47 protein-coding genes, 1 tRNA gene and 1 riboswitch (1 of these 49 running past the window's edge) are annotated in these 57671 nt (G+C 60.0%); of the genes, 33 read left to right on the top strand and 15 right to left on the bottom strand.

The annotated features are described in order from the left end of the window. From fliF to B9Z31_RS06780, 12 genes are all read left to right on the top strand, one after another. Positions 1-1660 carry the 3' portion of a flagellar basal-body MS-ring/collar protein FliF gene (fliF, locus tag B9Z31_RS06835; RefSeq protein ID WP_233200818.1) on the top strand. It extends 197 nt beyond the left edge of the window, so 1660 of the gene's 1857 nt are visible here — the last part of the coding sequence; its start codon lies off the left edge, out of view; the stop codon is at positions 1658-1660. Positions 1661-1682: 22 nt separating this feature from the next. Then, positions 1683-2774, top strand: coding sequence for a flagellar motor switch protein FliG (gene fliG / locus B9Z31_RS06830; protein WP_100118827.1), 1092 nt, complete (start codon positions 1683-1685; stop codon positions 2772-2774). Then, positions 2761-3717 carry a FliH/SctL family protein gene (locus tag B9Z31_RS06825; RefSeq protein WP_158235660.1) on the top strand — a complete coding sequence of 319 codons (957 nt, stop codon included), beginning with the start codon at positions 2761-2763 and terminating at the stop codon, positions 3715-3717. The genes fliG and B9Z31_RS06825 overlap by 14 nt, the downstream gene beginning before the upstream one ends. Next, on the top strand, positions 3704-5026 hold the full coding sequence (locus B9Z31_RS06820; protein WP_233200816.1) for a FliI/YscN family ATPase: 1323 nt from the start codon (positions 3704-3706) through the stop codon (positions 5024-5026). The genes B9Z31_RS06825 and B9Z31_RS06820 overlap by 14 nt, the downstream gene beginning before the upstream one ends. Before the next feature lie 19 nt (positions 5027-5045). Then, a complete protein-coding gene (locus B9Z31_RS06815) occupies positions 5046-5495 on the top strand; it encodes a flagellar FliJ family protein (RefSeq protein ID WP_100118824.1) in 450 nt (149 codons plus the stop codon). Positions 5496-5646: 151 nt separating this feature from the next. Next, entirely contained in the window at positions 5647-7599 is a 1953-nt protein-coding gene (locus tag B9Z31_RS06810) for a methyl-accepting chemotaxis protein (protein ID WP_100118823.1), read from the top strand. A gap of 13 nt (positions 7600-7612) precedes the next feature. Further along, on the top strand, positions 7613-8272 hold the full coding sequence (locus B9Z31_RS06805) for a hypothetical protein (RefSeq protein WP_100118822.1): 660 nt from the start codon (positions 7613-7615) through the stop codon (positions 8270-8272). 158 nt (positions 8273-8430) lie between these two features. Continuing rightward, positions 8431-9615, top strand: a complete 1185-nt coding sequence (locus B9Z31_RS06800; protein ID WP_100118821.1) for an ABC transporter substrate-binding protein — start codon at positions 8431-8433, stop codon at positions 9613-9615. Between the two features lie 145 nt (positions 9616-9760). After that, positions 9761-10624, top strand: a complete 864-nt coding sequence (locus B9Z31_RS06795) for a branched-chain amino acid ABC transporter permease (RefSeq protein ID WP_100118820.1) — start codon at positions 9761-9763, stop codon at positions 10622-10624. Positions 10625-10637: 13 nt separating this feature from the next. Beyond that, positions 10638-11645: a branched-chain amino acid ABC transporter permease gene (locus tag B9Z31_RS06790; RefSeq protein ID WP_100118819.1), complete on the top strand. Its 1008-nt coding sequence runs from the start codon at positions 10638-10640 to the stop codon at positions 11643-11645. Then, positions 11638-12417, top strand: a complete 780-nt coding sequence (locus B9Z31_RS06785; RefSeq protein WP_100118818.1) for an ABC transporter ATP-binding protein — start codon at positions 11638-11640, stop codon at positions 12415-12417. The genes B9Z31_RS06790 and B9Z31_RS06785 overlap by 8 nt, the downstream gene beginning before the upstream one ends. A gap of 1 nt (position 12418) precedes the next feature. Beyond that, positions 12419-13132, top strand: a complete 714-nt coding sequence (locus tag B9Z31_RS06780; protein ID WP_100118817.1) for an ABC transporter ATP-binding protein — start codon at positions 12419-12421, stop codon at positions 13130-13132. 346 nt (positions 13133-13478) lie between these two features. Here the strand turns inward: B9Z31_RS06780 and B9Z31_RS06775 are convergent, their stop codons facing one another. Beyond that, positions 13479-14249 (bottom strand): IclR family transcriptional regulator C-terminal domain-containing protein, encoded by a 771-nt coding sequence (locus B9Z31_RS06775; RefSeq protein ID WP_100118816.1) that lies wholly within the window; start codon positions 14247-14249, stop codon positions 13479-13481. A gap of 473 nt (positions 14250-14722) precedes the next feature. Here B9Z31_RS06775 and pobA point away from each other — a divergent pair, with 473 nt between their 5' ends. Next, positions 14723-15916: a 4-hydroxybenzoate 3-monooxygenase gene (gene pobA / locus B9Z31_RS06770; RefSeq protein WP_100118815.1), complete on the top strand. Its 1194-nt coding sequence runs from the start codon at positions 14723-14725 to the stop codon at positions 15914-15916. 286 nt (positions 15917-16202) lie between these two features. Then, positions 16203-17072, top strand: coding sequence for a CoA transferase (locus B9Z31_RS06765; RefSeq protein WP_100118814.1), 870 nt, complete (start codon positions 16203-16205; stop codon positions 17070-17072). A gap of 55 nt (positions 17073-17127) precedes the next feature. Here the strand turns inward: B9Z31_RS06765 and B9Z31_RS06760 are convergent, their stop codons facing one another. Further along, a complete protein-coding gene (locus B9Z31_RS06760; RefSeq protein WP_100118813.1) occupies positions 17128-18351 on the bottom strand; it encodes an MFS transporter in 1224 nt (407 codons plus the stop codon). A 216-nt stretch (positions 18352-18567) separates the two neighbouring features. Between B9Z31_RS06760 and B9Z31_RS06755 the strand changes: the two genes are divergently transcribed. The 3 genes from B9Z31_RS06755 (at position 18568) to B9Z31_RS15670 (ending at position 21487) form a co-directional block, all read left to right on the top strand. After that, positions 18568-20673: an alpha/beta hydrolase domain-containing protein gene (locus tag B9Z31_RS06755; protein ID WP_100119115.1), complete on the top strand. Its 2106-nt coding sequence runs from the start codon at positions 18568-18570 to the stop codon at positions 20671-20673. A 51-nt stretch (positions 20674-20724) separates the two neighbouring features. Continuing rightward, positions 20725-21276 (top strand): DUF1003 domain-containing protein, encoded by a 552-nt coding sequence (locus B9Z31_RS06750; RefSeq protein ID WP_199174454.1) that lies wholly within the window; start codon positions 20725-20727, stop codon positions 21274-21276. A gap of 82 nt (positions 21277-21358) precedes the next feature. Then, positions 21359-21487: a hypothetical protein gene (locus B9Z31_RS15670; protein ID WP_255408640.1), complete on the top strand. Its 129-nt coding sequence runs from the start codon at positions 21359-21361 to the stop codon at positions 21485-21487. 152 nt (positions 21488-21639) lie between these two features. Here the strand turns inward: B9Z31_RS15670 and B9Z31_RS06745 are convergent, their stop codons facing one another. From B9Z31_RS06745 to hrpA, 3 genes are read right to left on the bottom strand one after another with little or no spacing between them, the layout of a single operon-like run. Continuing rightward, positions 21640-21987: a DNA-binding transcriptional regulator gene (locus B9Z31_RS06745; protein ID WP_100119113.1), complete on the bottom strand. Its 348-nt coding sequence runs from the start codon at positions 21985-21987 to the stop codon at positions 21640-21642. Further along, a complete protein-coding gene (locus B9Z31_RS06740; RefSeq protein ID WP_100118812.1) occupies positions 21977-22354 on the bottom strand; it encodes a type II toxin-antitoxin system RelE/ParE family toxin in 378 nt (125 codons plus the stop codon). The genes B9Z31_RS06745 and B9Z31_RS06740 overlap by 11 nt, the downstream gene beginning before the upstream one ends. A 43-nt stretch (positions 22355-22397) precedes the next feature. After that, a complete protein-coding gene (gene hrpA / locus B9Z31_RS06735) occupies positions 22398-26357 on the bottom strand; it encodes an ATP-dependent RNA helicase HrpA (protein WP_100119112.1) in 3960 nt (1319 codons plus the stop codon). A 102-nt stretch (positions 26358-26459) separates the two neighbouring features. On the opposite strand from hrpA, the gene argA reads away from it, so the two are divergent. After that, a complete protein-coding gene (gene argA / locus B9Z31_RS06730) occupies positions 26460-27806 on the top strand; it encodes an amino-acid N-acetyltransferase (RefSeq protein ID WP_100118811.1) in 1347 nt (448 codons plus the stop codon). A 272-nt stretch (positions 27807-28078) separates the two neighbouring features. Here the strand turns inward: argA and B9Z31_RS06725 are convergent, their stop codons facing one another. Together B9Z31_RS06725 and B9Z31_RS06720 are read right to left on the bottom strand one after the other, a co-directional pair. Further along, a complete protein-coding gene (locus B9Z31_RS06725; RefSeq protein ID WP_100118810.1) occupies positions 28079-28576 on the bottom strand; it encodes a disulfide bond formation protein B in 498 nt (165 codons plus the stop codon). A gap of 82 nt (positions 28577-28658) precedes the next feature. Beyond that, positions 28659-29435: a ferredoxin--NADP reductase gene (locus tag B9Z31_RS06720; RefSeq protein WP_100118809.1), complete on the bottom strand. Its 777-nt coding sequence runs from the start codon at positions 29433-29435 to the stop codon at positions 28659-28661. Positions 29436-29649: 214 nt separating this feature from the next. Between B9Z31_RS06720 and B9Z31_RS06715 the strand changes: the two genes are divergently transcribed. From B9Z31_RS06715 to B9Z31_RS06705, 3 genes are all read left to right on the top strand, one after another. Next, positions 29650-29922, top strand: coding sequence for an oxidative damage protection protein (locus B9Z31_RS06715; RefSeq protein WP_100118808.1), 273 nt, complete (start codon positions 29650-29652; stop codon positions 29920-29922). 33 nt (positions 29923-29955) lie between these two features. Then, a complete protein-coding gene (gene mnmC, locus B9Z31_RS06710) occupies positions 29956-31161 on the top strand; it encodes an FAD-dependent 5-carboxymethylaminomethyl-2-thiouridine(34) oxidoreductase MnmC (RefSeq protein WP_233200811.1) in 1206 nt (401 codons plus the stop codon). Positions 31162-31244: 83 nt separating this feature from the next. Next, positions 31245-32849: an FMN-binding glutamate synthase family protein gene (locus B9Z31_RS06705; protein ID WP_100118806.1), complete on the top strand. Its 1605-nt coding sequence runs from the start codon at positions 31245-31247 to the stop codon at positions 32847-32849. A gap of 26 nt (positions 32850-32875) precedes the next feature. Here B9Z31_RS06705 and B9Z31_RS06700 read toward each other — a convergent pair whose 3' ends face one another. Continuing rightward, entirely contained in the window at positions 32876-34075 is a 1200-nt protein-coding gene (locus B9Z31_RS06700; protein WP_100118805.1) for an ABC transporter substrate-binding protein, read from the bottom strand. A gap of 187 nt (positions 34076-34262) precedes the next feature. Between B9Z31_RS06700 and B9Z31_RS06695 the strand changes: the two genes are divergently transcribed. The 10 genes from B9Z31_RS06695 (at position 34263) to B9Z31_RS06650 (ending at position 45210) form a co-directional block, all read left to right on the top strand. Beyond that, positions 34263-35054 carry a sulfite exporter TauE/SafE family protein gene (locus B9Z31_RS06695; protein ID WP_100118804.1) on the top strand — a complete coding sequence of 264 codons (792 nt, stop codon included), beginning with the start codon at positions 34263-34265 and terminating at the stop codon, positions 35052-35054. Positions 35055-35073: 19 nt separating this feature from the next. Then, a complete protein-coding gene (locus B9Z31_RS06690; protein ID WP_100118803.1) occupies positions 35074-36882 on the top strand; it encodes a nitrite/sulfite reductase in 1809 nt (602 codons plus the stop codon). 104 nt (positions 36883-36986) lie between these two features. Continuing rightward, the gene (locus B9Z31_RS06685; RefSeq protein WP_100118802.1) at positions 36987-37364 is read left to right on the top strand and encodes a DUF934 domain-containing protein; all 378 of its coding nucleotides are present in this window, start codon (positions 36987-36989) and stop codon (positions 37362-37364) included. Between the two features lie 255 nt (positions 37365-37619). Beyond that, complete coding sequence (locus B9Z31_RS06680) at positions 37620-38375, top strand: phosphoadenylyl-sulfate reductase (protein ID WP_100118801.1); 756 nt, start codon at positions 37620-37622, stop codon at positions 38373-38375. A gap of 124 nt (positions 38376-38499) precedes the next feature. Beyond that, complete coding sequence (gene cysD, locus B9Z31_RS06675; protein ID WP_100118800.1) at positions 38500-39429, top strand: sulfate adenylyltransferase subunit CysD; 930 nt, start codon at positions 38500-38502, stop codon at positions 39427-39429. 241 nt (positions 39430-39670) lie between these two features. After that, positions 39671-41068 (top strand): sulfate adenylyltransferase subunit 1, encoded by a 1398-nt coding sequence (locus tag B9Z31_RS06670; protein ID WP_100118799.1) that lies wholly within the window; start codon positions 39671-39673, stop codon positions 41066-41068. 158 nt (positions 41069-41226) lie between these two features. Further along, positions 41227-41556, top strand: coding sequence for a ferredoxin FdxA (gene fdxA / locus B9Z31_RS06665; protein ID WP_100118798.1), 330 nt, complete (start codon positions 41227-41229; stop codon positions 41554-41556). 8 nt (positions 41557-41564) lie between these two features. Next, positions 41565-42602, top strand: a complete 1038-nt coding sequence (locus B9Z31_RS06660) for an NAD(P)/FAD-dependent oxidoreductase (protein WP_100118797.1) — start codon at positions 41565-41567, stop codon at positions 42600-42602. Between the two features lie 28 nt (positions 42603-42630). Continuing rightward, positions 42631-42733: riboswitch (TPP riboswitch) on the top strand. 67 nt (positions 42734-42800) lie between these two features. Next, positions 42801-45056, top strand: coding sequence for a TonB-dependent siderophore receptor (locus B9Z31_RS06655; protein ID WP_100118796.1), 2256 nt, complete (start codon positions 42801-42803; stop codon positions 45054-45056). 78 nt (positions 45057-45134) lie between these two features. Continuing rightward, a tRNA-Asn gene (locus B9Z31_RS06650) sits at positions 45135-45210 on the top strand. Positions 45211-45259: 49 nt separating this feature from the next. Here B9Z31_RS06650 and B9Z31_RS06645 read toward each other — a convergent pair. Next, positions 45260-45898: a response regulator transcription factor gene (locus tag B9Z31_RS06645; RefSeq protein ID WP_100118795.1), complete on the bottom strand. Its 639-nt coding sequence runs from the start codon at positions 45896-45898 to the stop codon at positions 45260-45262. 382 nt (positions 45899-46280) lie between these two features. Here B9Z31_RS06645 and B9Z31_RS06640 point away from each other — a divergent pair, with 382 nt between their 5' ends. Further along, positions 46281-47732: a site-specific integrase gene (locus B9Z31_RS06640; protein WP_100118794.1), complete on the top strand. Its 1452-nt coding sequence runs from the start codon at positions 46281-46283 to the stop codon at positions 47730-47732. A gap of 81 nt (positions 47733-47813) precedes the next feature. Here the strand turns inward: B9Z31_RS06640 and B9Z31_RS06635 are convergent, their stop codons facing one another. From B9Z31_RS06635 to B9Z31_RS06615, 5 genes are all read right to left on the bottom strand, one after another. Continuing rightward, positions 47814-51014: a type I restriction endonuclease subunit R gene (locus tag B9Z31_RS06635; RefSeq protein WP_100118793.1), complete on the bottom strand. Its 3201-nt coding sequence runs from the start codon at positions 51012-51014 to the stop codon at positions 47814-47816. 5 nt (positions 51015-51019) lie between these two features. Beyond that, a complete protein-coding gene (locus B9Z31_RS06630; protein WP_100118792.1) occupies positions 51020-52054 on the bottom strand; it encodes a restriction endonuclease in 1035 nt (344 codons plus the stop codon). 12 nt (positions 52055-52066) lie between these two features. Continuing rightward, positions 52067-53347 carry a restriction endonuclease subunit S gene (locus tag B9Z31_RS06625; RefSeq protein WP_158235659.1) on the bottom strand — a complete coding sequence of 427 codons (1281 nt, stop codon included), beginning with the start codon at positions 53345-53347 and terminating at the stop codon, positions 52067-52069. A 7-nt stretch (positions 53348-53354) separates the two neighbouring features. Beyond that, positions 53355-54899, bottom strand: a complete 1545-nt coding sequence (locus tag B9Z31_RS06620) for a class I SAM-dependent DNA methyltransferase (protein ID WP_100118790.1) — start codon at positions 54897-54899, stop codon at positions 53355-53357. A gap of 290 nt (positions 54900-55189) precedes the next feature. Beyond that, the gene (locus B9Z31_RS06615) at positions 55190-56746 is read right to left on the bottom strand and encodes a hypothetical protein (protein WP_158235658.1); all 1557 of its coding nucleotides are present in this window, start codon (positions 56744-56746) and stop codon (positions 55190-55192) included. Positions 56747-56918: 172 nt separating this feature from the next. Here B9Z31_RS06615 and B9Z31_RS06610 point away from each other — a divergent pair, with 172 nt between their 5' ends. Beyond that, a complete protein-coding gene (locus B9Z31_RS06610; protein WP_233200803.1) occupies positions 56919-57182 on the top strand; it encodes a helix-turn-helix domain-containing protein in 264 nt (87 codons plus the stop codon). Positions 57183-57379: 197 nt separating this feature from the next. On the opposite strand, the gene B9Z31_RS15605 is transcribed toward B9Z31_RS06610, so the two are convergent. Continuing rightward, positions 57380-57671: hypothetical protein (locus B9Z31_RS15605; protein ID WP_233200801.1), on the bottom strand; the 292-nt coding region annotated here is incomplete at its 5' end.

The raw sequence follows: 57671 nt of genomic DNA, 5'->3' as shown, positions 1-57671 counted from the left end.
GATCAACCAGCCCTCGGTGCGCAAGGTCTTGCCCTTGATCATCATGCTGGTGGTCGTGGTGATTTTTGGCTTGATCTACGCCTGGATGAACGTGGTGCCTTACCGCCCCGTCATGCCGGGTCTGCAAGAGGCCGACCAGCAAAAGGCTTTTGAGTCGCTCAAGACCGCCGACTTCAGCCCCAAAATTGACCCGGCCACAGGCCAGTTGACCGTGCCCAGCACCCGCTTTCACGAGGCGCGCATCTTCTTGGCCTCGCAAGGTTTGCCCAAAGCGGGCGCCACCGGCTTGGATGGCCTGAAAGAGCAGTCGTCCATGACCACCAGCCAGTTCATGGAACAGGTCAAGGTCAACGCGGCGATGGAACAAGAGCTGGCCCGCAGCATCATGCAAATTGGCAGCGTGCAAAGCGCCCGCGTGCACCTGGCCACCCCCAAACAAAGCGTGTTTGTGCGCGATCGCACACCGCCCAAAGCTTCCGTGGTGTTGGCCCCCTACCCAGGCCGTGCGGTCTCGGCTTCGCAAGTGCAAGCCATTGTTCACCTGGTGTCGTCCAGCGTGCCTTATTTGTCACCCGACCATGTGACCGTGGTCGACAACGTGGGCAAACTGATGACCGAGTCGGCCACCGAGCAAAAACTCGGTTTGACCTCGGCCCAAGAGCAGCACAAGCAGCAGCTCGAAGAGGTGTACCGCAACCGCATCATGCAAATTTTGGCACCCATGGTGGGTGAATCCAATGTGCGCTCGCAGGTGAACCTGTCGCTGGACTTCACCCAGATCGAGAGCACCACCGAAGACTTTGACAACCGCGACAAAGGCCCCCGCACCCGCTCCGAGGTGCTGGCCGAAGACCGCGCTGCGGCCAAATCGGCCGAAGGTGTGCCGGGCTCTTTGTCCAACACCGCCCCAGTGGCCCCCACCACCACCGACACCACGACAGCCGACGCCAACAAAGGCCAAGGCGAATCGGGCAGCAAGCTCAGCAGCCGATCAACGCGCAATTTTGAGCTCGACCGCACGGTGCGCCATGTGCGCAACGCCACCGGGGGTGTGATGAAAATCAGCGTGGCCGTGGTGGTGAACGAACGCCCTGCGCCACCGCCCGCCAAAGACGCCCCCGTGGTGCCCAACGCCCCCACAACCGTGGCCTACACACCGCAAGAGTTGGAGCAAATGCTGCAAGTGGTGCGTGGCGTGGTGGGTTTTGACCAACAGCGCGGCGACAACGTGTCGGTGGTGCCGGCCAAGTTTGAAGCACCAGCCAGCCTGGAAACCATTCCTTGGTACCTGGAAGACATCGTGCAGACAGGCATCAAGAGCGCTTTGCTCGCCGTCAGCTTCATTGTGTTCATGTTCATTGTGATTCGCCCCATCATGCGCAACATCTATGCGGACCATGTGGCAGAGGCGGAACAAGCCAAGGCAGCGCTCAGCGACGGCGAGTTGAGCGAAGACGACATGCGCATGATCCAGATTGGCGAAGGCGACAGCTTGCAAGAGATCAAAGCCAAGCTCAAGCCCAAAAAGTCGAGCATTTCCATGGACATGCTGGACACCGCCAACACCTACGACGACAAAGTGGCCCTCATCCGAATGCTGGTGGCCGAAGACTCAGGCCGTGTGGCCAACGTGCTCAAGGGCATGATCAAGGTCAATTGAGCTTCAAACAGGAACAACGATCATGGCGACCCAAAAACCAGATGACAAAGCAGCAGGCGCTCCTGCTGCCCCCTTGGCCAATGCCCCCATCCCCATGACCGATGAGTTGGCCAAAGAGTTGGCCGAACTCACCGGGACGCAACGCGCTGCCGTTCTGATGCTTTTGCTCGGCGAGCAGCAAGCCTCGGAAATCATCCGCTTCATGAACCCGAAAGAAGTCCAATCACTGGGCGCCGCGATGGTGTCGGTGTCGGATTTGTCACAAGAAGCGGTGAACATCGTGCTCGACGAGTTCGTCACCATGCTGAAAAAGCAAACCAGCCTGGGCTTGGGCACGGGCGACTATGTCGAAAAAGTGCTCAAACGTGCGCTGGGTGACGACAAAGCGGCCTCGGTGCTCAGCCGCATCATGCCGGGCCAGGGCAGCAAGGGCTTGGAAATTTTGAAGTGGATGGACGCCCGCTCGATCGCCGAGATGATCCGCGGCGAACACCCCCAGGTGGTGGCCATCATCTTGTCGGTTTTGGATTACACGGTGGCGGCTGACGTGCTGAACTTCTTGCCCAGTGACTCGCGCCCCGAAATCATCCAGCGCATTGCCAGCCTGGAGACGGTGCAACCGTCGGCCATGGAGGAGTTGGAGCAGATCATGATGAAGCAGTTCGCCTCGAACTCGTCTTCCAAGTCGTCAAGCTTCGGCGGCATCAAGGCCGCAGCGCAGATCATGAACTCGGTGAAAGTCGAGTTGGAGTCCTCCATCATGGCGGGCTTGTCGCAGATCGACGGCGACCTGATGCAACGCATTCAGGACAATATGTTCACCTTCGAAAACCTGGTGAGCGTGGACAACCGCGGTATCCAGGCCATCATGCGCACGGCCGAGCCCGACCTCTTGATGGTGGCCCTGAAGGGCGCCCCCGACTTCGTCAAGGACAAGTTCCTCGACAACATGTCGGCCCGTGCCCGCGTCATGTTTGTGGACGACATGGAGAGCAAGGGCCCGCTGCGCATCACCGAAGTGGAAGAAGCACAGAAGAACGTCATGCGTTTGGCACGCAAGCTGTCCGATGCGGGCGAGCTGGTGTTGGCTGGAGGCGGCGATGGCTTTGTCTGACCTGCACGAGGAGCCTGCCGTCTGGAGCATCAACCCCTTGCTCAACAGCAAGGTCCAAGCGCCCAGGTTCTTGCGCACCCAATGGGACGAGGCCTCTGCCCGTTCATTTGGCCCTTGGCGTGTGGCCGAAAAAATCGAGCCGACCGAGGGTTTGACGCAGGAGCCGGGCACCCCCGAGGCCGAGCCCTCAGACCTGAGCGCCGAGGCCACTGCGGCCGAGACCGAAGGCGACTTGGACACCACCGGGCCCGAATCTCAGTGGAGCGAAGCCGCTCTCGACGCTTTGCGTGAAGAGTCCTACCAACGCGGCCTGCTCGAAGGCCAAGCCAAGGTGCGTGACGAATACGAGGCCGAGCGAAGCAAAGAACGCGAGATCGTGCGCCACCTGGGCATCGAGTTGCGCAGCATCAGCCAAGACCCACAGCGGTTTTTTGAACCCCTCAAACGCTTGTCTTTGCACCTCGCAGAGCAGCTGGTGCGGGCAGAGTTGCAACTGTCAGGGCAAGCCATTCACAACCTGGTGCAAGCCTGCATTCAGCAACTGGACCACACGGTGGAGCCTGTCCATGTGAGCGTGCACCCTGAAGATCTGGAGCGCTTGAAAGAGATGGGCAAATCGGTCACCGACCACATGCAGCTCGAAGCCGACACCCTGCTGCGTCCCGGCAGTGTGCGGGTGCGGGTGCAAGACAGCGTGGTGCAGGACCTGATTGAAAACCGCCTGGAGCCCCTGGCTCGGCGTTTGTTGGCCCAGCCAGAAGCCTGGATGCAGCAATCCTCGTTGGTCAAAGACCGTGCCGAGGCCATGCCCGCCGACACCCCCAGCCGCGACTGGAGCCGCCAGCTGGTGGACGTGGAAGACGTCGAGGACTCTGACATCAAAACGGCATCGCCTTCACAACCCGCGCCCCCCACCTTAGACGACACCCATGATGAACTTTGACGCAGAAGTCAGCCAACTGATTGGCGACCTGCATGCCCCCGAACCCCAACGCAATGGCACCTTGGTCCGCCTGGTCGGCATGCGTTTGGAAACGCGTGGCCTCATGGCCCCGCTGGGCGCTTGCTGCGAAGTGGTGGGGCAGTTTGGCCACCGGGTCGAGGCCGAAGTCGTCGGATTCAATGACGACACGCTCTACCTCCTGCCCTTCACCGAACCCCAAGGCATTGGGCCTGGGGCCAAAGTGTCGGTGCTCAGCCACACCTCGCAGGTGTCTTTGGGGCCTGAGTTGCTCGGACGCGTTCTGGATGGACGGGGCCAGCCCCTGGACGGCCGCCCGGCCCCGGTCTGCACCGATGTGCTCAGCCTGCAAGGCCGCCCCATCAACCCGATGGAACGTGGCCCGATCCGGGAGATTTTGGACGTGGGCGTCAAAGCCATCAACGGCATGCTGACCATCGGCCGCGGGCAGCGCTTGGGCCTGGTGGCCGGCTCAGGGGTCGGCAAAAGCGTGTTGCTGGGCATGATGACGCGCTTTACCGAAGCCGACGTGGTGGTCATTGGCCTCATTGGCGAACGCGGCCGCGAGGTGCAAGCGTTCATTGAGGAATCCTTGGGCCCCGTCGGGCTGGCCAAGTCGGTGTTGATCGCCGCCCCGGCCAACGAGTCGCCGGTGTTGCGCCTCAAAGCCACCCACATGACGCACGTCATTGCCGAATATTTCCGCGATCAGGGCAAGAACGTCTTGATGCTGGTGGACAGCCTGACCCGCGTGGCGCATGCGCAACGCGAAATTGGTCTGGCCGTCGGTGAGCCCCCCACCGCCAAGGGCTACCCGCCCTCGGTGTTTGCGCTGCTGCCCAACTTGATCGAACGCGCAGGTGTGGGCCGCCACGGCGTGGGCTCCATCACCGCCATTTACACCGTGCTGGCCGAAGGCGATGACGCCAACGACCCGATTGTGGACATCGCCCGCGCCTCGCTCGACGGCCAAGTCATGCTCTCGCGCAAACTGGCCGATGCCGCCCACTACCCCGCCATTGACCTGAACGGCTCGATCTCTCGGGTGATGCAAAACCTGCTCTCGCCCGAAGACCAAAAGCTGGCCAACCGGTTTCGGCGCCTGTGGTCGCTGTACCAACAAAACCAAGACCTGATCCAGGTGGGCGCCTACGAAGCGGGCAGCAACCCCGACCTGGACCAAGCCATCCGTTTGCGCACGTCGATGGAACATTTTCTGCAACAAGACATGCACACAGGCCAGGACGTCGCGGCCACGCGCCACGAAGTCCAAAGCCTGATGTCGGTCTGACCCCACCAAGGCCTACCCCATGAGACAAGCTCGAAACTGCTGGCCCGTACTGGTTCGCAAAGCCCAAGATGCGGTCAACGAAGCCCAGGCCGACATTGCCCAAGCCCTCGCCCGCGTGGAACAACTGCAAGCCAGCCACGCCCGCTTGTGCGCGCTGTACGACGAATACCGCCTGCAGGAAACCCAAAGCACGACCCCGGTCATGGGCATGCAAGCGAGCATGAACCACCGACAGTTCATGGCGCAACTGCTCACTTTGCAGCAAAGGGTGGTGCTGGACCTGAGCAAAGCCCAAGCCACCTTGAGCCAAATGCGCAAAAAAAGGGTGTTGGCCGAGGTCGAACTGCACAAGATGACCTCGCTGGCCGAACAAGACGCCAAAGCGGTGGCCAAAGATGTGCTGCGCTACGAGCAAAGGCAAATGGACGAGTTGGGTGTGCGCCAATTCAACTTGAGCCCCCAGCTTTAAGGCCAGCAGGCCTGTGGCAACTCAACCGGGCGCTCCAAAATGAGCACTTTAGAACCCATTGACCCGCCAACAGAATCCAATCTCAGCATTTGATAAAACCACTAATACCAACAATAGTTGGTTAGAATGAATTAAATCATTTGTGGGCTCCATGGTCATGCTTAAAAACCTCTCGGTCTCTCTTCGGCTCTTTATGCTGGTGATTTGCATCAGCTTGGTCTCGGTGGTGGTGGGCGTGGTGGGGCTGCGCGGCATGACCCAGGCCATCGCCAGCTTCAACTTTGTCAACACCGACCATTTGGTCCATTTGCGTGACCTGAAGATCATCTCTGACCAGTACACCCTGCACGTTCTGGACGGCGCGATGAAAGTCCGTTCACGTCAGATGTCTTGGGAGGATGCCCAGAAAGACTTGGTCAAATCCCGTCAGACGGTCAAAGACAAATGGGCTGCGCACCCCACTGACGACTTTGTGGGCGAAGAGAAAAAACTGGTCACCAAAATTGAAGCGTCTTTTGACAAAGTCAACACGCTGCTGGACCAACTGAACACGATTTACGTCGACCAAGAGCGCTCGGATTTGGCCTCTTTTTCTGACAAACAACTTTTCCCAGCGGTGGAAGAGTTGATTGAACACTTGTCGGAGTTCATTGAAGCCCAGCTGACCGAAGCCAACAATGAGTATTTGCTGGCCGAAGACGCCTACGAATTCAACCGCAACCTGACCATCGGCTTGATCGTTGCAGGCTTGCTGGGTGGTTTGTGGCTGGCCCTGTCCATCATCCGCTCGATCACGCAGCCTCTGGCCAAAGTGCAAGAGGCGGTCGGCACGATTGAAAAAACCGGCAACTTTTCGGTGCGCATCGATGTGACCCAAGACGACGAGGTCGGTCGCACGGCCGACGCCATCAACCGCATGATTGCCTCGCAGCAATCGGCCGTGGGCGAGGTCAACCAAGTCGTCAACGCCTTGGCGGTGGGCAATTTCACCCCCCGCATCCACGCCGACCTCAAGGGTGACCTGGGCGAGATGAAAAAAGCCGTCAACACCTCGGCCGATGCGATCCAAAACACCACCCGCAGCCTGATCCAGGTGATGACGGCATTGGAAAACGGCCATTTTTCGACCCGCGTTCAAGCCGATGCACAGGGCGAGTACAAAGCCGCCATGACCCAAGCCACCAACGCCATGCAGGCTTTGGACAACATGCTGGGCAATGTCTCTGGCGTGCTGCAACACGTGGCCAATGGCAACCTCACCCAGCGTGTGCATGCACAAGGCCAGGGCGAATTGGCCACCCTCAAAGACAACATCAACCGCTCGCTCGACGCCCTGTCGATGGCCATGCGCGTCATCAACACCAACAGCCAGCAAGTGGCTGCTGCGGCCAATGAAACCAGCCAGGCGATTGGCCAAATTTCGGACGGCGCACAAAACCAAACCCACGCCATCTCGCAACTGGCGTCTGCCGTGCGTCAAACCACCGATGCGGTGAGCGATGTGTCGCGCAACACCACGATTGCCAGCCAGAAGTCCCAAGAGTCCATGAGCATCATGCGCGAAGGCATGCTGCAGATGGAGCAGATGGTGGAAGTGGTCAGCTCCATCGCCTCGAACTCGGAAAAGATCAACAAGATCACCGAAGTGATCGAGAAAATCGCCAACAAAACCAACCTGCTCTCGCTCAATGCCGCCATCGAAGCGGCCCGTGCCGGCGAGCATGGCAAAGGCTTCTCGGTGGTGGCCGAAGAAGTGGGCAAACTGGCCGCCAACAGCGCCGAGAGCTCGCAAGAAATCGCACGCTTGGTGCAAGAAGCGGTGGCCGAGACCCAACGTGCGGTGGCCACCGTCAAGAAAGTCAACCAAGGCATGCACCAGATCGAGCAAGGCTCGGTCGAGACCGACAACATGCTGCACCGCATCTCTTCGGCTTTGGAGCAGCAAAGCATGGCGGTGGAGCAAATCAACTCCAACATCACCAGCTTGGACGCCATCGCTCGCAGCAACGCCGCAGCCTCCGAAGAAATCACGGCCACGGTGATGGAGCTGTCGAAAATCGCCGATGCCACACGCCACGAAGTCAACAAATTTGATGTCAACTGATCCACGAAGCACCATGAAAAAATTCATCCAACGCCCCCTCGCCGCCCTCCTGCCCTTGAGCCTTTGCGTGCTGGCGATTCCAGCGCAAGCTGGCCGCCCCTTGGCCGTGGACGACGCCAATGTGAACGAAAAAGGCGCAGGACACGTCGAAGTGTGGGTGGCCCGCGACAGCGACAAGGTCGACACCTGGACCGTGGCCCCTGCTTTTGCGCCCATTGAGGGTGTGGAAATCGGCGTGAGCTACGCCAAGGCCCGCAAAAATGGCAACGCCGAACAAGCCATTCAAGCCAAGTGGCGCATCACACCCAGCCAAGAAAATGGTTGCAACGTGGCCAGCACCTTGGGTACCGTGCACGAAAAATCGGTGGGCAGCAGCCCCTTCTTGGTCGGCATCTTGACCTGCAACTCAGCCCTGGGCGCCGTGCACGTGAACTTGACACGCCACAACCCCAAGGACGAGAAAAGTTACAACAGCTGGGGCGTGGCTTTTGAGCGCGAAATGGGCGGCGTCACACCGCACATCGAAGTCTTTGGCGACGAAGGCGGCAAACCCACCGTTCAATTCGGTGCCAAAACCGAGATCGCCAAAGGCCTGCAACTGGACGGCACCGTGGGCCGCGACCGTCAAAACAGCGCCAATGTGTTTTCACTGGGTTTCAAGTATTCTTTTTGAACGCCCACACCCAGCAATCAACCCGCCTTCTAGGCGGGTTTTTTCATCCCCTTGGGTGACAACCCCCATGAATTCCCCTAGGGAAATAGGGGTCTGACTGTCCCATAATGAGGCGAGTGCTTTTCTGGGCACCCGCATCATTTCCAATGGAGACCTGTATGACTTCACGACGTTCCGTATTGACCCAAGGCGCTGCACTGTTGGGCGCCACTTCCACCGGTTTGTTGGTGCCGCAAAGTGCCCAAGCGCAAAGCGGCAAGATCCGCGTGGGCTTCATGCTGCCCTACACCGGCACTTTTGCCCAACTGGGGGTGGCCATTGAGAACGGCGTGCGCATGGCCATCAACGAGCAAGGCGGCAAGCTGGGTGGCCGCGAAATCGAATGGTTCAAGGTGGACGACGAGTCCGAGCCCTCCAAAGCCATCGAAAACGCCAACAAGCTGGTGCAACGTGACAAGGTCGATGTGCTGATCGGCACCGTGCACTCGGGCGTGCAAATGGGCATCCACCGTGTGGCCCGCGAAAGCGGCGTCATCAACCTGATCCCCAACGCGGGCGTGCACATCGCCACCCGCGCCCAATGCGCCCCCAACGTGTTCCGCACCAGCTTTTCCAACAGCCAGCCCACCATGGCGCTGGGCGAAGCCATGGTCAAGCGCGGCCACAAAAAGGCGGTCTGGATCACCTGGAAGTACGCCGCAGGCGACGAAGCCTTCGAGGGCTTCAAAGAGAGCTACACCAAGGCGGGCGGCACCATCGTGAAGGAATTGGGCTTGCCCTTCCCCAACGTCGAGTTCCAGGCTCTGCTCACCGAAATCGCGGCGCTCAAGCCCGACGCGGTGGCCTGCTTCTTTGCAGGTGGCGGTGCGGCCAAATTCTTGCGCGACTACGCCGCTGCCGGCCTCAAGGGCAAGATTCCGCTGTACGGCTCGGGCTTCCTGACCGAAGGCGTGCTGGACGCCGCAGGCCCAGCGGCCGACGGTGTCTTGACAACCCTGCACTACGGTGACGGCATCGAGACCAAGCGCAACAAAGAGTTCCGCTTGAATTACGCCAAAACGTTCAAGATGCAGCCCGACGTGTACGCCGTGCAAGGCTACGACACCGGCTTGCTGCTGGTGCAAGGCGCCAACGCCGTCAAAGGCGATGTGAGCCAAAAGGCCAACATGATCAAGGCCATGGAAGTGGCCGTGATCGACAGCCCACGCGGCAAGTGGACCATGAGCAAATCGCACAACCCTGTGCAGGACATCTACCTGCGCGAAGTCTCGAGCAAAGAGAACAAAGTCATTGGCATTGCGGCCAAGGCATTGGCCGATTCCGGCGCGGGTTGCCGCATGTAAACTGCAGGCGCTTGTTGCTGGGGCTTGCCCCACAGCCATCCGCTTGCCAGCCGTGACACGGCGGATTTCGGTCCGCCGTTTTTGATGGCGCTTGGCTTCAGGGCTTGGGGCTGCGTGCCCCTCCTCCATTCAAACTGTGATCCCGATGGACTTTGTGAATTTTTTGATCCAGCTGCTCAACAGCGTCCAGTACGGGCTGCTGTTGTTCATGCTGGCAGCGGGCCTGACGCTGATCTTCGGCATCATGGGCGTGGTCAACCTGGCGCACGGCAGCTTTTACATGCTGGGGGCTTACCTGGCCTGGTCACTCGCTGCGCAGCTGGGCAGCTTCACATTGGCCATCATCGTGGGCACAGCCTTGTCGGTGGCCTTTGGTCTGCTCATCGAGCGTCTGCTGTTTCGCCACTTCTACCACCGCGACCACTTGGACCAGGTGTTGCTCACGTTCGGTTTGATTTACGTGTTTGAAGAGCTGCGTTCCATGATCTGGGGCGACGACGTGCACGGCCTGCCCGTGCCCGAGCTGCTGGCCGCGTCCATTCCCCTCACCGACAACCTGTCCTACCCGGTGTACCGCCTGTTCATGTCGGGCGTGTGCCTGGTGCTGGCGCTGGGTCTGTACCTGCTGATTTCCAAAACCCGTTTGGGCATGAAGATCCGTGCCGGCGCCTTCAACCGCGAGATGACCGAATCGCTGGGCGTGAACATCAAGCTCATCCACTCGGTGGTGTTTGCACTGGGCATTGGCCTGGCCTCGATCGCCGGCATGATCGCCGCGCCTGTGTCCAGCGTCTACCCCAATATGGGCTCACAGGTCTTGATCATGTGCTTTGTGGTGGTGGTGATTGGTGGCATCGGCTCGGTGCGCGGTGCTTTGATTGCCGCCTTGCTGGTGGGCCTGGTCGACACTTTTGGCAAGGTGCTGCTGCCCCAAGCCTCGGGCATGCTGGTGTATGTGCTGATGGCCGCTGTGCTGCTGTACAAACCTGAAGGCTTGTTCAAGCAATGAAAAAGACCCGAACATGAGCACGCCCCAACTTCATCTTGAAACCCTGCCGCGCAGCATCCAGTTGGTGATGGTGCTGGGTTTCGCGGCGCTGGCCGCATTTCCCTTTGTCGGAACCGACTTCTACACGGCCATGGTCGTGCGCATGATGATCCTGGCCATCTTGGCCATGAGCCTCGATTTACTCCAAGGCGTCACGGGCCTGGTGTCGCTGGGCCATGCGGCCTACTTTGGCTTGGCCGGTTATGTGCTGGCTTTTGTCACGCCGCAAAACGAGCCCATCGGCTTGTTCACCAGCTTGCCGCTGGCCGTAGGAGGCGCTGCGCTGGCGGCCTTGGTGATTGGCTTTTTGGTGGTGCGCACGCACGGCATCTACTTCATCATGGTGACCATGGCCTTTGCGCAGATGATTTTTTACATCTTCTTTGACAACAAGGCGCTGGGCGGCTCGGACGGTTTGTTCCTGAACTTCCGCCCCGATGCGGGCGTCATCGATCTGGAAAACAAGCGGGTGTTTTATTACTTCACACTGGGCTGCTTGGTGGCGGTGTATGTCTTCTTGCGCCGCCTGCTCTGGAGCCCCTTTGGCCGGGCACTGTCGGGCATCCGCGTGAACGAGCACCGCATGCGGGCGCTGGGCTTCAACACCTTCAGCCACAAGCTGGCGGCCTTCACGCTGGCCGGGGCCTTGGCGGGCCTGGCCGGCTATTTGTGGGCCGCGCAAACCGGTTTCGTGAACCCCGAGCTCATGGGCTTTCACATGAGTGCACACGCCATCATGATGGTCATTTTGGGGGGTATGGGCAATTTTGCAGGGGCCATTGTGGGCGCCTTCAGCTTTGAGTATTTGCTGCATGTGTTCAAAGATTTGCCCGATGTGGGCGGCTTCAAAACCGGCAAGCACTGGCAGATGTGGATGGGTTTGTTCATCGTGGCGCTGATCATCTTTGCGCCCAAAGGCATTTTGGGCCTGATCAACCGCGCTTTCGGCAGCCCTACAGGCAAGGAGGCGGGCCATGACTGAGCGTCAAGTCTTGTTGTCCGCACGCGCTTTGACCAAGCGTTTTGGCGGCTTGGCTGCCGTCAGCGACGTCTCGCTGGATCTGTGGCTCGGTCACATCCACGCCGTCATCGGACCCAACGGCGCAGGCAAGTCCACGCTGACCAACCTGCTCTCGGGCGACCTGCCGCCCACCAGCGGCAGCATCTCTTTGGGCGAGCACCCCATCAGCGGCTGGACGCCCGAAAAAATTTCACGCCACGGGCTGGGCCGCAGCTACCAAAAAACCAACATCTTCAGCACCTTCAGCGTGTGGGACAACGTGCGCTTGGCCGCGCAATCGCGTGTGCAGCCCTCCCCCTTCAACCCCTTGGGCTGGTTGCAGAGCGCTGCCCGCATGCAGGCGGTGAATGCGCGGGCCGAGCGCGCCATGGAACTGGCCGGGCTGCAAGAGCGCCGCCACGCCCAAGCCGGGGCCACCAGCCACGGCGAGCAACGCCAGCTCGAAATCGCCATGACGCTGGCCACCGAGCCTCGGGTTCTGTTGCTCGACGAACCGCTGGCGGGCATGGGCCAAGCCGAGGCCGAGCGCATGGTGCAGCTGCTGCTGCGCCTCAAACAAGAACACGCCATCTTGCTGGTAGAACACGACATGGACGCCGTGTTCACGCTGGCCGACCACCTCACCGTGATGGTCAACGGTCAAGTGATTGCGAGCGGCACGCCTGCGGCGGTGCGCGCCGATGCGGGTGTGCAGGCAGCCTACTTGGGCGAAGAAGTCGGCGAGGAGCATTGAGATGAGCGATGTGTTGATCCAGGCCCAAGACCTGAACACCTATTACGGCGCGAGCCACATCTTGCGCAACGTGAACTTTTCTGTCGGCCGTGGCGAAACGATTGGCCTCATGGGGCGCAACGGCATGGGCAAAAGCACCTTGCTCAAAACCCTCATGGGCATCGTGCCGCCGCGCACAGGCACGGTGGACATCAAGGGTCAGCGCATGAACGCTCGCCCCACTTTTGAAGTGGCACAAATGGGCATCGCCTACGTGCCCGAGGGCCGGGGCATTTTCGGGAACCTGAGCGTGGTGGAAAACCTGCAAATGGCGGCACGCCCCGGCACCCAAGGCCAACGCGACTGGACTTATGAGCGCGTGCTCGAGACCTTCCCGCGCCTCAAAGAACGGCTGGGCCACGGCGGCCAGCAACTGTCGGGCGGCGAGCAGCAAATGCTCACCATCGGCCGGGCGCTCATGACCAACCCCGATGTACTCATCCTCGACGAAGCCACCGAAGGCCTGGCCCCACTGATCGCCCGAGACATCTGGCGCATCTGCAGCCTGATCAAAGAGAGTGGCATCAGCGCCATCATCGTCGACAAGAACTGGAAACACGTCACCCAGATCACCGACCGCAACATCATCCTGGTCAAGGGACAAGTGGTGTTCGAAGGCTCGTCACAAATCCTGCTGGATGACCCGAGCGTGCTGGAGCAGCATCTGGGCGTTTGAGCCTCATCAAAAGTCTGTGGGCGCCCTTCCACAAAGTGGTCTTTGTGGGAGACCGCCCCTGCGGCCGAATCGTTACGGGGCCACAGCAACCATTCGCGAGCAGGGGCTCGCTCCCACAAAGAGATCAGCGCAGGTCCGCCCACAAAGTAGTCTCAGTGGGAGGCCGCCCCTGCGGCCGAATGTTTGCGGGGCCACAACAACCATTCGCGAGCAGGGGCTCGCTCCCACAAAAGAGATCAGCGCAGGTCCACCCACAAAGTGGTCTTCGTAGGAGCCTTCCACAAAGGGGTCTCCGTGGGAGGCCGCCCCTGCGGCCGAATGTTTGCGGGGCCATCGACCCGCGCCATCACAGCAAAGGCCGCAAGGCCCGCGCCGCCTCGAGCAGCAAGGGCAGCCACTTGCGCTGCACAGAGGCTTCACTCAACTGCTCGGCCGTGCCCACCACATTCAGCGCGGCCAGCGTGCGGCCCTGCATATTGCGCAGAGGCACCGCCAGCGCATGGATACCGAGTTCATGGCCGTCGCGGGCCAAGGCATGGTCGTCTTGGCGAACCTTTTCAATCAGCCCTTTGAACCGGGTCACACCCACCTCGGTTTGCGGCGTGATGCGGGCCAACTCCCGGCCTTTGAGCCACACCAGAAAGTCTGCCTTGGGCAGATTGGCCAGCAAGACCTGCCCGGTGGAGGTGGCGTGGGCGGGCAACCGAGCACCCAGGTGCAGGCCATAGGCCAAGTGCCGCACCGGCTCGGCCACGCCGGCGCTGCGGGCCACGATCACGCACTCATCGCCATCGAGCACCACCGCGCTGAAAGCCGCCTGCGTCTGCGCGGCCAACAGGTTGAGGGTGGGCTGCAGCGTTCTGGGCAGGCGTGAAGTGGCCATGTAACTGCCCGCCAAACGCAGCACCCGCGCCGACAACCAGTAGTGCGAGCCATCGGTCTCCAGATAGCCCAACTCGGTCAGCGTGAGCAAATGCCGACGGGCCGAGGCCCGCGTGATGCCCGTTCGCTGCGCGGCCAAGGTGGCATTCAAGCGCTGGCGCTCGGTGTCAAAAGCCTCGAGCACCGCCAAACCTTTGGCCAAACCTTCGATGTAATCTGCTTTGGCAATCGTCATGGTCAACTCAATAAAGTGTGCACGAGCCCCCGCTCGCAAATGTTGGCAGTGGTGTCTCAACCCTTCGCGAGCAGGGGCTCGCTCCCACAAAAAACGCCCCAAAGGCCTTCGGGTCTTTGTGGGAGGCCGCCCCTGCGGCCGAATGACTGCACTGGTATCTCAACCCTTCGCGAGCGGGGGTTCGCTCCCACAAAAAACGCCGCAAAGGCCTTCGGGTCTTTGTGGGAGGCCGCCCCTGCGGCCGAATGACTGCAGTGGTGTCTCAACCCTTCGCGAGCAGGGGCTCGCTCCCACAAAAGATGCCCCAAAGGCCTTTGGGTCTTTGTGGGAGGCCGCCCCTGCGGCCGAATGATTTGCGCGATCATCGCACAAAAAACCACCTTATCGCACAAATTCGAACGCCACACCCCTCTGTCACAGGGCCGGCCCTCTAAGCTGGCCGGCATTGCCAAAACCGATTCCAGGAGACACCCATGAGCACCACCCGCACCCAAGTCGCCATCGTCGGCGCAGGCCCCTCCGGCCTGCTGCTGGGCCAATTGCTGTTCAAGGCGGGCATCGACGCCATCATCGTGGAGCGCCAAAGCCCCGACTACGTGCTCTCGCGCATCCGCGCAGGCGTGCTGGAGCAAGTGACCATGGACCTGCTGGACGAAGCCGGTGTGGGCCAGCGCATGCACCAAGAAGGTTTGGTGCACACGGGCTTTGACCTGTTGTTCAAAGGCGCACGCCACCGCGTCGACATGGACCACCTCACCGGCGGCAAAAAAGTGATCGTGTACGGCCAGACCGAAGTCACCCGCGACCTGATGGACACCCGCCAGGCAGAAGGTTTGCCCACGGTGTACGAGGCAGGCCATGTGCAGGTGCACGACTTTGACAGCCAAAAACCCCGCGTGACCTACGAAAAAAATGGCCAGCTGCACACCATCGAATGCGACTTCATTGCGGGCTGCGACGGTTTTCATGGCGTGTGCCGCGCCAGTGCCCCCAAAAGCGCCATCAAGGAATACGAGAAGGTCTACCCCTTTGGCTGGCTGGGCGTGCTGTCGGACACACCGCCCGTGCACCACGAACTGATTTACGCCAACAGCACCCGCGGTTTTGCCTTGTGCTCGCAGCGCAGCGCCACGCGCAGCCGCTACTACCTGCAAGTGCCCACCACCGACAAGGTCGAGCAATGGTCGGACGACGCCTTCTGGACCGAGTTGCGCCATCGTCTGGACCCCGAAGCCCGCGAGCACTTGGTGACAGGCCCGAGCATTGAGAAAAGCATCGCCCCGCTGCGCAGCTTTGTGACCGAGCCGATGCGCTTCGGCCGCATGTTCTTGGCAGGCGACGCCGCGCACATCGTCCCGCCCACCGGCGCCAAAGGCCTGAACCTGGCCGCCACCGACGTCAAGTACCTGTCCACCGCATTCATCGAGTTTTATGCCGACAAAACCGATGCCGGCATCGACGCCTATTCAGAGCGCTGCCTGCGCCGCGTTTGGCGCGCAGAGCGCTTCAGCTGGTGGTTCACCAGCCTGATGCACCACTTCCCAGAAAACGGCGACATCGGCCAGAAGTTCCAAGACGCTGAACTCGACTACCTGATCCACAGCGAAGCGGGCTCGCGCACCATGGCCGAAAACTATGTGGGCTTGCCACTGAATTTCGGCGAGTAAGCCGCTGCGTTCTGCTGCACCTGCGAGCGAGCGCTTGCCGAGCCTCTTCCCACATTCGCGAGCAGGGGCTCGCTCCCACAACACGCCGTTGAAGGCTTTGTGGGGGGGCTCTCACTCAACGCTCAATATCAAATCTCCGTGGGAGGCCGCCCCTGCGGCCGAATGAATCCTCCACCACGGCTACCCTTCCCGAGCAGGGGCTCGCTCCTACAAAACGCGCAGCTCGCGACCGCAGGGGATGTGGGATGCCTTTGCGTACGCGGGGGGCTTTTACAATCGGGGCACCATGAGCACCACCAAACCCCTGCGCGGCACGCGCGTCTTGAGTCTTGCCCTGAACCTGCCCGGCCCCGCAGCCCTGATGCGTTTGGCGCAAATGGGCGCCAGCTGCACCAAGGTCAACCCGCCTGCTGGCGACCCGATGCAGCACTACACGCCCAGCGGTTACGAGCTGATGCACCAAGGCGTCAAGCACCAAACGCTGGACCTCAAGACAGAAAAAGGTCAGGCCCAGTTGCACAAGCTCTTGACCAAGACCGACGTGCTGCTCACTTCATTTCGCCCTTCCGCCCTGAACAAATTAGGGTTGGGCTGGAAAGCTCTGCACAAGCAATACCCCGCACTCAGCCTGATCGAAGTGGTGGGCGCACCCGGCCCCTTGGCCGAAATTCCTGGCCACGACCTCACCTACCAAGCCGAGGTGGGTTTGGTCAATGGCATGGACCTGCCGCCCAGTTTGTTCGCCGACATGGGCGGTGCGTTGATGGCCAGCGAGGCCACGCTCAAAGCCGTCATCACCCTCAAGACAAGCGGCCAAGGCACCCGCCATGAGGTGGCTTTGTCAGAAGCGGCCGCTTGGCTGGCACTGCCCCGCCAGTTGCGCATGACCACACCCGATGGCGCTGTGGGTGGCGCACACGCGGGTTACCGCATTTACGCCTGCAAAAACGGCCGCGTGGCCGTCGCGGCGCTGGAGCCGCACTTTGCCATGAGCCTGTGCGCAGCAGCGGGCATTGCACTGGCGCATCCGGTCAAAGACCTCTTCAAGCCCGCCACACGCCAGGCCATTGAAGCTTTCTTGGCCAGCCAAACCCGCGCCCAGCTCGACAAACTGGCCACGGCCAAAGACATCCCGCTGATGACCCTGCCGCTCTGACGGTGTCGCGGTAGGCGCGGCGCCCTTGCCGCGCTGGGTTTTCACAGAGCGGCGCTCAGTCCGGCAAAGGATCGGGCAAACGCTTCAAGGTGCGCAGCTTGGACGCGGTGATGAGCGCCGCCTGCAGGAAAAAACCGGCCACCACACACCAAAGACTGACGGAGACCGGAAAGCTCACCCCCACCACGCCCCCCAAAGCGGCGCCCAAAGGCCGCGCGCCGGTGCTGACCACAATGTTGATGGACGAGACCCGCCCGATCATGGCGCGGGGGGTCACCGTTTGACGCAAGGTGGTTGAAGTGATCACCCAAATGATGGGACCCGCGCCAAACAAGAAATACGAGAGTGCCGCCAACCAGCCCTGGGGCCAAAAAAGCGTCAGCGCCATCGTCAGCGCTGCCAGCACCGAGAAATAAGGCCCGAGCAATGTGGCCTGCCCAAAGGGCAGCAGCCTGACCACGCGGGGCGCCAGCAAAGACCCCAAGATCATGCCCACGCCATAACAAGCCAAAGTCACGCCCACGCCGCTGGCGTCCAAACCTAAATCGTTGATGGCGTACGGCACGTAGGCGGCTTGCAGCATGAACCAAGAAATGTTCCAGACGATGGAACAAAACATCATGGGGCGCAAATAGTCACTGCGCCACACCCACTTGGCCCCGTCTTGCAATTCCAGCAAAGGGTGCCTGTCGGGCATGGCGGCCCGGGTGGGTTCGGTGATGCCGCGCAGGCACAACACCGCCACCACCGACAACATGCCCGACAGCACAAATGCCGCAGACGCGCCCGTCCATGCAATCAAGGCGCCGGCCAAGGCCGGGCCTGCGGCAAACGCCGCACTGCGCGCCAACTCGAGCCGACCATTGGCCTGGGCCAAGGCATCGACCGGCACCAAGGCCGGCACCAAAGATGGCGCAGCCACACTGAACGCCACGGTGCCCACCGCGGCCATGAAACCCAGCACCGCCAAAGCCGCAATCGAAACCTGACCCGCGACGATCAAACCCAACAGCAGCAGCAAGGCCAAAGCCCGCAGCGCCTCGGCCAAAGCCATGAGGCGCGTGCGCGATGTGCGGTCAGCCAGCAGCCCCAAGGGCATGGCCAGCAACAAAAAAGGCAAGGACTGGATGGACGCGAGCAAGCCGATCTCGCCCGGACCGGCCTTGAGCAAGAGCACGGCCACGATCGGCACAGCCGCCAAGCTCAGCTGCTCCGCCGATTGGGCCAACAAATTCGACCAAGCCAATCGCTTGAAAGATGCGGAAAGTGGAAGCGTCATAAATGCCTTGAGGTTTTGTGCATCGTACAAGGACGGAGACAGCCAACGAGACCCCCCTCATCAGCCATCGCTCGCGCCAAGCACGCACATGTCACCTTGGTTGCTCAAGCCGCGTCAAACGCGCACAGCTTGGGGGTCTCCACCCTTGAAGGCCCCCCGAGAATGCGGTTGAATGACAGCATCCATGCAACGTGCACCGCACAAACAGGAGTTGCCATGCCTCATTTATTCCGTCAAGGCCTTTGGGCCGCAGCCCTGTTGGCTTTGGCCAACCCTTCAGCGCAAGCGCGTGTCACACGCATCGTGATCGACGACACCCGCCCTGTGGCAGCTGTTCCAGGCAAACCGGCTGGCATCGCGTACGAGCAGGTCGCGGGACGCGCCTTTGGTGAACTCGATCCAAAACTCGCCCAAAACGCCATCATCCAAGACATTGAGTTGGCCAAAGATGCCGACGGCAAAGTGCGCTACATCGCCTCTTTTGTCATCTACAAACCGGTGAACCTGAAAGACGCCAGCGGCCTGATGTGGCATGACGTGCCCAACCGCGGACGTGTGTTCCCCTATGCCGAGCAAGAGTTCGCCAACGGTGACATCGGTCTGGCCAGTGCATGGCAAGGCGACAATGCCGGTGCCACGGCGGTCAAGCCCCAAGCCACCATCAACGGGCTGCAGTTTTTGCAGTTGCCTGTGGCCAAAAACGCCGACGGATCCAAAGTCTCTGGACAAGTTTTTGCACGCATCGTCAACCGCTCAGGCCCTGGCTCTCAGCCGCTCATGGTGCAAACCAACCCCGTGCCTTACAAACCCGCCAGCTTGGACACCGGCAAAGCCACGCTGGTCTCACGCGGGCGCGAAAACATGAACGGCGAAGTGTTTGACGAACAAGCCATCGCGCCCACCGATTGGGCCTGGGCCAAATGCGATGCGCAAAACCCCTTTCCGGGCACACCCGACCCCACACAGATTTGCCTGAAAAATGGCTTTGACGCGAAACGCCTTTACCAAGTGGTGTTCACGGCCCAAGACCCTTATGTTTTGGGTATTGGCTTTGCCGCTTGGCGCGATGTGGCGGTGTTCTTCAAACACGCCAAAGCCGACGACAGCGGCACACCCAACCCGCTGGCCAATGCTGTCACGCACAGCATTGCACGGGGCGTATCGCAATCGGGCAACTACCTGCGGGGCTGGCTGCACCTGGGCTTCAACCAAGACGAAGCGGGCAAACAGGTGCATGAAGGTTTGTGGCCCATCATCGCAGGCCGCCGCATCGCCCTCAACTTCCGCTGGGCGCAACCCGATGGCGTGTTGGAGCTTTACCAAGCGGGCAGCGAAGGCCCGCAGTGGTGGCTGCCCCACCCCGACCCCGTGCGCGGCACGCCTGCCGCAGGCATCTTGGACCGCTGCACCCAAACGCGCACCTGTCCAAAAATCATGGAGCACTTTGGCTCGGCCGAAGTCTGGGCTTTGAAACTCACGCCTGAGTGGATTGGGACAGACGCCAAGCAAGACCTGCCGCTGCCACCGAACGTGAAGCGTTATTACATTGCGAGCAGCAACCACGGTGGCGCAGGGGGTGGTTTTGACTCCAGCCTGCCTGGCGTCGGGCTGCCCAAAGAAGGGCCTATGTGCCCCGGCAACAACTTTGGTCAAGGCCTTTTGCCCGCCAACCCTGTGCCGCACAAAGAAACCGTCAATGCGTTGCGCGTCCACTTTCGCAACTGGGTCATGAAAGGCACAGAGCCACCCGCCAGCCAATTCCCGACTTTGGCCAAAAACCAACTGGCCATCGCAGAAAAAACGGCATTGGGATACCCCACCTTGCCCGGCCTGCGCCCCACAGTGCCCGAGCGTGACTTCATCATGCCGGTGCACGACTACGACTGGGGCCCTGGCTTCAAGGCGGTAGATGGCTCGGGTGTGCCCACGAATGCCCCGCCCAAAATCAAACAAGTGTTGCCCATGTTCGCCCCCAAAGTGGATGCCGATGGCAACGAATTGGGTGGCCTGCCCGTGGTGTTGCTGGATGCGCCGCTGGGCACCTACCTCGGCTGGAACGTGACCGCCGATGGCGCACGCCCATTTCACAAAGGCGAAATTTGCAACTACGTGGGCGGCATGGTGCCCTTTGCCAAAACAGCGGCCGAGCGCCAAGCCAACGGCGACACCCGCCTGTCGCTGCAAGAGCGCTATGGCTCACACGATGGTTATGTACAAGCCGTGGTGAAAGCAACAGAACGCGCCATGAAAGCGGGCTTTTTGTTGAAAGACGATGCACAAGCCCTGATCGAAGCTGCCGCCAAGAGCGCCGTTCTGCGTTAAGACTGCACTCGGGCTTTGCCTGTTACCCTCCAAGCCAGCCTTGGAGGTCTCATGCAACACCCACCCCACCCCGTCGCCAAACCATCTGCCGAAGAAATGCAACAGTTGGCGCTGCTGCGGCAGCTGCGCAGAGCCCATCGACAGCAACTGGCCATCGCGCCAACCCTCATCCCGGAGCACATGGCTGCACGGCCACTGACGCGGGGTCAGCGATTGGCAGACGGCGTGGCGGCGACCATTGGGTCTTGGCGTTTCATCGTGTTGCAAAGCTCGGCCATCGCCATCTGGATCACGGGCAACGTGCTGGTGGGGCAAAACGCCTGGGACCCTTACCCCTTCATCCTGCTCAACTTGCTGCTGTCGTTTCAGGCGGCCTACACAGCACCCGCCATCATGATGAGCCAGAACCGGCAGTCAGAGCTGGACCGCAGGCATGCGCAAATCGATTACGAGATCAATGTCAAAGCAGAGCTGGAGATCGAACTTCTGCACAACAAGATCGACATCTTGAAAGAGCAAGAACTGTTGAGCCTGACCCAAGCGGTGCGGGAACTCAGCGCGCAAGTCAAGGTGTTGACGTCCCAAGCCCACGCTCGCCCTTGAGTGCATCGGTGCGTTGATGCACTGACGCCCATGGGCCGAACGTGCGTCAATGGGTTCTCGTCATCCACACAGAGAACCCCCCATGCAAAACCTCAAAACCCTCACCGCCGCCATCGTGTGTGCCAGCCTGCTGCCCTTGTCGGCGGCCTTTGCACAAAAATTGGCGATGCCCAAAAAAAGTCGACGCCTCAAAAAAGACCGAAGCCGATGACAAAGTCGCCCATGAAAAGTGCGAAGCCCTCGCGGGCGATGCCAAAACCAGCTGCGTGACAGCGGCCAAGGGCAAGTTCGGCAAGCATTGAGTTATTGCGAACTGAGCAACGGCGCCTGAGGGCGCCGTTTTTGTTCAAGGTAGGCAGCGCATCACAACAACGCATCCAAGCCCTTGCGGTCCAGCAAGTTCAGCAACTTGAGCGAGGGGCCACTGGGGTGCTTTTCACCGATCTCCCATTTGCGCACTGTAGAGGCGCTGGTGTTCAGCACCGAAGCCATCACCGTCTGGCTCAGCTTGTGCTGCTCGCGCAGGGCGCGGATTTGGGCGCTGTCATAGGGCGCAATGGGCTCCATGCAAAGCGCGTCGAGCTTTTGCATCTTGCGCTTGTCAATGAACCCGAGGCGCTCCAAGTCTGCCGCTGTTTCGTAAACCGTTTCCAGCACTCGGCTGGCGGCCTGGGGTTTGGCTTTTGTCTGGGTTTTAGGTTTAGTGCTCATGGCAAATTTCATATATAGAACCGTCTTGCACCGCGACATCAAGCTGACGTCCAGTCAAGTCCAGCAGTTGTTTGGCCAGCCACTGCAAACCTTCCAACTCGGTGCTGGTCACATTGGCTTTTTCGTTCTTTTCAAACCCGTACACAAAAAACCAACGACTGGCCCTGCGTGTGGCCACCAAAGTGCGGGCGCCTCCACGCTTGCCGCGACCGGGCAAGGCAACGCGTTTTTTGAGCACATCTCCACCCAGATCAGCATCCACCAGGCCACTGACCATTTCACACACGGCCAGGCACAAAGCGTGATCCGTCAGATCGCTTTTACGCATCCACTTGGCAAATTGACGGGTTTTGAAGACGCGGCGCATGCATTAAATTATGCCACTTGGTGGCATAAATCACAAAACCACCTCAATGGTTCAACTGCCCCCAAGCCTTCTCCAGCCGCTTGATGCTGACAGGCTGCGGGGTGCGCAGTTCTTGCGCGAAGAAGCTCACGCGCAGCTCTTCCAGCAGCCAGCGGAACTCCAGCATGCGGGCGTCTTGCGCGCCTTTGCGTTCGGCCACCAAGCGCCAATAGCGTTGCTCTTGCGGTTTCAGCTCGGTCAGGCGCTGCGCGTCGCGGGCGGGGTCGGCGCGGTATTTGTCGAGGCGCAGGGTCACGGCTTTCAAGTAACGGGCACAGTGCTGCAGCTGCGGCCACGGGGTGGCGGCCATGAAGTTTTTGGGCATCAGGCGTTGCAGTTGCTGGGTGCAGTCGGCCGTTGCATCGGGCGCGTTTTTCGTGTCCTTGATCTTGCGGGTGGCCGCGCCAAACTCCAGCAAGATGGTGCCCGCCAAGCGGGCCACTTCGTTGGCGATCAAGGTGAGGCGCCCCCGGCCTTCTTCGATGCGGCGCTTGAAGGTGATCTCGTCGTTGGGCAATGGGTCGAGCAAGAAGGCGCGGTCCAGTGCCACGTCGATGATCTGGGTTTTCAGCTCGTCGGCCGTACCCAGCGGCATGTAAGCCACCGCCATTTTTTGCAGGTCAGGGATGTTTTTCTCAAGGTACTTGAGCGCGTCTTTGATTTGCAGCGCAAACAGGCGGCGCAGGCCTGCGCGATTTTTGCTGGCGGCCACATCGGGCTCGTCAAACACCTCGATGGTCACCGCGTCTTGCACGTCCACCAACGCAGGGAAGCCAATCAAAGTCTGGCCGCCCTTGCTGATTTCCATCAGCTCGGGCAGCTCGCCAAAGGTCCAGGCGGTGTAGCGCTGGGGGGCCAAGGGTTTGGGCGCTGCCGCGGCTTTGGCCGGGACAGCGTGATTGCGTTGGGGGCTGGCTGTGTTCGTTGGGGCGTTGGCCGATGCCAGATCGGGGATAGGAGTCGGGGCTGCAGCCACTTTCAGTTGCGCCAAGGCCTGGAACGCGCCACGCGCTTTGGCACCCAGCTCGCCTTTGAGCGCGCCCAGGTTGCGGCCCATGCCCAGCTGGCGGCCGTGCTCGTCCACCACCAGCAGGTTCATGAACAGGTGCGGGCTGAGCATCTCGTGTTTGAAGTCGGTCCGCTTGATGTCCAGGCTGGTTTCGTCGCGGGCTTTTTTCAGCAGCACGTCGGTCAGCGACCCCGTACCAAACAGCTCGGGCGCCGACAGCTCGGCGGCCAAGCGCGTGGCCGATTCGGGCAGCGGCACAAAGCGGCTGCGCGGGCGCTGCGGCAGGCTTTTGAGCAGGGCCTGGATTTTGTCTTTAAGCAGGCCGGGCACCAGCCATTCGCAGCGGTCTTCGCTCACCTGGTTCAGCACAAACAAGGGCACCGTGACCGTCACGCCATCGCGGGCGTCGCCCGGTTGGTGCAGGTAAGTGGCCTGGCAGTCAGTGCCGCCCAGGCGGATGTGTTTGGGAAAGGCCTGCGTGGTGATGCCTGCCGCTTCGTGGCGCATCAGCTCTTCTCGGGTCAGCAGCAGCAGGCGCGGTTGCTTGGCGCTCTCGTGGCGGTACCAATCTTCGAGCAGGCGGCCGCTGCACACCTCGGGCGGAATTTGCTGGTCGTAAAAGGCGTAGATCAGTTCGTCGTCCACCAGCACGTCTTGCCTGCGCGACTTGTGCTCCAGCTCTTCGACCTTGGCGATCATCTTGTGGTTGGCCGCCAAAAACGGCAACTTGCTCTCCCACTGCTCACCCACCAGCGCTTCGCGGATGAAAATCTCGCGGGCGCCGTGCAGGTCCACCCGGCTGTAAGCCGTGCGCCGCCCGCTGTAGACCACCAGGCCGTAGAGCGTGGCCCGCTCCAGCGCCACCACTTCGGCCGACTTCTTTTCCCAATGCGGGTCGAGCACTTGCTTGCGCAGCAGGTGCGCACCGACCTGCTCCAGCCACTGCGGCTCAATCGCTGCAATGCCTCGGCCAAACAGGCGCGTGGTCTCCACCAATTCGGCCACCACGATCCAGCGGCCCGGCTTTTTGGAGAGGTGCGCACCGGGGTGTTTGTGGAACTTGATGCCGCGTGCGCCCAGATAGGCCTCTTCGTCTTCGAGCTTGTAGCCCACATTGCCCAGCAGGCCCGCCAGCATGGACAGGTGCAGCTGCTCGTAGCTCGCGGGCTTCGTGTTGATGCGCCACTTGTGCTCAGTGACCACCGTGAGCAGCTGGGTGTGCGTGTCGCGCCACTCGCGCACGCGGCGGATGTTGACGAAGTTCTGGCGCAGCAGCTGTTCGTATTGGCGGTTGCTCAACTTGTGCTCGGTGCCGTGGCCGCCTCGGGCGTCGTGGATCCATTTCCACAACTTGAGGTAACCGGTGAACTCGCTCTTGTCGTCGTCGAACTTGGCGTGTTGTTGATCGGCCTGGGCCTGCGCGTCCATGGGGCGGTCGCGCACGTCTTGCACGCTCATGGCGCTGGCGATCACCAGCACTTCTTCCAGCGCTTCACGGCCACGGGCTTCCAGAATCATGCGGCCCACACGCGGGTCCAGCGGCAGGCGAGCCAGCTCTTTGCCAATGGCGGTGAGTTCGTTGTCGTCGTCCACCGCACCCAACTCGGCCAGCAATTGGTAGCCGTCGGTGATGGCCCGTTTGGACGGCGCTTCGATGAACGGGAAGTCTTCCACCACACCCAGGTGCAGCGACTTCATGCGCAAGATCACGCCCGCCAAGGACGAGCGCAAGATTTCCGGGTCGGTGAAGCGCGGGCGGCCTGCAAAGTCTTTCTCGTCGTACAGGCGGATGCAGATGCCGTTGGCCACACGGCCGCAGCGGCCCGCCCGCTGGTTGGCCGCGGCCTGGCTGATGGGCTCGACCATCAGCTGCTCGACCTTGCTGCGCAGGCTGTAGCGCTTGACGCGGGCCGTGCCGGCGTCGATCACATAACGGATGCCGGGCACGGTCAGCGACGTCTCGGCCACGTTGGTCGCCAGCACGATGCGGCGGCCGTTGGACGCTTCAAAAATGCGGTCTTGCTCGGCCTGCGACAGGCGGGCAAACAGGGGCAGCACTTCGGCGTTGCGGGTCAGCGGCTGGTGCGCCAGGTGCTTGCGCAGGTGGTCGGCAGCTTCGCGGATTTCGCGCTCGCCGGGCAAGAAGATCAGGATGTCGCCCCCTGCCCCGCCTTGCCAGAGTTCGTCCACCGCATCGGCCATGGCCTCGTTCAGGCCGTAGTCGCGCGACTCTTCAAACGGGCGGTAGCGCTGCTCCACCGGGAAGGTGCGGCCCGAGACCATGATGACCGGGGCAGGAACCGGACCCCCACGCTCGCCCACTTGGTGTGGCTCGCTGCCCCCCGAGGGGGCTTCGCCTGGCTTGGGGCGGCCCAGCGCCAGTCGAGGCTGGCTGGCAAAGTGCCTGGCAAAGCGGTCGGCATCGATGGTGGCCGAAGTGACCACGATTTTGAGGTCCGGGCGGCGCGGCAGGATCTGGCGCAGGTAGCCGAGCAAGAAGTCGATGTTCAGGCTGCGTTCATGCGCCTCGTCGATGATGATGGTGTCGTAGGCCTGCAAGAGCGGGTCGGTTTGCGTCTCGGCCAGCAAAATGCCGTCGGTCATGAGCTTGACCGAGGCGTTTTTGGAGAGGCGATCCTGAAACCGCACCTTGAAACCCACCACCTCGCCCAGCGGGGTCTTGAGTTCTTCGGCAATGCGCTTGGCCACCGAGCTGGCCGCAATGCGCCGGGGCTGGGTGTGGCCGATCATCCGAGCCCGTTCACCCGGCTTGGCGTTGATCTTGCCGCGGCCCAGCATGAGCGCGATTTTGGGCAGCTGCGTGGTCTTGCCCGAGCCGGTTTCACCACACACGATGATGACCTGGTGCTGGTCCATGGCGGCCATGATTTCGTCACGGCGGGCCGAGACGGGCAGGCCTTCGGGGAACTCGATTTGGAGGGGGGTGTCGGACAAGGCGGAAACTTCTGTGAAAATCAAGGCAAGAACAGCGGGGGATTATCCCAGTCCCGCGCACCCTGCCACTTTCGCAGCCCCTTCACCGCACCTTCGCCGCCCATGTCCACAGTTTTCAACTTCACCTTCGTGCCCTGGTTCCGGTCGGTGGCGCCCTACATCCACATGCACCGGGGCAAGACCTTTGTGGTGGGCATCGCGGGCGAAGCCATTGCTGCGGGCAAGCTGCAACACCTGGCGCAAGATTTGGCCTTGATCCAAAGCATGGGCGTGAAGATCGTGCTGGTGCACGGCTTTCGCCCGCAGGTCAATGAGCAACTTGCCGCCAAGGGCCACACCCCCAAATATTCACAGGGCATCCGCATCACCGACAGCGTGGCGCTCGACTGCGCCCAAGAAGCGGCGGGCCAACTGCGCTACGAGATCGAAGCCGCCTTCAGCCAGGGGCTGCCCAACACGCCCATGGCGGGCTCCACGGTGCGGGTGATTTCGGGCAACTTCATCACCGCCCGGCCCGTGGGCATTGTGGACGGCGTGGACTTCATCCACTCGGGCCTGGTGCGCAAAGTGGACGTGGACGGCATCATGCGCACGCTGGACATGGGCGCCATGGTGCTGCTCTCGCCCTTTGGTTTTTCGCCCACGGGCGAAGCCTTCAATTTGGCCATGGAAGAAGTGGCCACCAGTGTGGCCACCGAATTGCAGGCCGACAAGCTGATTTTTGTGACCGAGGTGCCGGGCATCCGCATCGAGCCGCACGCCCCGGCCAGCGAGGACAACCCGATCGACACCGAACTGCCGCTGGCCGCCGCCAAGCAACTGCTGGCCTCGCTGCCCACACCGACCGAGCCGACCGACATTGGTTTTTATTTGCAGCACTGCGTGAAAGCTTGCGAAGAAGGTGTGGAGCGCTCGCACATCCTGCCCTTTGCGGTGGATGGCGCGCTGCTGCTCGAGGTGTATGTGCACGACGGCATCGGCACCATGGTGATCGACGAAAAACTCGAAGAATTGCGCGAAGCCACTTCGGACGATGTGGGCGGCATCTTGCAGCTGATCGAGCCCTTTGAGAAAGACGGCACCTTGGTCAAACGCGACCGCACCGAGATCGAGCGCGACATCGACCACTACACCATCATCGACCACGACGGTGTGATCTTTGCCTGCGCGGCGCTCTACCCCTACCCCGAAGCCAAGACGGCCGAGATGGCGGCGCTCACCGTGTCACCCCAGTCGCAAGGCCAGGGCGATGGCGAAAAGGTGCTCAAGCGCATCGAGCAACGCGCCCGCGCCATGGGGGTCAAAAGCATCTTTGTGTTGACCACCCGCACCATGCACTGGTTCATCAAGCGCGGCTTTGTCCAGCAAGACCCCGACTGGCTGCCCGAGGCGCGCAAACGCAAGTACAACTGGGACCGCAAGAGCCAGGTGCTGGTCAAGAAGCTCTAAGACCCATTCCGACTGGTGTGTGCGTTCCTGCGTTGAGCAGCGGCTCGCGCCCACAGGGAATGGGTCTGCTGGACCTTTGTGGATGGCTGCTTGACTTTTGTGGGAGGCCGACTGATTGGCCTGTGCAGATGGCTGCCTGGCTTTTGTGGGAGGCCGCCCCTGCGGCCGAAGGGTTCAAATGGCCGGGATTTCGAATCACATTCGCGAGCAGGGGCTCGCTCCTAGATCAAAAGACTTGCTCCCACATGCAGGGGCTTGTTCCCCAACTGCCATCAGCGGTTCTTCAAGGTTCTGTAGGTGATCCACAAGCCTGCCAGGCCAAACACCACAAATGCCACGAACGACCAGTTGGCGATCGAGCCGCCTAAAAAGGTCCAGTCGATCTGGGTGCAGTCGCCGCTGCCTTTGAAGATCATGGGGATGGCGCGGTTGATGGGGAAGTTTTCGACCATGCCGTAAAAGTCGCGGCCACAGGTCACGATTTCAGGCGGGTACCACTGCAGCCAGCTTTGGCGGGCCGCGGTAAAACCACCGAAACCGGCCACCAGCGCCAGCAGCAAACCCGACACCGCCAGGCCCCAGCCGCGCAAACGCCAGCCCACAGCCGCCACCAGCACCACGCCAATGAGCGCATAACGCTGCACGATGCACATGGGGCATGGGTTCAGGCCCACGATGTGCTGCAAAAACAAGCCGAAGGCCAGCATGCCGATGCCGGACAAGGCGATCAGGGCCAGCAGACGTCTGGGGGTGATGGAAGTCAGGTTCATGGTCGTTCTCAAAAGCCAACGGGCGCATTGTGCGCCCGTGTTCAGCTGCGTTGGTGGGGCAAGTCACAAAGCCCCAGCGCCATCAGGATTCGGCAAACGCCCGTTCGATGACGAAGGCACCCGGGGTGCTGGTGTTGCCTTCAGCCAAGCCGTGTTCTTCGCAGATGCGCTTGAGGTCTTTGAGCATGGCGGGGCTGCCACAGATCATGATGCGGTCGTCCTCTGGGTTGAGCGGGGGCAGACCCAAGTCGGCGAAGAGCTTGCCGTTTTCGATCAAATCGGTCAGGCGACCTTGGTTTTTATAGGGCTCGCGGGTCACGGTGGGGTAATACAGCAACTGCTTGCTCACCATGTCGCCCAAAAACTCGTTGGCGGGCAGCTCTTGGGTGATGTAGTCGTGGTAAGCCAACTCGTTGACCTGCCGCACGCCATGCACCAGGATCACTTTTTCAAAGCGCTCATAGGTTTCCGGGTCGCGGATGATGCTCATGTAAGGGGCCAAGCCCGTGCCCGTGGCCATCAGGTACAGGTGTTTGCCGGGCAAGAGGTAGTCGCACAGCAAAGTGCCGGTGGGTTTGCGGCCCACCACGATGGTGTCCCCCACCTGAATGTGTTGCAGCTTGGAGGTCAGCGGGCCGTCGGGCACCTTGATGCTCAAAAATTCCAGGTGCTCTTCGTAGTTGGCGCTGGCAATCGAATAGGCACGCAGCAGCGGTTTGCCGTTCTCGCCGCGCAAGCCGATCATGGTGAAGTGCCCGTTCGAAAAGCGCAGGGCTTGGTCGCGGGTGGTGGTGAAGCTGAACAGGCGGTCGGTCCAGTGGTGGACGCTCAAAACGCGTTCTTCGAGAAAAGCACTCATGGTGATGGACGGATGTTGTGGCCGGATCAAGAGACCCAAAGCCCATGGGGGATGCTGAAAGCTTGATACAGTTGCGGCCTGCAAGACCACGAAATGGCGTTGCTGACTTTGAGACAGCCCCTATTTTCGTGTGATTCGTTCACAACTGGAAATACTGAAATTTTATATCCGTATAACCAGCGCTTCTTAAGATACATCAAGGCAAGACATCAACATGGCACGCACCGTTCAATGCATCAAACTCGGCAAAGAAGCAGAAGGTCTGGATTTCCCCCCCTACCCGGGTGATTTGGGCAAACGCATCTGGGAAGGCGTGAGCAAGCAAGCTTGGGCCGACTGGCTCAAGCACCAGACCATGTTGGTCAATGAAAACCGCCTGAACCTGGCCGACTTGCGCGCCCGCCAGTACCTGGCCCGCCAGATGGAAAACCACTTCTTCGGCGATGGCGCTGACGCCGCCCAAGGCTACGTCCCCCCCACACCCTGATCCCCCCTGATTTCCCCCTGGATTTCGCCTTCATTGCGCACTGATCTCGACCGCGGCAGGCAGGGCCCTCGTCAAGCGCTGGTCATCGGCGCGGGCTTGTCGGGGTCGGCCGTGGCGCACAGCCTGGCGTCTCGCGGCTGGTCTGTGACCGTGCTGGACCAAGGCGAAGGTGTGGGCGCTGGCGCTTCGGGACTGCCCGCCGGGCTGGCGGCCCCTCATGTCTCTCCAGACGACAACGTGCTCTCGCGCATCACCCGTGCGGGTGTGCAAGCAACCCTGCATCGGGCACAAACGCTGCTGCAGCACGGGACCGATTGGGCCTTGAGCGGCGTTTTGGAGCACAACATCGCCGGCAAACGCCGCTTGCCCACGGCTGCCCCCGGTGACACCAGCACCCCAGCGAGTGCGGCTCACATTGCGGCAGCGGGTTTGCCGCCCGACACCCCCGCGCTGTGGCATGCGCACGCAGGCTGGATTCGGCCCCGGCAACTGGTGAGCGCACAACTCCAGACCCCCGGCGTGCAGGTGAAGTGGGGGCAGAAAGTGAGCGCCATCGCCAAGAACGGTGAAGCTTGGACCGCGCTCAATGCGCAAGGGCAAGTGCTGGGCCAAGCGCCCTTGCTGGTGGTGGCCAGCGCCTTTGACAGCCTGGCCTTGCTGCAAAACCAGCCCGGATTTGCGGTACCGCTGAACCCCTTGCGGGGTCAGGTCAGCTGGGGCCTCATGTCTGAGCTCGAGGCCGATCTTCGGGCCGACGCCTTGGCCGCATCGGCCAACCCCCATCCAAGCAACCTGCCTCCTTTTCCTGTCAACGGCCACGGCAGCTTCATCAGCGGCGTGCCCTCGCCCGAGGGGCCCATGGCTTGGTACATCGGCTCGACCTTTGAGCGCGACTGCGAACAAGCCCCCGTGCGTACCGAAGACCACGCCGCCAACCAAGTCCGTTTGGCCACGCTGCTGCCCCATTTGGGCGAAGCGATGAAGCGGCAGTTTCAGCCCGATCGGATCCACGGCTGGGCAGGTCTGCGGTGCACACTGCCCAACCGCTTGCCTGCGGTCGGCCCCGTCGACAGCCAAAGGCTGCCCGGACTTTGGATCAGCGCGGGCATGGGCGCCCGGGGGATCAGTCTGGCCGTGCTTTGCGGTGAACTCGTCGCCACTTGGCTGGAGAACCAAGCCTTGCCCTTGCCGCCGGACTTGGTCAAGCATTTGACAGCCGAGCGCTACGTCAGCACTTAAATTCAACAAATTCATCATTTCCCACTACGATGGGTGTGTTTCCGTGCCCTTCGGCGCTGGATGTTTTGTGAGGTGCTTGGTTCATGGCCCGTCAATCCTTGTCACGCTATTTGCCTTGGTTGGCCACCGCGCCTGCGGCCGTGGTGGTCTGGCCGCTGTCCGGTTGGGCCAGCGCCGGATTGGGCCTGTTGTTTGTGTTGGGCTGGATCGACTTCCAGCAAGCCAAACAAGCCGTACGCCGCAACTACCCGCTCACCGGGCGTCTGCGCTACGCGCTGGAATACATCCGCCCCGAACTGCGGCAATATTTTTTGGAAGACGACGAAGAAAAGCTGCCGTTTTCGCGCAACCAACGGGCCATGGTCTATGCCCGCTCCAAGGTCCAAAACGACAAGCGGGGGTTTGGCAGCATCAAGGACATGTATGCCACCGGCACCGAATGGATCGCGCATTCACTCCAACCCGTGCAGCCCGACCCGGCCACGTTCAGGGTCCGGGTGGGCCAGGGGCAATGTGCCCAGCCCTATGACTTGTCATTGCTCAACATCTCGGGCATGAGTTTCGGGGCCCTGTCTCCCAACGCCATCAAAGCGCTCAATCGGGGGGCCGCCATGGGCGGCTTTGCCCACGACACAGGCGAAGGCAGCATCTCGGTGCACCACCGAGAGCACGGCGGTGACCTGATCTGGCAAATCGCCTCGGGCTACTTTGGCTGCCGCACGCCCGACGGGCACTTCGATCCGGAGCGCTTTGCGCTGCAGGCCCTGTCGCCCCAGGTCAAGATGATCGAGGTCAAGCTTTCACAAGGCGCCAAACCCGGACATGGCGGGGTGCTGCCCAAGGCGAAAGTGAGCCAAGAGATCGCCGACGCGCGGGGCGTGCCCATGGGCCAAGACTGCGTCTCCCCTGCCCGGCACTCGGCTTTTTCAAGCCCTGCCGAATTGCTGAACTTTGTCGCCCGGTTGCGCCAGCTGTCGGGTGGGAAACCTGTGGGCATCAAACTGTGTGTGGGCCAACCGGCCGAATGGTTTTCCATGGTCAAAGCCATGCTGGCCACTGGCCAAACACCCGACTTCGTGGTGGTAGACGGCGCAGAAGGTGGCACCGGAGCCGCCCCCATCGAGTTTGCCGACCATGTGGGCATGCCGCTGCGCGACGGTCTGCGACTGGTCCACAACAGTTTGGTGGGCGCAGGTTTGCGCGAGCGCATCAGGATCGGCGCTTCCGGCAAGGTGATCTCGGCCTTCGACATCGCGCGTTGCTTGGCCTTGGGCGCGGATTGGTGCAATTCGGGCCGGGGGTTCATGTTTGCGCTGGGCTGCATCCAGTCGCGCAGCTGCCACACCGACCATTGCCCCACAGGTGTGGCCACGCAGGACCCGGTGCGACAACGCGCCATTGTGGTCACCGACAAAGCCGAGCGGGTGTTCTACTTCCATGCCAACACGCTGCATGCGCTGGCCGACTTGGTGGGTGCGGCGGGCCTGCAACAGCCCGGTGACATCACCCCGCAGCACCTGATGGTGCGGCATGCCCATGGCCATGCCAAATCCTTGGCCGAGAGCACGGTCACCCTCACCCACGGGCAGCTGTTGGCCACCGACCCTGCGGCCCCTGCACTGCCCAGTCCTTTTGCGGAATTTTGGGCAGCGAGCTCAGCCGAGCATTGGGGTTTGGCCAGCCACTGAGTGGGGCGGGCCCCAACCCTGGCGTTTTACTTCATCGCCTCAGCCGGGCGGCGGGCTTTCACATACGCATCGGTGGGCAAATAATTTTTGCCATCGGCATAGCGCCACTGCACCATCGTGCCCTTGCCACCCCTTTGGTCGAGCTTGCCCACATAAGCGCCCATGGTGGACTGCTGGTCAATGGCGCGGTACTCGGCGGGGCCAAAGGGGGTGCTGAATTTGAGGCCACGCATGGCGATGACCAATTTTTCGTTGTCGACCGAATTGGCCTTTTTGATGCCCGCAAAGATCGACTGCATGGTGGCGTAGCCCACGACCGAGCCGACCTTGGGGTTCTCGTTGAACTTCTTGTAATAGTTGGCGGCGAAGCTGGCGTGCTCTTTGTTGTCGAGCTGGTCCCAGGGGTAGCCAGTCACGATCCAGCCCTTGGGCGTTTCGTCCTTCAGCACTTCCAAGTATTCAGGCTCGCCCGACAGCAGGGACACCACGGGCGTCTTGGGGAAGACGTTGCGCTGGTTGCCTTCGCGCACCAGCTTGGCCAAGTCGGCACCAAAGGTCACGTTGAAGATGGCGTCTGGCTTGCTGGCCATGGTGGCGGTCAGTGTGCTGCCCGCGTCGATCTTGCCCTGGGCGGGCCACTGCTCGCTCACAAACTCCACATCGGGGCGCTTGGCCTTGAGCAACTCTTTGAAGCTGGCCACCGCGCTTTGGCCATATTCGTAGTTGGGCGCAATCGTGGCCCAGCGCTTGGCGGGCAACTTGGCCGCTTCTTCCACCAGCATGGCCGCTTGCATGTACGTGCTGGGGCGCAGGCGGAAGGTGTAGCGGTTGCCTTTCTCCCACACGATGGCATCGGTCAAAGGCTCGCTGGCCACAAACAGGCGCTTGTTTTTCTGGGCATGGTCGGCCAGCGCCAAGCCAATGTTCGATAAAAAGCCGCCCGCCAAAACGTCCACCTTTTCTTTGGACGTCAGCTCAATGGCGTGGCGCAGCGCTTCATCGGGCTTGCCGGCGTCGTCGCGGGCGATGACTTCGACCTTGCGCCCGAGCAAGCCGCCTTGGGCATTGATTTCCTCCACCGCCAGCTGCCAACCTTGTTTGTAGGGCTGGGTGAATTGGGGAATGGCGGAATAGCTGTTGATCTCACCGATCTTGATGGGGGTCTGGGCCAGCACGGAGCTGGCAGCGGCTGCGCTCAAAAGGCCGGTGGCAATCAGGCGGTTCATCGGGGCGTCCTAGGGTAAATACTAAAAAAGCGACTTTAACAGCCGACTTTCAGCTTGTCTCAGAAAAGGCCAAACTCCAACTGATCATTGAAATTCGACAAAACCCATCCAGCTTATAAGCAATGGGAATATATAACCAACTTAAAAATCGTTTGTTTTTGCATAAGACCACCTTAAAGTCGCCGCCATGGTTGATTTGGCTTATGTCTTTGCAGGTTTCTTTGTGGGCACCATCGTGGGCCTGACGGGGGTGGGTGGCGGTTCGCTGATGACCCCGTTGTTGATTTTTTTCTTTGGCGTGAAGCCGTACATGGCGGTGGGCACCGACCTGCTTTTTGCGGCCTTCACCAAGCTGGGCGGCACCATCAGCTTTGCACGCCAGCGCATCGTGCCTTGGCGCGTGGTGGGTTTGCTCAGCGCGGGCAGCATCCCGGCGTGTCTGGTGACTTTGGGCTTTTTGCACTGGGTGGGCCCAGCCTCCCCCCAAGTTCAGTCGCTGATGACGACCACGCTGGGCGTGGCGCTGCTGCTCACCGCTGCCGCCATGCTCTTCAAAGCCGTGCGGGGCCAACAACTCCCCCGCCAACTGGACGCCGCCGACGAAGTCCGTGCCAGCACCCCTCACCACTGGAGCCTACCGGTGCTGTTGGGTGCGCTGATCGGTGCTTTGGTCACGCTCACCTCCGTCGGGGCGGGGGCCATTGGCGTGACCGTACTGCTTTTGCTCTACCCGCTTTTGCCCCTGCCGCGCATCGTGGCGGCCGACATCGCCTATGCCGTGCCACTGACCTTGGTGGCAGGTTTGGGCCATGCGTCGCTCGGTTCGGTGGACTGGCCTTTGCTGGCCAAGCTGCTGGCCGGGTCGATCCCCGGCATCTGGCTGGGCTCGCGCCTGACACACCACACGCCCGACCGCGTGATCCGCTCCTTGCTGTCCTTGCTGCTGGCATGGGCCGGCACCAAACTCGTTCTGATCTGATTTTTCTCTCGCCATCACCATGTACCAGTACACCGAATTCGACAAAGCCTTTGTGCGCGCCCGCGCTGCAGAGTTCCGCGACCAGCTGGGTCGTTGGCAGACGGGGCAATTGAGCGAAGACCAATTCCGCCCCCTGCGCCTGCAAAACGGCTGGTATGTGCAGCGCTACGCCCCCATGCTGCGCGTGGCGGTGCCTTATGGCGAGATCAACGCCGCCCAGATCAAGGTGCTGGCAACAATCGCCCGCGACTACGACACGCCCGACGCCGCCTTGTTGGCCGAAGCCCAAGCCACCCAAGACAAGATCGCCGGCCTGGCCCCCAAGCTGACCACCAACTATGGCCACTTCACCACGCGCCAGAACGTGCAGTTCAACTGGATCCCGCTGGACAAGTCGGCCGACGTGATGGAGTTGCTGGCCACCGTGAACATGCACGGCATCCAGACCAGTGGCAACTGCATCCGCAACACCACCACCGACGAGCTGGCGGGCGTGGCGGTGGACGAAGTGGTCGATCCCCGGCCGTATGCCGAGCTGATCCGCCAGTGGAGCACGCTGCACCCCGAGTTTGCGCACCTGCCGCGCAAGTTCAAGATCGCCATCACAGGTGCCCTTGAGGACCGCGCCGCCATCGGCTGGCACGACGTGGGCCTGCAAGTGTTGAAAAACGCCGCTGGTGAAGTCGGCTTCAAGGTGCTGGTGGGTGGCGGCATGGGCCGCACCCCGGTCAACGGCGTGGTGATCCGCGAGTTCCTGCCTTGGCAGGACATCATGAACTACCTCGAAGCCGTGGTGCGCGTCTACAACCGCTGGGGCCGCCGCGACAACAAATACAAAGCCCGCATCAAGATTTTGGTCAAGGCCGAAGGCCAGCGCTACTTTGACGAAGTCGAGACCGAGTTCCGTGAAATTTTGGAGCGCGATGGCGCGCCGCACACCCTGTCGCAGGCCGAACTCGACCGGGTGAAAGCCGGTTTTGCCGACCCCGCGCTGAACTTGCCCGAGAACACCACCGCGTGGCTGGCACAGGCCGAAGCGGCGGTCAGCATCGAAGCGGCCAAGACGCCCGCCTTCGCCCGCTGGCTCTCGCGCAACGTGCGCCCACACCGCAACCCGCAGCTGCGCGCCGTGTCGCTGTCCTTCAAGCGCCCGGGTTACGCCCCGGGGGATGCCACCGCCGAGCAACTCGAGGCTGCCGCCGCCCTGGTCGAGAAGTATTCCGCAGGCGAAGCCCGTGTCTCGCACACCCAAAACCTGCTGCTGCCTTGGGTGCGCCTGGACCAGCTGCACGCGCTCTGGCTCGAAGCCCAAGCGCTGGGCGTGGCCCAGCCCAACATCGGCCTCTTGACCGACATGATCGCCTGCCCCGGCGGCGACTACTGCGCGCTGGCCAATGCCCGCTCCATCCCCACAGCCAGCGCCATCACCGAGCGCTACCAGGACTTGGACGAGCTGGAAGACCTGGGCCACATCGACTTCCACATCAGCGGCTGCATCAACTCCTGCGGTCACCACCACTCGGGCCACATCGGCATTCTGGGGGTCGACAAAGACGGCAAGGAGTGGTACCAGGTCACGCTGGGGGGCTCGGATGGCAAGGACCTGTCCGGCGCGGCCACGCCCGGCAAAGTGGTTGGCCCGTCCTTCTCTGCGTTTGAAGTGCCTGACGTGATCGAAGCCATTTTGGACACCTACAAACAGCTGCGCTTGAGCACGGGCCATGGCCAACAAGAGGCCTTCATCGAGACGCTGCGCCGTGTGGGCCAAGACCCGTTCAAGGCCGCTGCCCATGCCGCGCGTCATCCCGTCGAGGAAGCCGCAGCCTGAAGAATTTGTAGGCGCGAGCCCCGGATCGCGAATGTTCGCCCCGGCCAGAACAGGCATTCGGCCGCAGGGGCAGCCTCCCACAGAACACCACACAGCAGCACGCCATGAAAATCATCACCGCACAAGAACACCAAGCCCTGGCCTCGCCAGCCGTCCTCACGCTGGCCAATGACGTGGACCCGCGCACGCTCGACCTGAAGGGCGTCACCCGCATCGACCTGCAGTTCCCGGCCTTCACCGATGGCCGCGCTTACAGCCAAGCCTTTTTGCTGCGCCGCCGCCTGCGCTTTGCAGGCGAGCTGCGCGCCACGGGCGACGTGCTGATCGACCAGTTGGTGCCAATGCAACGCACCGGCTTTGACGTCGCCGTGCTCAAAGACGGTGTGGATGCCAGCGCTGCCCAGCGCCAGCTGGACCGCTACGCCGGGTTCTACCAAGGCTCGGCCGTGGGTACACAACCTCACTTTGCCGAGGTCGCGTGAACAAGCCGTCAAGAGCCGCCTCTTTGTGGGAGCAAGCCTCTGCTCGCGAATACCTGTCGCACCCTGTGGGAGCGAGCCCCTGCTCGCGAATACCTGTCACACCCTGTGGGAGCGAGCCCCTGCTCGCGAATACCTGTCGCACCCTGTGGGAGCGAGCCCCTGCTCGCGAACGCCAGCCGAAGCCATTCCAAGCACTTGGCCTCAGAGGCGGCCTCCCACAAAGCCATTGAGCCAAGAACCGCAAAGCACAAGATCATGACCTCGACCTTGATTTCCTCTCGCAGCGCCCCGGCCAAAGCCACCGAGCTGAACGCCCAAGCCAGCCCTGACTTTGCCGCCAAGCTGGCCGAGACCCAGGCGCTGCTGCGCCGCGCTGCGGCCGAATTCGCCCCCGTGACCCAGGCCTCCAGCCTGGGCGCCGAGGATGTGGTGATCACCCACCTCATCAACAGCTTGGCACTGGACATTCCGGTTTTTGTGCTGGAGACCGGCGCGCTGCACACCGAAACCCTGGCCCTGCTGGAGCGCACGCAGGCGCATTCGCGTGCGCCCATCGTGGTGTACCGCCCGGTGCAGGAGGCCGTGATCCAGTTCGTGCGCGACCAAGGCCAGGATGCGATGTACCAGTCGATCGCGCTGCGCAAAGCCTGCTGCGGTGTGCGCAAGATGGCGCCACTGGCCCGTGCACTCCAGGGCCAGAAGGCCTGGATCACAGGTCTGCGCCAAGAGCAATCTGCGGCCCGCGCCGAGGTGCCTTTGCTCGACGAGAGCGAAGTAGCCACCAAGTCGCTTTACAAATTCAACCCCTTGGCCCGCTGGACCTGGGGCGATGTGTGGCACTACATCGCCACCAACCAGGTGGACTACAACCCGCTGCACGACCAGTTCTTCCCGAGCATCGGCTGCGCGCCCTGCACCCGCGCCATCAGCCTGGGCGAAGAGTTCCGAGCTGGGCGCTGGTGGTGGGAAGACGAGGCAGCCAAGGAGTGCGGACTGCACGTCAAGAAATGACTCTTTGACAGGCCACCCAAGAAATGATTTTGTGGGAGCCCGCCCCTGCGGGCGAATGCGTCAACACCCCAAACCTTAGGCCGCAGGAACGCCCCCCACCCCCCCAACAAACAGAGAGAAGCCGATGACCGCCATGACACCCACCGAGTTGCACACGCTGAGCAACAGCCACCTGGACGCGCTGGAAGAAGAAACCATCTTCATCTTGCGCGAAGTCGCCGCCGCTTTCGAGCGCCCCACCCTGCTGTTTTCCGGCGGCAAGGACTCGCTGGTCATGCTCAAGTGCGCCGAGAAAGCCTTTGGCGCAGGCCGCATCCCCTACCCGCTCTTGATGATCGACACGGGGCACAACTTCCCCGAAGTGACCGACTTCCGCGACTTGCGCGCCAAGGAGCTTGGAGCCGAGCTGATCGTGCGCAGCGTCGAAGACTCCATGAAAAAAGGCACCGTGCGCCTGGCCCACCCGGGCGAGAGCCGCAATGTGCACCAGTCGGTCACGCTGCTCGAAGCGATCGAAGAGTTCCGCTTTGACGCCCTGATTGGCGGCGCCCGCCGTGACGAAGAAAAAGCCCGCGCCAAGGAGCGCATCTTCAGCCACCGCGACAGCTTTGGCCAATGGCAGCCCAAGGCCCAGCGCCCTGAGTTGTGGACCCTGTTCAACCACAAGCTGCAGCCGGGCGAGCACTTTCGCGTGTTCCCGATCAGCAACTGGACCGAGCTGGACGTGTGGCAGTACATTGCCCGCGAAAAAATCGCCCTGCCCTCGATCTATTACACGCACCAGCGCGAGGTGGTGGACCGCCGTGGCCTCTTGGTACCCGTGACCGCGCTGACACCGCCCAAAGACGGCGAGCAGGTCGTGGTGCGTGACGTGCGTTTCCGCACCGTGGGCGACATCACCTGCACTTGCCCGGTGGAAAGCACCGCGGCCACGCCCGAGCAGATCGTGATCGAGACCTTGGCCGCCGATGTGAGCGAGCGCGGCGCGACCCGCATGGACGACAAGACCTCCGAGGCTTCCATGGAAAAACGCAAGAAGGATGGCTATTTCTGAGCCCAGGGATGCGCCATCCCCTGCCGGAGGCCGCCCCTGCGGCCGAATGGGCGCTCACGGCGCACCCCCATTCGCGAGCAGGGGCTCGCTCCCACAGAGATGGCGGTCTCATTCGCGAGCAGGGGCTCGCTCCCACAGGGATGGCGGTCTCATTCGCGAGCAGGGGCTCGCTCCCACAGAGATGGCGGTCCCATTGGCGCACGAAGCGCTTTTCTACAGATCAACGAACCTATCAAAAATCATGCACAAGCACCCACACTTTTCTGCAAAGTCTTCAGAAATCAACACCCAAACCGCCTTGCGATTCATCACCTGCGGCTCGGTTGACGACGGCAAGAGCACGCTGATTGGCCGCCTGCTGGTGGACACCAAGGCCGTGCTGCAAGACCAACTGGCGGGCGTGCAGCGCTCGGGGGAAACCGATTTGGCCCTGCTGACCGATGGTTTGAGCGCCGAGCGCGAGCAAGGCATCACCATCGACGTGGCCTACCGCTACTTCGCCACCTCCGCGCGCAAATTCATCATCGGTGACGCGCCCGGCCACGAGCAGTACACCCGCAACATGGTCACGGCCGCATCGAGCGCCGACGCCGCTGTGGTGCTGGTCGACGCCATCAAGCTCGACTGGGCCAACCCCGATTTGCAACTGCTGCCCCAAACCCGCCGCCATTCCCTGCTGGTCAACCTGCTGCGCGTGCCGTCCATCGTGTTCGCCATCAACAAACTCGACGCGGTGGCCGATGCCACCCAAGCTTACAAAAACATCGCCGGCGCTTTGAACAAGTTCGCCAAAGAGGCCGGCATCCGCGTCACCGCCATGGTGCCCGTGTCGGCTCTGAAGGGCTGGAACGTGGTCACCACCGAAAACGAGGACCAAGCCGACTGGTGCGGCTACACCGGCCCCAGCCTTTTGAGCATCCTCGAAGACCTGCCCGCGACGCCTGCCGAAACCGACGTGGCTTTCAGCTTCCCCGTGCAGTGGGTGGAAAAGCCTGGCGCCCCCACGCTGGTCGCTTCGCGTACTGCGCTGCCCCCCGAGGGGGCCGCTGCTGCGCCTTGGGGCGGCCCGGCGGCGCAGCACCACGATTCTGGCGTGACCACCCAGGGCCGCCGCGTGTTCTGGGGCCGTGTGGCCACGGGCAGCATCGAGCCGGGGCAAACGATCAAGGTCTTCCCCAGCGGCCAGACCGCGGTGGTGTCGCAAGTGCTGTCGGCCACCCGCCAGCCGCAGGGCAAGGCTGCGGGCCACAGCGCGGGCATCGTGCTGGACCGCGAGGTGGATGTCTCGCGCGGCGATTGGCTGCTCGCCAGCGAAGGGGCCCCCGAAGGCCAGCGTCAGCTGAGCACCACCATCGCCTGGATGGACGACGAACCCCTGGTCGCAGGGCGCCTTTATTGGGCGCTGCACGGCCACCGCTGGGTCAAGGTCAAGGTGCAGCGCGTGGTGCACCGCCTGAACGTGAACACCTTGGCCGAAGAAGACGCCACCGAACTGGCCCCCAACGCCATTGGCCATGTCACCTTGGCCCTGCAAGAGCCCTTGGCCACCCTGCCCTTTGCCCAGTCGCGCATCTTGGGCGCGCTGGTGCTGGTGGACACGGCCAGCCACAAGACCTCAGGCGCTGTGCTGATCCATTGAACACACATCCTCAGTGCGAGTGCGCCCCTGCGGACGAAAGAGCCTGGCATCCAACCCCTTCGCGAAGAGGGGCTCGCGCCTACAGGGGGCAAGAGATCTCCCTTAAAATCACACCCACAGCGTAAATTTGACCGCGCTGATCAATATCCGAGCCCACCATGACCCACGTTGTTTCCGAATCCTGCATCCAGTGCAAATACACCGACTGTGTGGATGTTTGCCCGGTGGATTGCTTTCGCGAAGGCCCCAACTTCTTGACCATCGACCCCGATGAGTGCATCGACTGCGCCGTGTGCATCCCCGAATGCCCCGTCAACGCGATCTATGCCGAAGAAGACCTGCCTGGCGACCAGCAGCACATGACCAAGTTGAACGCAGAGCTGGCCCTCTTGCCTGGCTGGAAGAGCATCACCAAGCGCAAGGCCCCCATGGCCGACGCCGATGCCTGGAAAGACAAAACCGGCAAATTGGCGCAATTGGTTCGCTGAATTTGCCCATGGATTGGCCGATCGAAACAGAAGCCCTGGTGATCGGCGCAGGCCCTGTGGGCTTGTTCCAGGTGTTTCAACTGGGCTTGCAAGGCATTCACTGCCATGTGGTCGACGCCCTGCCTCATGTGGGAGGCCAGTGCGCCGAGTTGTATGCGGGCAAACCCATTTACGACATCCCAGGCATCCCTTTTTGCACCGGGCAAGAGCTGGTGGAGCGCCTGCAGCAGCAAATCTCCCCCTTCAAGCCCACGCTGCACCTCGGCCAACAAGTCAGCCAAATAGAACGCCAAGCCGACCAGCGCTTGGCCGTGACGACCGATTCAGGTCAGCGCTTTCTCACCTCGACCCTGTTCATCGCCGCGGGTGTGGGTGCTTTCGTGCCGCGCCGCATGGCGCTGGACGGCCTGAGTGCTTTTGAGGGAACCCAAGTCTTTGCCGAGAGCCCGGCCCCCGAACGCTGGGCAGGTCTGCACCTCGTGGTGGCCGGTGACGGCGACGCAGCCCTGCAAACTGTCCTGCAAGCCTGCCAAGGCCCGCAAGCCGCAGCCAGCGTCACGCTGCTGCACCGCCGCGACCAGTTCAGTGCGGCGCCCGAATGGGTCGAAAAAATGCGCCAGGCCTGTGCCGATGGCCGCATGCGTTTTGTGGCGGGTCAGCCCACGGGACTGCGGGCCGAACAAGGCCAATTGCAAGCGCTGGAACTGCTCAACCCACAAGGCGAAACCGAGTGGCTGAACCTCGATGTCTTGCAAACCTGCCTGGGCTTGTCACCCAAGCTGGGCCCTGTGGCGCAATGGGGCCTGGCCATGGAGCGCAAGCAATTGGTGGTCAACACCGAGAGCTTTGCAACGTCCGAAGCGGGCATCTTTGCCGTAGGGGACATCAACACCTACCCCGGCAAAAAGAAGCTCATCCTTTGCGGTTTTCACGAAGCCACCTTGGCCGCTTTTGGTGCCGTGACCCTGCTGCGGCCCGCAGAAAAGACCCTGCTGCAGTACACGACAACCTCCACACTGCTGCAGCAGCGCTTGGGCATCGCCTAAAATACACACCGCACCCTTCGATGAGGGGTGCATCCGCTAGGGGTGTTGAGGACCGTGAGGCCCTCGACTGAGAAAGTCCCTTTGAACCTGATTGAGGTAATCCTCGCGCAGGGAAGCTTGTCAAAAGAACCGAGCCCCACTCTGGGCTCATCGCGTTCCCAGCCAGCCGACCTGCCATTGCGTTGAAGGAAAAACGTCATGGCATTTTTTTCGCCATTCTCAAGTCGGTCCACTGACCGCAGAACATTTCGGGCCCAGCACATCGCGAGCGCCGTCGCGCTGTTGGTCATGGGCAGCGCCCATGCGCAAAGCCTGACCGAAATCACCATCACCGATACCGCTCCCTCGCAGGTCAGTGGCTTTGGCGATGTGCCGCTGAGCAAAGCGCCTTTCAGCGCCGTCACCATCGACCAGCAAACGCTGCAAGACATTGGCGCGCAACGTGTCTCTGACGCCCTGCGCCTGGACGCCAGTGTGGCCGACAGCTACAACTCCCCTGCTTATTGGGACAGCCTGAGCGTGCGCGGGTACACCCTGGACAACCGCTACAACTACCGCCGCGAAGGCCTGCCGATCTCGGCCGAGACCATGATCCCCATGGACAACAAAGAGCGCATCGAGTTGTTCAAAGGCACCAGCGGCATCCAGGCTGGCACCAGCGCCCCGGGCGGCTTGGTCAACTACGTGGTCAAACGCCCGCCTTCGGCCAAGAACGAAACCATTCGCGCGGTCAGCGCCAGCTATGGCCCGGGCCAAAGCAGCAGCACCGGCCTCGACCTGGGGGGCCGCTTTGGTCAAGACCAGTCATGGGGCTACCGCTTCAATGCGGCTTATGAAAACGTGAACCCCTACATCAAAAACACCGAAGGCCACCGCAAACTGTTTGCTTTGGCCATGGACTGGCGCATCAGCCCCGACACCAAATTGGAGTGGGAAATCGAGCGCAGCGAACGCCAGCAGTTTGGGGTGAATGGCTACAGCTTGCTGGCCAACCCCAACGATCCTTACGGTGTCCCCTCTTTACCCTCCACCGTGGACGGCCAACATAACATCACACGCCAGCCTTGGTCTTTACCAGGTGTGTTTGCCAGCCAAACGGGCAGTTTGCGATTTAAGCAAAATCTTTCTGACGGCTGGCTGTGGACCTCGCAATATGGTGGACAGCGCCTGAAATCCGACGACCGATTGAGTTTTGCCTTGGGCCACAACTGCTATGGGGTGCTCGATCCTACGGATGGAGCCACCAAACTGTGCGACCGTTTTACATCGGATGGACGATTTGAGCTGGCCGATTACCGCAGCAACGATGAGCGACGATTGGTTGATGCTTTTCTAACCGAAGTGGCTGGACAAACCCGCTGGGGCAGCACCACACACCAGCTGGCCCTATCACTGACCCGGCAACGGCAACTTGACAGGTTGCCTGCCATGCAAGCCTGGAATTCCGCCGGCGAAGGCAGCATGTACGGAGGCGGCATCAATCAAGCTTCCCCCATACCCGGTTACCCGAATACCAACAAAAGCGAATACAGCACAGAAATTGCAGTCAAGGATCGCATGCAGCTGACGGCTCAAACAGCGGTATGGGCAGGACTGCGCTACACGACCTACAGCCGCAGCAGCGAACAAAACGCAATATGTGATCCTGACACCTACATCTGCGCACCTGCGCCGAAAACAAACGCCATCAACAGCAAAGGCCACATCACCACCCCATGGATTGGCCTGACAGAGCAATTGGGGCAGCACATCGTGTTCGTGTCGCATGGACACGGCATAGAACTGCAATCGGTACCGAATACACCCGCCTACTCCAACGCTGGACAGTTGCTTGCCGTAGCTCGCAGCAAGCAAACTGAAGTCGGCATTCGCAGCGTGACCACGGCTTCCCGCGCTAAGCCATGGAGTTGGAACGCCAGCGTGTTCCAGATCGAACGACCGTTGGGTTTTGACGTCGCAGATGGCGCATTACTCAAAAGAGTCAGCAATGGTCAGCAAATCCATCAAGGGCTTGATCTCGGTGTTCAGTGGCGTTCAGCGGCCTGGGCACTCCAGGCCCAAGGACAATGGCTCCACGCACGCATCTCAGATGTGACCCTCAACACTGCTTTGAACGGTGAAACACCTCTCAACGTGCCCAAATACACCCTGCGCGCCTTGGCCCAATACCGATTTGCCGATGTCCCCGGCCTGCGAACCAGTCTGCGCCTGAGCCATGAAGGCGCACGGCGCGTGACGGAAGACGGCAGCATCAACCTGCCCAGCTGGACCACACTGGATTTCGCCGCGCATTACGACACGCGCATCGAGGGCACCCGCACCCAATGGACACTGGCCATCGACAACCTGGCCGATCGCCACTACTGGCGCGAATCGCCCAAACAGTTTGGCCACTATTACTTGTATCCCGGCGCACCCAGAACCCTGCGCATGGGTGTGAAAGCCAGCTTCTAAAAGGTGTCACGAGATTTTCAAAAAATCTTCGTCTCCCTCTCAAAACAGGCTAAAAACACCCCTATAATTCGAAGCTATTCCTCGATAGCTCAGTCGGTAGAGCGCCGGACTGTTAATCCGTAGGTCCCTGGTTCGAGCCCAGGTCGAGGAGCCAAAAAGTAAAGCCTCTGCAAGCGATTGCAGGGGCTTTTTCTTTGGGCCAATCAGCGCAATGCCGACCTCCAAGCCTTCACATCCAGGTCTTTGCAAACCGCCACAAGATCGGCCAAGTGCGGCGTCTGCATTTTTTGCAAAACATGGGCACGGTGTTTTTTGACGGTATCGGGCAGGATGTCCATCAGCTCAGAAATGCCTTTGTTCGTGTGACCTTCCAGCATCAACACGAGCACCTCTCGCTCACGCTGGGACAAGTTTTGCCACTTGCGGCGAATGTCGTTTTGACGAATGAAGGTTTCACGATGGACGCCATCGAGGACCATGCCCCGGTCAATCGCATGGATCAGACTCGGAAACTGAAATGGCTTGAGCAAAAATTCAACAGGTTGGCCTTTCATGGCCTGGATGATGTCTTGTGAATGGCTTTCGCCACTGATGAAAATGATCGGCGTGTTCCGCCCCATGGCCTTCATGGCCTGCTGCAGCTCAATGCCTGACATCTGGGGCATGCGCACATCCAGCACCAAAACGGCTGGAAAAATGTCCATTGACTGGGCCAAAAACGACTCTGCGCTGTCATAGCTGTCAACGGTGTAGCCCAATTGGCGCAACAAATCGGTCAAATAAATGCGGATGTCCGGGTTGTCGTCGACAACATGAACATGACCATGGGTGGAGGGTTTCATGGCGAATTGTCTTGATCAACCAGCGTGTGAATGCCCATTTTGAAGTCACGGCCTCCACAACACCATGGCTTTGCAAAGAAGCCTGGCTGTGAAATGGCCATTCAAAACAAAAAAGACTTCTAACTATCCCTAGTTAGAAGTCTTTTCAGATGAATTGGTCGGCGTGGCGGGATTCGAACTCGCGACCCCTTGCACCCCATGCAAGTAACACATCATCCAAGGAAATCCACCAAGCTCCACAGGATCACAGAATTTACATAAAAATCAACAACTTATCCGCACCTCTCACTTCTCTCTTGTCCAAAGCCGTTCATACAAGTACACTGAAAGCCAATGTTTTGGTTGGTATAACGGTTGGTATAACGATAGGGAAGGCAATGCAATGGCGCTCACGGTAAAAGAGCTAGAGGCCCTCACCCCTGCGGACAAGGGGCGCATCTTGACGGATGGTGGCTCTCTCAAAGGGCAGGTGTATGTGTCACGCGAAGGGGTGGTGACGGTTCACTTCCGGTTTGCCTATAAATTCGATAAGTCGAGTAAAAACATCGCCGTTGGCACTTGGCCGAGTTTGGGTCTCGCGCAGATCAGGAAGTCCCGAGATGCCCTCCGTGCGCAAATAGTTGAAGCTCGCAAGAACAACGCCCTCGACCCTATCGAGCAACGCCGTAAGAACTCCGAAGATGCAACTGAAGCCCAAAAAATCGAGGACCTGCGCAAAGTGGCAGAGCGAGAAGCCGAATTGCTCAAAATCGAGGCAGATCGGCAAGAAAAGCTGCTGGTGCAACAAAAGCTACTGCAAAGCTTGGCTGCACAGCAAGCCCGCGTGTCGGTCCGGGAAATGTTCGACCTGTGGAAACGACTTAATCTTGTCTGTCGTGCCGACAAGGGTGAAGAGGCCGAGCGCTCGTTTAAGCGCGATGTGTTTCCACTGATCGGGGACATGGCTGCGGCTGATGTAACCAAGGCCCACGTTCAAGAAATTGTGGATACCGTGAAGGCTCGCGCAACGGTGACGCGAAACATGGTGCGAACCGCCAAAAAGACCTTGGCTGAATTACGACAAATGTTTGGTTTCGCACTCGATCGAGAGTACATCGACACCGATCCAACGGCACGGATCAAGAAAGCCAAGATCGGTAAAGATGTCGAGCGCGATCGGATTCTTTCTGAACCTGAACTGATCATGCTCTTTCAAAAATTGCCCCAAGGCGGGATGGCTGACACCAGCCAGATCGCATTGCTGCTCCAACTCGCCACCATCGCCCGAATTGGTGAAGTTTTATCCGCTCGCTGGGAGCACATCGACTTTGAACGTCGCCTGTGGGTCTTACCCGACACAAAAAACGGGAAACGACACGAAATATGGTTGAGTGATTTTGCGATCCGCCAATTGGAAAAACTCAAGGTCATCACCGGCTTGACACCTTGGCTCTTTCCGGCGGCACGGGCCAAAAAAGGTAGCCCAAATGTTATTGATCATGTGTGCGAAAAAACAGTTACCAAACAGTTAAGCGACAGGCAGAGAACAGGTGGCGTTCCCATGTCAGGCCGCTCGAAAAATGTGGATGCCATGGTGTTGCTCGAGGGGAAGTGGACCCCCCACGATCTGCGCCGCACAGGGGCAACACTCATGGCCGAACTTGGCGCACTCCCCGATGTTGTAGAAAAGTGCCTCAACCACACCGAAGAAAACAAGATCAAACGTATCTATCAACGGGCGCAGTATGAAGGGCTGATGCGGGATGCATGGCGCTTGCTGGGTGATCGATTGGACCTGTTAGCTGCTCGGGCAAGTGGCGCTGCAAAGAACGTCAAGACGTTGAAGGCGGCATAACTCAGAAAGTCAAAGCCACGGGACTAAGGATCACGTGATCGCAGCAAGCAGCCCACAGGGATCATCAAGCAAATTTGGGGGTTATGCGGCCCATTCCTCGCCGAGTGCTTCCACTTGCTCGAGAACCAGTTGGACCGCTTGATCTGCTTGATCAGGTGGGTATTTGTATTTCTTGAGAATGCGTTTGACCATCAACCGCAATTTGGCTCTCACACTCTCACGTTCAGACCAGTCCACGGTCAGGTTTTCGCGCAAACTTTGGGTCAGTTCTTGGGCAATCTTTTTCAGGATTTCGTCTTCAAGCATGCGCACGGCTGACTCGTTGTTTGCCAGGGCGTCGTAAAACTTCACCTCGTCCTCACGCAGGCCCAACTGGTCACCCCGGTTGGCGGCTTCGCGGAACTTCTTGGCCATGGCGATCAGCTCTTCCATGACCTGCGCGGTTTCGATGCTGCGGTTTTGGTAGCGGCGAATCACATCGGCCAACAAATCGCTGAATTTTCGGTCTTGCACCACGTTGCTGGCGAAGCGGCTCTTGATCTCGCCTTGCAGCAGCCGCTCCAGCAGCTCCACCGCCAGATTTTTCTCGGGCAAGTTGTTCACCTGCGCCAAAAAATCATCGTCCAGCAGCCCGATGTTAGGCTTGTCCAGCCCCACAGAGGCAAAAATGTCCACCACCTCGCCCGACACCACCGCCGAGCTGATGATCTGGCGGATCGCCAAATCGCGTTGTTCATCGGTCTTGCGCTGGGCGCTGGCTTCGCGCTTGGTCAAGATCACCTTGACCGCCTGCATGAAGGCCACTTCGTCGCGGTGCGCCTTTGCCTCGGGCAAAGTGCAGCACAGGCTGAAGGCGTGGCTCATGGCCAGCGCGTGATCGGCAAAACGCTTCTTGCCGTCGCGCTCTTTGTCAGACTTGATACCCAGCACATGGTTGGCCGCACCCGCCAGCGTCTTGTGCCCACCAGTCAAAAAGTCCGAATAGTCAAAGCCGTGCAGCATGGCCTGCAACACGTCGAGCTTTTCCAGCATCACGGCCAGCGCCTCGCGGGCGTCTACCGTGGGTTTGCCCCGGCCTTTGCTGGCGGTGTATTCCTTCATGGCGGCTTTGAGGTCTTCGCCAATGCCGATGTAATCCACCACCAGACCGCCTTGCTTGTCCTTGAACACGCGGTTCACCCGGGCAATCGCCTGCATCAGGTTGTGCCCCTTCATGGGCTTGTCCACGTAAAGCGTGTGCACGCATGGCGCATCAAAGCCCGTGAGCCACATATCGCGCACGATGACCAGCTTGAGCGGGTCTTGCGGGTCTTTGAAGCGTTTTTCCAGCCGCTTCTTGACCTGACCGCTGTGAATGTGCGGGCGCAGCAATTCTTTATCGCTGGCGCTGCCCGTCATCACAATCTTGATCGCGCCTTGCTCCGGGTCTTCACTGTGCCAGTCAGGGCGCAGGCGGGTGATCTCGTTGTACAGGTGCACGCAAATCTCGCGGCTCATGGCGACCACCATGGCCTTACCATCCTGTGCGTTGTTCCGTTCTTCAAAGTGCGTGACCAAATCGGCGGCCACACTGGCAATGCGCGGTTCGGCCCCAACCACCTTCTCCAAAGCGGCCCATCGACTTTTGAGCTTGGCTTGCGCACTTTCCTCTTCGTCCTCGGCCAGTTCGTCCACCTCGTCGTCCAAGTGGCTCAGTTCGGACTCATTCAAACCCAGCTTGGCCAGGCGACTTTCGTAATAAATGGCCACCGTCGCGCCATCTTCTTGCGCCTGCTGCATGTCGTATACATGGATGTACTCGCCGAACACAGAGCGTGTGTCGCGGTCGGTGCTGCTCACAGGTGTGCCCGTGAAAGCCACAAAGGTGGCATTCGGCAGCGCATCGCGCAGGTGCTGGGCATACCCTGCCTGATATTTGGTGGTGTACTCGGGCGGCGCAAAGTCAGCGGTACTGGCCACACTGCGGCCATCACCCGTTGTGTAGGCAACCGCCGGACTTGATGCATCCTTCACCTTGCGAGATTTGAGCTTGGCCTCAAAGCCATATTGCGTGCGGTGCGCCTCGTCGGCAAGCACAACAATGTTGCGCCGCTGGCTTAAGCACGGGAAGGTGTCCTCATCTTCACCGGGCATGAACTTTTGAATGGTGGCAAACACAATCCCGCCCGAAGGTCGGTTGTCCAGAAGCTCGCGCAGCCGCTGGCGGGTGGTTGCTTGTTGAGGCTGTTCCCGCAGCAAATCTTGGCTCAGGCTGAACACGCCCATCAACTGCCCGTCCAGATCGTTGCGGTCGGTGATGACCACGATGGTCGGGTTAGCCAGCTGGGGTTCCTGCATCACCCGGGCGGCAAAGCAAGTCATGGTGATGCTCTTGCCGCTGCCCTGCGTGTGCCAGACCACGCCACCCTTGCCTCGACGAGTTGCTTCGTCGGTGCTGGCAGCAGTCACCACCTGCTCAACGGCTGCTCGCACCGCATGAAACTGGTGATAGCCCGCCACCTTTTTGACCAAGGTGCCATCATCCTCAAACAGCACAAAAAAGCGCAGGTAATCCAGCAAATATGCTGGGGCCAGCACGCCGCGCACCAAAGTCTCCAACTCCTGAAACTTGCCCAACGGGTCCAGTGCCACGCCGTCAATCGTGCGCCACTGCATGAAGCGCTCGGCATTGGCCGACAGCGAACCCATGCGGGCTTCCGTCCCGTCCGAGATCACCAACAACTCGTTGTAGGTGAACACATCGGCCACTTGCGCTTTGTAGGTCTGAATTTGATCGAAAGCCTTCCAGATGTCGGCGTTCAGATCGGCAGGATTTTTCAGCTCAATGAGCACCAGCGGCAAACCGTTGATGAACAAAATGATGTCGGGCCTGCGCGTATGGCGTGGCCCCTTGATGGTGAACTGCTGCACCGCCAGCCACTCGTTGCTGCCCGTTTCTTTCCAGTCGATCAGGCGTACAAAGTCGCCCCGCGTCTCGCCATCCTTTTGGTACTGCACAGGCACACCCGTGACCAACACCCGGTGAAATGCACGGTTGCCCGACAGCAAAGCAGGTTGCCCCATATCGAGCACCTGCCGAAACGCGTCTTCGCGGGCGGAAAGGGGAACGGCCGGGTTGAGCCGATCAATGGCCGAACGCAAACAAGCAGCCAACACCACCTCACGGTTGCTGGCACGCGCCAGGCGCGAGTCCAGGTTATCCAGATCACGGGCGTTGAGCGGCGTGTAACCGACAGAGGCCAGCCAGCCCAGAGCTTCTTGTTCAAGTTGGTCTTCGGTCATGCTGATCAGTCTGCGGTGGACAGCGTCCAAATCTGTTTCAGCGGCAGCTCTAGGCGGATATCCTCGTCGAGCTTGCTGTAGTTGGCCAGAAGCTGGGCAATCAAGTCATCTTGGTTCCAAAGCCTGACCTTGAAGAACTGAACGGGCACCTCTCTCAAGACGGTCGTTTTGAAACCTGACCAAGAAATAAACAAACCCTGATCCGCATTGACGCTCTGCATAGCGCCGATCAGTTGTGTGAACTCGGGTCGGTCTGCAGGGGTGTTGCCCGACTTCACCTGAACGCAAATTCTGGGGTGATCAAAGCCAAACGGGCCACCTGCAGCAAGAATGTCGATGCCTTTGTCCGGCCCCTCAGGACTCAGGTGGGTTGTGAAGCCTTGCGCCTTCAAGACTGCCTCGACGAGGCGTGCCATCCCGTGGCCCTTGAATTTCTGAATGATCAGCTTAGCGATCGCATCGCGAGACAGTTGCTCCAGATCAATTTCGGCTGCTTCTTCGTCAAAATTTTCAGGTGCTGCTGAAGCTGCGGTGTCTGTGGGTCGCGTACTTTGTGCCTGCCCATTGGCCAATGCTTTGACGCGCTTTTCGGCATCGTTACGCTTAATCTCGCAAATGGTCATGATCGCGCCCAGCGAGTACAGCAAGTCCTGATCAAACGCGCTGCGCGGCACATCGGTGTTGATCCATCGCACCTCTCGGAAGTGTCCGTACTTGCCTTCAGCATCTGGGTTGAAGGTGTAGCCAGACTTCACTTCTCCGATGGCCACGGTCCCGTTCGATTTGCGGGGAACCACCACATAGTCACCCGGTTTCATGCCCAAGGTGAATGCCCATATCTGCCCCGACCAGTTACCAAGACGTCGAATCGGTTCGGCTGAAAAATGCCGCTGCATCAGTGCTTTGATGTCCTCATAGGAAACAGCGCCCGAAAGACTGGTCGACTCCAAACCGCCCCAAGTCAGGTAAATGCGGTTGTCCTCAAAAAAACGTGGTTCATGTTCACCGTATTTGCCAGCGCGTACAAGCCAAAGTGCCATGGTATGACCTTGTTAAATGGTTTCAGTTACGACTTCAGCCAGGCTGAGTTGACCTGAGATCAGGCGGGGGAGAAGGGTGTCACGCAACTTTGTCAATTCCGCAACATATGTCTCGTTAACTGTTATTCGCTCTTTAAGCGATGTAACAACCTCATCAAACGCCCTCAAGGCAAAGACAGACGGAACCACTATTGGCATCACGGCCAATTTTGATCGGGCCAATTCCGTTTGACCAGTTGATCCCTCGCCCATTGCTTCAATGTTTGATTGTTGGCGAGTCATCCATTGACCAAGATACGGCCAACTTAGCTTCTGCCCTGCGCGAACTACAGTGACATGTGAATCAACAATCGTTAATTCAGCTAAAGCTAAAACTTGAGCGACACGACCAAGGGTTCCGACACCAGTTGAATTCACCAATATGTCGCCAACCTCTAATTGGCGGCCATCAATTTTCCGTTGAGCGCTGTCATGACGGCGCGCTTTTGAATAATCAACAGAGAAGTCGCGAATGCATTTTTGGTTGATAACCAGTACACCGCCTTCCTCAAGGTATTTGGGTGAAATACCTCGGTTTAGATAGCTGCAAACTTCACCTAACCGCTCAACTCTCCACCCCTTCGGCACATCCCCCAACTCCGACTCTTCAAAGCTGTCGGGGAACAGGGCGGCGGTGGCTTCGTCCATGCCTTCGGGGGCGCGGCCTTGCATCTTGGCGTGGACGGGGTCGAAGTCCACGAACCAGGACTTGAACAGGGCTTGGGCGATGGCTTCGAGGGTGGTGTTGGTTTCGCGCAGGAGGGTGATGCGATCGTCAAGAGCCGACAGCACGCGTGCTGCTGACCTACGTTCATCGGCTGGTGGAAGCGAGAATTCATAAGCGGCTATCGACTGCCAAGAGACACGTTGACGCCCAGATGTACCTTCCATACGACCAATGGCGTATTCCCTAAAAATTGGATCACGGCAGAGGTAATAGATGAAGTCGTTATCAGCGGGGTCTTTTCCGCAGAGCACGATGAATTCAGTTGAACCTTCCGCAATAGAACCGTCATCCAAGCATCGAACTTGTGCTGTTTTCCCATTTTCAAGGCATGGGGTTATTCGGGCAAGCAGCGTATCGCCATTTTGAAAATGGGCACCCGCTCCTTTAGCCACACGATTCACCACTCCATCCAAGCTAATGTCACGCGAGAGTTGTGGCAGCGCAGCCATGTCCACGAAAGGAACATCACTTCCTTTACGAACCTTTCGTGTTGGATTTATCTCGGCAATAAGATCAAGACGTTGCACCGGCCACTCAGAACTCATACCCCAGCCCCCCCAGCTTCTGGCGGATCAGTGCGTCCAGCTCGGCGCCTTTGGCCATTTGCTCGCCCAGCTTGGCGGTGAGCTTTTGCATCTTGTCGGCAAAGGCTTCGTCGTCGTCTTCAACTTCTTCCGCGCCCACATAGCGACCGGGGGTGAGCACATGGCCGTGTTGGGCAATCTCGGCCAGGGGCACGCTGCGGCAAAAACCTGCAATGTCTTGGTAACTGTCACCACCCGTGCGCCACGCGGCCACGGTCTGGCTGATGCGCTCTATAACTTCGTCGGTCAACTCGCTTTGCACGCGGCTGATCATGGTGGCTTGTTTGCGGGCGTCGATGAACAGCACTTCGCCTTTTCGCTTTTTCTGCTTGGCCAAGAACCACAAGCACGCAGGGATTTGCGTGTTGAAGAAGAGCTGGCCGGGCAAGGCGATCATGACTTCCACCACGTCGGCATCGATCATGGCGGCACGGATTTGGCCTTCGCTGTTTTGGCTGGAACTCATGCTGCCGTTGGCCAGCACAATGCCTGCCCTGCCCGTGGGCTTGAGGTGATGCAGGATGTGTTGCAACCAGGCGTAGTTGGCGTTGCCTTGCGGTGGTGTTCCATAGACCCAGCGGGCGTCGCCGTCCAGGCTGGCGTGCCACCAATCGCTGATGTTGAAGGGCGGGTTGGCCAGCACATAGTCGGCCCGCAGGTCGGGGTGTTGGTTGCGGGTGAAGGTGTCGGCGGGTTCTTTGCCCAGGTTGTAGTCCATGCCCCGAATGACGAGGTTCATGGCCGCCAAGCGCCAGGTGGTGGGGTTGGCCTCTTGGCCGTAGATGGACACATCGCCCAGCTTGCCGCCGTGGTCTTCAATGAACTTTTCAGACTGCACGAACATGCCACTCGACCCGCAGCAGGGGTCGTAAATCTGGCCCTTGCTGGGCGAGAGCACCGCCACCAGTGTTTTGACGATGCTGGCAGGTGTGTAGAACTGCCCGCCCCGCTTGCCTTCGGCGCTGGCAAACATGCCCAGGAAGTATTCGTACACCTGACCCAAGATGTCGCGGGCCTTCGACGGGTCATCACCAAAGCCGATGGTGGAGATCAGGTTGACCAACTCACCCAGTTTGCCGTCAGGCAATTGGGCGCGGGCAAAGCGCTTGTCGAGGATGCCTTTGAGCTTGGGATTGTCGGCTTCGATCAGGCTCAGTGCGTCGTCGATGCGTTTGCCAATGTCGGGCTGGGGCGCGGCGGCACGCAGGGCTTCCCAGCGGGCACCTTCGGGCACCCAAAACACGTTTTCGCTGGTGTAGTAGTCGCGGTCTTCCAGCTCGGCGGCGATGTCTTCATCAGCCGCGTCGCCATAAAAGAGTTCGTCAGCCGGGTCGCGCAGGCGGGTTTTTAGCTCGGCTTGACGGGCCACAAAGGCGTCGGAGATGTATTTGACGAAAATGAGGCCGAGCACCAAATGCTTGTACTCGGCGGCGTCCATGTTGGCGCGCAGTTTGTCGGCCGAGGCCCAGAGGGTCTTTTTGATGTCTTCTAGCATTGAGAAAGGATAGTTGATTTTTCGGCCTCTAAGAGGTCATTTCGGTGGGGCCTGTGCCAAAAACCGTTGCTGCTGGGGATTGATCAGACCGACAAATCCTCGCCTCTTTTTTATAGGGGGTAAGGTGGAAATTTCACGGACTTGAGAAATTCGCTGAAATCACATTTTTGATACTAAATCGTGATTGCCAGCGCCAGCTGATGGTGCCTTGTAGTTTGTTGCAGCATGCCAAGTCGAAACTACACAGCAAAAAATCGTGACCTCAGCCGAAGCCAAAGATTTTCCGTTGGTCAAAGGCGTATCGGCGGGGGTGGTTGCCAGCGCCGCATATGTTCAGGGTCCACCCCCGAGTCGGACCAAAAACATAGTAGCCCGGACTCGTCCGCACATTGCTCAGCCCAACCGATGGCATCTACCAACCACCCTGCATATGCCCAATCCAACCCCTGACCAAGGTTACAAATATGAGGGAACCGCATCAAAAACAACCTAGCCAGCTCCCGAGCATCAGCCGTTGACGCATCCATCCAGCCGAAATACTGGTTACCTTGAGCTGTCGAATATCGGGCGACCTTGCCCGAGCCTTCAAGTTCATGATCGATCGGCGAAAAACCATCATCACGAACATTTTCAACATAAGTGATATCGGCACGCCAGGCTGTTCCACTGCCATTAATGTGGGGAAAAACCCTTAACCGCTGGTAACCCGCCTTGTGCAGCTCGTTGACCATACGAAGGACCCTGATGGCACGTCGAACCAAGGAGCTACTCGAAGCCGCCTCGGGTATTGGGTTTCCAGGACGGTGAGGTGGCCGCCACTTCAGGCTGGAGGCAGCGCTGCCAATCGTGGCCTTCCAAAGGGTTTGAAAACGATCCGGGTCATTGCTGACAACTGTTGCAGCAACAAAGCGTTTGAGTTCTTCCGTCAAACCAGCTCGCCTGTGAGCGTCGCCATCGAAATCGGCAGCAATCGTGATGAACCTTGGATTGGCACGCAGGCTTTGATCGTAGGCCCAAGCGCTCACATCGAGTAGCTCAACATCCATGGCATGCGCCAACTTCTTTGTGTCGCCTTCCCATAAGTCCGCGACCCTAAATGCAGGTTTGGCGTTTTTGTTCAGTGTGTGTCCTTGTGCTAGCAATGCCTCGATGCTTTGTTGGATTGCCTGTAGGTATAGATCATTACCACGGACACTGCTGCCAAGTAGTTCGCTATTTGTGTCGCAGTTGGGTACTCTGTTCTCGCCTTCCGGTTGTTCCGAGTGGCTGAATTCAGATTTTGCGTTTTGGGTTAGTTTGAATTCTTGTTCGAGCAGCGCTTCAAGGCTTTTTTGAATTTCTTGCTGTTGATACGTTTCACGTTGCCCCATCAGCGTGCAGTGCAACTGAAGAATTTGTTGCTGTGCGTAATGCCCCAGAGTCCTGCTTTCAAGTGAGTGTGCTGTTTTTTCAATCGTACGGCTTGATGCGACAGCCCGCTCTGCTGCATCCCAAAGCATCAACGCATAGAAGACCACACCGAAAAGATAACCGGCCTGCTCTTCATCGACGGACTCAGGGTCTAGGTCAATTGTCGGGAGCTTGCCGCTAGGCATCACCTTGATCGACTGCCTATAAATCTTTGCAAGCTCTGGGGTTGCCGTTGCGGCCGTCAGCCAATTGACTTGTAACTTCCCGATCAAATTTAAAACGGGGACGGTATCCACCCCATCACCGGCCACAGGCATGGCCATGATTTGGCCCGCATACGTGTTAATTTTTTCACCCAACGCGCAAAGGTGTTTGAACTGCTTTTTGAAAGTGGACGAGAGAGGCATCGGTACTGGATTGGGATGGTCTTTTGGCACGAATTTCAACGGAACCGTTACCGTTAACGTCGATGTGAGAGATTACACACGGGGTCATTTTTCGGTCTGCTCAAAACCGCATTTACGGCACACACCTTAAAAATCTAACTATTGTTGGAAGACAGGATTATGTGAGAACGGTGAAATAAATCCAACTATTGTTGGATAAATTTTGGAACTCGCCAATTGCTTCGGAAAAGTGCTGCGCCAGCTTCGGACGCAGGCACAGCTGACACAAGAGCAACTTGGCTTTGAGTCGGGCTTGGAGCGTAACTTCATCAGCATGCTCGAATTAGGGCAGAGACAACCATCCCTGCTGACCGTTTTCAAGTTGTCACCAGCACTGGGCGTACTCCCGGAATCGTTCGTCCAGCTCATCAGCACTGAGCTTCAGGCCCACCAACAACGAATCATCAGCAAGCTGCCGTTAGATTGAAAGTTTGGCTCGCCAACCCAAGAGCCTGCCCGATCAACCACCCTACCAAATCATCATTGAGTGCATAAGAGATGGCACTCTAAATAGGTGACCCGAGGCGGTACAAAGTTCAAATCCAAAATAGGCTATTTTGGTTCGTGAGGGTACAAAGTATGGGAATTTGCCTCAAACTTGGTGCAACTTTGTACCGCAACGGGTCATGTTGGAGCAGCTTTGTTCCCAAGCGGGTCATGCTGAACTGTTTTTCTTACCCTTTGCCAAACCACCGGTTTATCAGCGGTCGGTGGTTTTTCCAACCAACGGTCTTCACCGGCGTAGGCCGAGGTGTAATAGCAACCCGGAGTGACGTCGATTTTTTTGAGCCCTGATGGCCAGTCCAAATTCCCCCACCCGTGGCCACCCCAAATTCCCCCAGGCAGCGCCGTCAGATTATGACGTTTCCGGATTGACGACCAAGCGAGCAGCCGCCTCCTTGAGCCTGTAGCTCTT

It is taken from the genome of Limnohabitans sp. G3-2, assembly GCF_002778275.1.
Classification (GTDB): Bacteria; Pseudomonadota; Gammaproteobacteria; order Burkholderiales; family Burkholderiaceae_C; genus Limnohabitans_A.
Note: the sequence above shows the minus strand (reverse complement) of the source record. Positions and strands in the feature narration are given on the sequence as shown.

Bases quoted from the DNA above. Each gene is read 5' to 3' on its own strand.
- fliG (WP_100118827.1), top strand. From the start codon at position 1,683: ATGGCGACCCAAAAACCAGATGACAAAGCAGCAGGCGCTCCTGCTGCC.
- B9Z31_RS06825 (WP_158235660.1), top strand. From the start codon at position 2,761: ATGGCTTTGTCTGACCTGCACGAGGAGCCTGCCGTCTGGAGCATCAAC.
- B9Z31_RS06820 (WP_233200816.1), top strand. From the start codon at position 3,704: ATGATGAACTTTGACGCAGAAGTCAGCCAACTGATTGGCGACCTGCAT.
- B9Z31_RS06815 (WP_100118824.1), top strand. From the start codon at position 5,046: ATGAGACAAGCTCGAAACTGCTGGCCCGTACTGGTTCGCAAAGCCCAA.
- B9Z31_RS06810 (WP_100118823.1), top strand. From the start codon at position 5,647: ATGGTCATGCTTAAAAACCTCTCGGTCTCTCTTCGGCTCTTTATGCTG.
- B9Z31_RS06805 (WP_100118822.1), top strand. From the start codon at position 7,613: ATGAAAAAATTCATCCAACGCCCCCTCGCCGCCCTCCTGCCCTTGAGC.
- B9Z31_RS06800 (WP_100118821.1), top strand. From the start codon at position 8,431: ATGACTTCACGACGTTCCGTATTGACCCAAGGCGCTGCACTGTTGGGC.
- B9Z31_RS06795 (WP_100118820.1), top strand. From the start codon at position 9,761: ATGGACTTTGTGAATTTTTTGATCCAGCTGCTCAACAGCGTCCAGTAC.
- B9Z31_RS06790 (WP_100118819.1), top strand. From the start codon at position 10,638: ATGAGCACGCCCCAACTTCATCTTGAAACCCTGCCGCGCAGCATCCAG.
- B9Z31_RS06785 (WP_100118818.1), top strand. From the start codon at position 11,638: ATGACTGAGCGTCAAGTCTTGTTGTCCGCACGCGCTTTGACCAAGCGT.
- B9Z31_RS06780 (WP_100118817.1), top strand. From the start codon at position 12,419: ATGAGCGATGTGTTGATCCAGGCCCAAGACCTGAACACCTATTACGGC.
- B9Z31_RS06775 (WP_100118816.1), bottom strand. From the start codon at position 14,249: ATGACGATTGCCAAAGCAGATTACATCGAAGGTTTGGCCAAAGGTTTG.
- pobA (WP_100118815.1), top strand. From the start codon at position 14,723: ATGAGCACCACCCGCACCCAAGTCGCCATCGTCGGCGCAGGCCCCTCC.
- B9Z31_RS06765 (WP_100118814.1), top strand. From the start codon at position 16,203: ATGAGCACCACCAAACCCCTGCGCGGCACGCGCGTCTTGAGTCTTGCC.
- B9Z31_RS06760 (WP_100118813.1), bottom strand. From the start codon at position 18,351: ATGACGCTTCCACTTTCCGCATCTTTCAAGCGATTGGCTTGGTCGAAT.
- B9Z31_RS06755 (WP_100119115.1), top strand. From the start codon at position 18,568: ATGCCTCATTTATTCCGTCAAGGCCTTTGGGCCGCAGCCCTGTTGGCT.
- B9Z31_RS06750 (WP_199174454.1), top strand. From the start codon at position 20,725: ATGCAACACCCACCCCACCCCGTCGCCAAACCATCTGCCGAAGAAATG.
- B9Z31_RS15670 (WP_255408640.1), top strand. From the start codon at position 21,359: ATGCAAAACCTCAAAACCCTCACCGCCGCCATCGTGTGTGCCAGCCTG.
- B9Z31_RS06745 (WP_100119113.1), bottom strand. From the start codon at position 21,987: ATGAGCACTAAACCTAAAACCCAGACAAAAGCCAAACCCCAGGCCGCC.
- B9Z31_RS06740 (WP_100118812.1), bottom strand. From the start codon at position 22,354: ATGCGCCGCGTCTTCAAAACCCGTCAATTTGCCAAGTGGATGCGTAAA.
- argA (WP_100118811.1), top strand. From the start codon at position 26,460: ATGTCCACAGTTTTCAACTTCACCTTCGTGCCCTGGTTCCGGTCGGTG.
- B9Z31_RS06725 (WP_100118810.1), bottom strand. From the start codon at position 28,576: ATGAACCTGACTTCCATCACCCCCAGACGTCTGCTGGCCCTGATCGCC.
- B9Z31_RS06720 (WP_100118809.1), bottom strand. From the start codon at position 29,435: ATGAGTGCTTTTCTCGAAGAACGCGTTTTGAGCGTCCACCACTGGACC.
- B9Z31_RS06715 (WP_100118808.1), top strand. From the start codon at position 29,650: ATGGCACGCACCGTTCAATGCATCAAACTCGGCAAAGAAGCAGAAGGT.
- B9Z31_RS06705 (WP_100118806.1), top strand. From the start codon at position 31,245: ATGGCCCGTCAATCCTTGTCACGCTATTTGCCTTGGTTGGCCACCGCG.
- B9Z31_RS06700 (WP_100118805.1), bottom strand. From the start codon at position 34,075: ATGAACCGCCTGATTGCCACCGGCCTTTTGAGCGCAGCCGCTGCCAGC.
- B9Z31_RS06695 (WP_100118804.1), top strand. From the start codon at position 34,263: ATGGTTGATTTGGCTTATGTCTTTGCAGGTTTCTTTGTGGGCACCATC.
- B9Z31_RS06690 (WP_100118803.1), top strand. From the start codon at position 35,074: ATGTACCAGTACACCGAATTCGACAAAGCCTTTGTGCGCGCCCGCGCT.
- B9Z31_RS06685 (WP_100118802.1), top strand. From the start codon at position 36,987: ATGAAAATCATCACCGCACAAGAACACCAAGCCCTGGCCTCGCCAGCC.
- B9Z31_RS06680 (WP_100118801.1), top strand. From the start codon at position 37,620: ATGACCTCGACCTTGATTTCCTCTCGCAGCGCCCCGGCCAAAGCCACC.
- cysD (WP_100118800.1), top strand. From the start codon at position 38,500: ATGACCGCCATGACACCCACCGAGTTGCACACGCTGAGCAACAGCCAC.
- B9Z31_RS06670 (WP_100118799.1), top strand. From the start codon at position 39,671: ATGCACAAGCACCCACACTTTTCTGCAAAGTCTTCAGAAATCAACACC.
- fdxA (WP_100118798.1), top strand. From the start codon at position 41,227: ATGACCCACGTTGTTTCCGAATCCTGCATCCAGTGCAAATACACCGAC.
- B9Z31_RS06660 (WP_100118797.1), top strand. From the start codon at position 41,565: ATGGATTGGCCGATCGAAACAGAAGCCCTGGTGATCGGCGCAGGCCCT.
- B9Z31_RS06655 (WP_100118796.1), top strand. From the start codon at position 42,801: ATGGCATTTTTTTCGCCATTCTCAAGTCGGTCCACTGACCGCAGAACA.
- B9Z31_RS06645 (WP_100118795.1), bottom strand. From the start codon at position 45,898: ATGAAACCCTCCACCCATGGTCATGTTCATGTTGTCGACGACAACCCG.
- B9Z31_RS06640 (WP_100118794.1), top strand. From the start codon at position 46,281: ATGGCGCTCACGGTAAAAGAGCTAGAGGCCCTCACCCCTGCGGACAAG.
- B9Z31_RS06635 (WP_100118793.1), bottom strand. From the start codon at position 51,014: ATGACCGAAGACCAACTTGAACAAGAAGCTCTGGGCTGGCTGGCCTCT.
- B9Z31_RS06630 (WP_100118792.1), bottom strand. From the start codon at position 52,054: ATGGCACTTTGGCTTGTACGCGCTGGCAAATACGGTGAACATGAACCA.
- B9Z31_RS06620 (WP_100118790.1), bottom strand. From the start codon at position 54,899: ATGCTAGAAGACATCAAAAAGACCCTCTGGGCCTCGGCCGACAAACTG.